The sequence below is a fragment of the Polaribacter sp. YIW18 genome, assembly GCF_057219325.1.
Genome location: NZ_JBXVVE010000004.1, coordinates 230,685 through 288,355 on the forward strand (window position 1 = coordinate 230,685; position 57,671 = coordinate 288,355).

The 57,671-nt window shown below is 30.0% G+C and carries 50 protein-coding genes (2 of these 50 cut by a window edge); 38 read left to right on the top strand and 12 right to left on the bottom strand.

Annotation, left to right across the window (positions count from 1 at the left end; all coding sequences use genetic code 11):
• From AC2D6T_RS06405 to AC2D6T_RS06425, 5 genes are all read left to right on the top strand, one after another.
• Positions 1–185, top strand: partial view of a heme NO-binding domain-containing protein gene (locus AC2D6T_RS06405; RefSeq protein ID WP_484680873.1) — the 3' portion only. 355 nt of this gene lie to the left of the window's left edge; 185 of the gene's 540 nt are visible here — the last part of the coding sequence; its start codon lies beyond the left edge, outside the window; it ends in the stop codon at positions 183–185.
• The gene (locus AC2D6T_RS06410; RefSeq protein ID WP_484680874.1) at positions 185–2,143 is read left to right on the top strand and encodes a PAS domain S-box protein; all 1,959 of its coding nucleotides are present in this window, start codon (positions 185–187) and stop codon (positions 2,141–2,143) included. Before AC2D6T_RS06405 ends, AC2D6T_RS06410 begins: the two co-directional genes overlap by 1 nt.
• 1 nt (position 2,144) lies before the next feature.
• Positions 2,145–2,462 (top strand): Hpt domain-containing protein, encoded by a 318-nt coding sequence (locus AC2D6T_RS06415; RefSeq protein WP_484680875.1) that lies wholly within the window; start codon positions 2,145–2,147, stop codon positions 2,460–2,462.
• Between the two features lie 5 nt (positions 2,463–2,467).
• A complete protein-coding gene (locus AC2D6T_RS06420; protein WP_484680876.1) occupies positions 2,468–3,181 on the top strand; it encodes a LytR/AlgR family response regulator transcription factor in 714 nt (237 codons plus the stop codon).
• A 409-nt stretch (positions 3,182–3,590) separates the two neighbouring features.
• A complete protein-coding gene (locus tag AC2D6T_RS06425; RefSeq protein WP_484680877.1) occupies positions 3,591–4,259 on the top strand; it encodes a TrmH family RNA methyltransferase in 669 nt (222 codons plus the stop codon).
• A gap of 253 nt (positions 4,260–4,512) precedes the next feature.
• On the opposite strand, the gene AC2D6T_RS06430 is transcribed toward AC2D6T_RS06425, so the two are convergent.
• The 4 genes from AC2D6T_RS06430 to porX all read right to left on the bottom strand — a co-directional run bounded on the left by AC2D6T_RS06430 (position 4,513) and on the right by porX (position 8,274).
• Entirely contained in the window at positions 4,513–4,881 is a 369-nt protein-coding gene (locus AC2D6T_RS06430; RefSeq protein WP_484680878.1) for a DUF4258 domain-containing protein, read from the bottom strand.
• A 47-nt stretch (positions 4,882–4,928) separates the two neighbouring features.
• Positions 4,929–6,125 carry an alanine dehydrogenase gene (locus AC2D6T_RS06435; protein WP_484680879.1) on the bottom strand — a complete coding sequence of 399 codons (1,197 nt, stop codon included), beginning with the start codon at positions 6,123–6,125 and terminating at the stop codon, positions 4,929–4,931.
• 7 nt (positions 6,126–6,132) lie between these two features.
• Entirely contained in the window at positions 6,133–6,540 is a 408-nt protein-coding gene (gene tsaE, locus AC2D6T_RS06440; protein WP_484680880.1) for a tRNA (adenosine(37)-N6)-threonylcarbamoyltransferase complex ATPase subunit type 1 TsaE, read from the bottom strand.
• Positions 6,541–6,729: 189 nt separating this feature from the next.
• Positions 6,730–8,274, bottom strand: a complete 1,545-nt coding sequence (gene porX / locus AC2D6T_RS06445; protein WP_484680881.1) for a T9SS response regulator signal transducer PorX — start codon at positions 8,272–8,274, stop codon at positions 6,730–6,732.
• Positions 8,275–8,508: 234 nt separating this feature from the next.
• On the opposite strand from porX, the gene AC2D6T_RS06450 reads away from it, so the two are divergent.
• The 10 genes from AC2D6T_RS06450 to AC2D6T_RS06495 all read left to right on the top strand — a co-directional run bounded on the left by AC2D6T_RS06450 (position 8,509) and on the right by AC2D6T_RS06495 (position 19,777).
• Complete coding sequence (locus AC2D6T_RS06450; RefSeq protein WP_484680882.1) at positions 8,509–9,732, top strand: HD domain-containing protein; 1,224 nt, start codon at positions 8,509–8,511, stop codon at positions 9,730–9,732.
• A gap of 45 nt (positions 9,733–9,777) precedes the next feature.
• The gene (lpxD, locus tag AC2D6T_RS06455) at positions 9,778–10,818 is read left to right on the top strand and encodes a UDP-3-O-(3-hydroxymyristoyl)glucosamine N-acyltransferase (RefSeq protein ID WP_438988349.1); all 1,041 of its coding nucleotides are present in this window, start codon (positions 9,778–9,780) and stop codon (positions 10,816–10,818) included.
• A complete protein-coding gene (locus tag AC2D6T_RS06460) occupies positions 10,811–12,202 on the top strand; it encodes a bifunctional UDP-3-O-[3-hydroxymyristoyl] N-acetylglucosamine deacetylase/3-hydroxyacyl-ACP dehydratase (protein WP_484680883.1) in 1,392 nt (463 codons plus the stop codon). The genes lpxD and AC2D6T_RS06460 overlap by 8 nt, the downstream gene beginning before the upstream one ends.
• Before the next feature lie 2 nt (positions 12,203–12,204).
• Positions 12,205–12,990: an acyl-ACP--UDP-N-acetylglucosamine O-acyltransferase gene (lpxA, locus tag AC2D6T_RS06465; protein WP_484680884.1), complete on the top strand. Its 786-nt coding sequence runs from the start codon at positions 12,205–12,207 to the stop codon at positions 12,988–12,990.
• A 27-nt stretch (positions 12,991–13,017) separates the two neighbouring features.
• Positions 13,018–13,584: an elongation factor P gene (gene efp / locus AC2D6T_RS06470; protein ID WP_438988351.1), complete on the top strand. Its 567-nt coding sequence runs from the start codon at positions 13,018–13,020 to the stop codon at positions 13,582–13,584.
• A gap of 65 nt (positions 13,585–13,649) precedes the next feature.
• On the top strand, positions 13,650–14,573 hold the full coding sequence (locus AC2D6T_RS06475; RefSeq protein ID WP_484680885.1) for a UDP-3-O-(3-hydroxymyristoyl)glucosamine N-acyltransferase: 924 nt from the start codon (positions 13,650–13,652) through the stop codon (positions 14,571–14,573).
• Between the two features lie 162 nt (positions 14,574–14,735).
• The gene (gene sucD, locus AC2D6T_RS06480; protein WP_484680886.1) at positions 14,736–15,608 is read left to right on the top strand and encodes a succinate--CoA ligase subunit alpha; all 873 of its coding nucleotides are present in this window, start codon (positions 14,736–14,738) and stop codon (positions 15,606–15,608) included.
• Between the two features lie 87 nt (positions 15,609–15,695).
• Positions 15,696–16,442: a 3-oxoacyl-[acyl-carrier-protein] reductase gene (gene fabG / locus AC2D6T_RS06485; RefSeq protein ID WP_484680887.1), complete on the top strand. Its 747-nt coding sequence runs from the start codon at positions 15,696–15,698 to the stop codon at positions 16,440–16,442.
• A 107-nt stretch (positions 16,443–16,549) separates the two neighbouring features.
• Positions 16,550–18,577: a VWA domain-containing protein gene (locus tag AC2D6T_RS06490; RefSeq protein WP_484680888.1), complete on the top strand. Its 2,028-nt coding sequence runs from the start codon at positions 16,550–16,552 to the stop codon at positions 18,575–18,577.
• Positions 18,578–18,946: 369 nt separating this feature from the next.
• Entirely contained in the window at positions 18,947–19,777 is an 831-nt protein-coding gene (locus tag AC2D6T_RS06495; protein ID WP_298946690.1) for a prohibitin family protein, read from the top strand.
• 393 nt (positions 19,778–20,170) lie between these two features.
• Here the strand turns inward: AC2D6T_RS06495 and folK are convergent, their stop codons facing one another.
• Entirely contained in the window at positions 20,171–21,295 is a 1,125-nt protein-coding gene (gene folK, locus AC2D6T_RS06500) for a 2-amino-4-hydroxy-6-hydroxymethyldihydropteridine diphosphokinase (protein ID WP_484680889.1), read from the bottom strand.
• A 223-nt stretch (positions 21,296–21,518) separates the two neighbouring features.
• Between folK and AC2D6T_RS06505 the strand changes: the two genes are divergently transcribed.
• On the top strand, positions 21,519–21,737 hold the full coding sequence (locus AC2D6T_RS06505) for an integrase core domain-containing protein (RefSeq protein ID WP_484680913.1): 219 nt from the start codon (positions 21,519–21,521) through the stop codon (positions 21,735–21,737).
• 63 nt (positions 21,738–21,800) lie between these two features.
• Here AC2D6T_RS06505 and AC2D6T_RS06510 read toward each other — a convergent pair whose 3' ends face one another.
• Positions 21,801–24,032, bottom strand: coding sequence for a TonB-dependent receptor family protein (locus AC2D6T_RS06510; RefSeq protein ID WP_484680890.1), 2,232 nt, complete (start codon positions 24,030–24,032; stop codon positions 21,801–21,803).
• 274 nt (positions 24,033–24,306) lie between these two features.
• Between AC2D6T_RS06510 and AC2D6T_RS06515 the strand changes: the two genes are divergently transcribed.
• The 7 genes from AC2D6T_RS06515 to AC2D6T_RS06545 all read left to right on the top strand — a co-directional run bounded on the left by AC2D6T_RS06515 (position 24,307) and on the right by AC2D6T_RS06545 (position 34,527).
• Positions 24,307–25,029: a hypothetical protein gene (locus tag AC2D6T_RS06515; RefSeq protein ID WP_484680891.1), complete on the top strand. Its 723-nt coding sequence runs from the start codon at positions 24,307–24,309 to the stop codon at positions 25,027–25,029.
• Positions 25,030–25,096: 67 nt separating this feature from the next.
• Positions 25,097–26,572 carry an IMP dehydrogenase gene (gene guaB, locus AC2D6T_RS06520; RefSeq protein ID WP_484680892.1) on the top strand — a complete coding sequence of 492 codons (1,476 nt, stop codon included), beginning with the start codon at positions 25,097–25,099 and terminating at the stop codon, positions 26,570–26,572.
• Between the two features lie 568 nt (positions 26,573–27,140).
• Complete coding sequence (gene leuC / locus AC2D6T_RS06525; protein ID WP_484680893.1) at positions 27,141–28,538, top strand: 3-isopropylmalate dehydratase large subunit; 1,398 nt, start codon at positions 27,141–27,143, stop codon at positions 28,536–28,538.
• 90 nt (positions 28,539–28,628) lie between these two features.
• Positions 28,629–29,228, top strand: coding sequence for a 3-isopropylmalate dehydratase small subunit (gene leuD / locus AC2D6T_RS06530; RefSeq protein WP_484680894.1), 600 nt, complete (start codon positions 28,629–28,631; stop codon positions 29,226–29,228).
• Between the two features lie 58 nt (positions 29,229–29,286).
• Complete coding sequence (locus tag AC2D6T_RS06535; protein WP_484680895.1) at positions 29,287–30,807, top strand: alpha-isopropylmalate synthase regulatory domain-containing protein; 1,521 nt, start codon at positions 29,287–29,289, stop codon at positions 30,805–30,807.
• Positions 30,808–30,880: 73 nt separating this feature from the next.
• Positions 30,881–31,936, top strand: a complete 1,056-nt coding sequence (gene leuB / locus AC2D6T_RS06540; protein ID WP_298946711.1) for a 3-isopropylmalate dehydrogenase — start codon at positions 30,881–30,883, stop codon at positions 31,934–31,936.
• Between the two features lie 77 nt (positions 31,937–32,013).
• Entirely contained in the window at positions 32,014–34,527 is a 2,514-nt protein-coding gene (locus AC2D6T_RS06545) for a TonB-dependent receptor (RefSeq protein ID WP_484680896.1), read from the top strand.
• Here the strand turns inward: AC2D6T_RS06545 and aroB are convergent, their stop codons facing one another.
• On the bottom strand, positions 34,528–35,586 hold the full coding sequence (gene aroB, locus AC2D6T_RS06550; protein WP_484680914.1) for a 3-dehydroquinate synthase: 1,059 nt from the start codon (positions 35,584–35,586) through the stop codon (positions 34,528–34,530).
• A 90-nt stretch (positions 35,587–35,676) separates the two neighbouring features.
• On the opposite strand from aroB, the gene AC2D6T_RS06555 reads away from it, so the two are divergent.
• The 12 genes from AC2D6T_RS06555 to AC2D6T_RS06610 all read left to right on the top strand — a co-directional run bounded on the left by AC2D6T_RS06555 (position 35,677) and on the right by AC2D6T_RS06610 (position 49,015).
• On the top strand, positions 35,677–36,840 hold the full coding sequence (locus AC2D6T_RS06555) for a proline dehydrogenase family protein (protein WP_484680897.1): 1,164 nt from the start codon (positions 35,677–35,679) through the stop codon (positions 36,838–36,840).
• Positions 36,840–37,136 (top strand): LETM1 domain-containing protein, encoded by a 297-nt coding sequence (locus AC2D6T_RS06560; protein ID WP_298946718.1) that lies wholly within the window; start codon positions 36,840–36,842, stop codon positions 37,134–37,136. The genes AC2D6T_RS06555 and AC2D6T_RS06560 overlap by 1 nt, the downstream gene beginning before the upstream one ends.
• A gap of 249 nt (positions 37,137–37,385) precedes the next feature.
• Complete coding sequence (typA, locus tag AC2D6T_RS06565; RefSeq protein WP_484680898.1) at positions 37,386–39,158, top strand: translational GTPase TypA; 1,773 nt, start codon at positions 37,386–37,388, stop codon at positions 39,156–39,158.
• Between the two features lie 529 nt (positions 39,159–39,687).
• Positions 39,688–40,545 carry an ATP phosphoribosyltransferase gene (hisG, locus tag AC2D6T_RS06570; RefSeq protein ID WP_484680899.1) on the top strand — a complete coding sequence of 286 codons (858 nt, stop codon included), beginning with the start codon at positions 39,688–39,690 and terminating at the stop codon, positions 40,543–40,545.
• Between the two features lie 183 nt (positions 40,546–40,728).
• A complete protein-coding gene (gene hisD, locus AC2D6T_RS06575) occupies positions 40,729–42,012 on the top strand; it encodes a histidinol dehydrogenase (RefSeq protein WP_484680915.1) in 1,284 nt (427 codons plus the stop codon).
• A gap of 74 nt (positions 42,013–42,086) precedes the next feature.
• Complete coding sequence (gene hisC / locus AC2D6T_RS06580) at positions 42,087–43,139, top strand: histidinol-phosphate transaminase (protein ID WP_484680900.1); 1,053 nt, start codon at positions 42,087–42,089, stop codon at positions 43,137–43,139.
• A 57-nt stretch (positions 43,140–43,196) separates the two neighbouring features.
• The gene (gene hisB, locus AC2D6T_RS06585) at positions 43,197–44,336 is read left to right on the top strand and encodes a bifunctional histidinol-phosphatase/imidazoleglycerol-phosphate dehydratase HisB (protein ID WP_484680901.1); all 1,140 of its coding nucleotides are present in this window, start codon (positions 43,197–43,199) and stop codon (positions 44,334–44,336) included.
• A gap of 90 nt (positions 44,337–44,426) precedes the next feature.
• The gene (gene hisH, locus AC2D6T_RS06590) at positions 44,427–45,074 is read left to right on the top strand and encodes an imidazole glycerol phosphate synthase subunit HisH (RefSeq protein WP_484680902.1); all 648 of its coding nucleotides are present in this window, start codon (positions 44,427–44,429) and stop codon (positions 45,072–45,074) included.
• A 54-nt stretch (positions 45,075–45,128) separates the two neighbouring features.
• Entirely contained in the window at positions 45,129–45,884 is a 756-nt protein-coding gene (hisA, locus tag AC2D6T_RS06595) for a 1-(5-phosphoribosyl)-5-[(5-phosphoribosylamino)methylideneamino]imidazole-4-carboxamide isomerase (RefSeq protein WP_484680903.1), read from the top strand.
• A gap of 71 nt (positions 45,885–45,955) precedes the next feature.
• On the top strand, positions 45,956–46,711 hold the full coding sequence (hisF, locus tag AC2D6T_RS06600; RefSeq protein ID WP_298946734.1) for an imidazole glycerol phosphate synthase subunit HisF: 756 nt from the start codon (positions 45,956–45,958) through the stop codon (positions 46,709–46,711).
• 38 nt (positions 46,712–46,749) lie between these two features.
• Positions 46,750–47,379 (top strand): bifunctional phosphoribosyl-AMP cyclohydrolase/phosphoribosyl-ATP diphosphatase HisIE, encoded by a 630-nt coding sequence (gene hisIE / locus AC2D6T_RS06605; protein ID WP_484680916.1) that lies wholly within the window; start codon positions 46,750–46,752, stop codon positions 47,377–47,379.
• Positions 47,380–47,686: 307 nt separating this feature from the next.
• The gene (locus tag AC2D6T_RS06610) at positions 47,687–49,015 is read left to right on the top strand and encodes a dicarboxylate/amino acid:cation symporter (RefSeq protein ID WP_484680904.1); all 1,329 of its coding nucleotides are present in this window, start codon (positions 47,687–47,689) and stop codon (positions 49,013–49,015) included.
• Positions 49,016–49,212: 197 nt separating this feature from the next.
• Here the strand turns inward: AC2D6T_RS06610 and fahA are convergent, their stop codons facing one another.
• On the bottom strand, positions 49,213–50,490 hold the full coding sequence (gene fahA, locus AC2D6T_RS06615; RefSeq protein ID WP_484680905.1) for a fumarylacetoacetase: 1,278 nt from the start codon (positions 50,488–50,490) through the stop codon (positions 49,213–49,215).
• Positions 50,491–50,687: 197 nt separating this feature from the next.
• Between fahA and glyA the strand changes: the two genes are divergently transcribed.
• Positions 50,688–51,962: a serine hydroxymethyltransferase gene (gene glyA / locus AC2D6T_RS06620; RefSeq protein WP_484680906.1), complete on the top strand. Its 1,275-nt coding sequence runs from the start codon at positions 50,688–50,690 to the stop codon at positions 51,960–51,962.
• A 65-nt stretch (positions 51,963–52,027) separates the two neighbouring features.
• Here glyA and AC2D6T_RS06625 read toward each other — a convergent pair whose 3' ends face one another.
• The gene (locus tag AC2D6T_RS06625) at positions 52,028–53,371 is read right to left on the bottom strand and encodes a DNA recombination protein RmuC (RefSeq protein WP_484680907.1); all 1,344 of its coding nucleotides are present in this window, start codon (positions 53,369–53,371) and stop codon (positions 52,028–52,030) included.
• 91 nt (positions 53,372–53,462) lie between these two features.
• Here AC2D6T_RS06625 and AC2D6T_RS06630 point away from each other — a divergent pair, with 91 nt between their 5' ends.
• Complete coding sequence (locus AC2D6T_RS06630; protein WP_438988397.1) at positions 53,463–54,002, top strand: 1-acyl-sn-glycerol-3-phosphate acyltransferase; 540 nt, start codon at positions 53,463–53,465, stop codon at positions 54,000–54,002.
• 85 nt (positions 54,003–54,087) lie between these two features.
• Here the strand turns inward: AC2D6T_RS06630 and pepT are convergent, their stop codons facing one another.
• From pepT to AC2D6T_RS06645, 3 genes are read right to left on the bottom strand one after another with little or no spacing between them, the layout of a single operon-like run.
• A complete protein-coding gene (pepT, locus tag AC2D6T_RS06635) occupies positions 54,088–55,329 on the bottom strand; it encodes a peptidase T (protein ID WP_484680908.1) in 1,242 nt (413 codons plus the stop codon).
• Complete coding sequence (locus tag AC2D6T_RS06640) at positions 55,330–55,890, bottom strand: hypothetical protein (RefSeq protein ID WP_484680909.1); 561 nt, start codon at positions 55,888–55,890, stop codon at positions 55,330–55,332.
• A complete protein-coding gene (locus AC2D6T_RS06645) occupies positions 55,890–56,933 on the bottom strand; it encodes a WD40/YVTN/BNR-like repeat-containing protein (protein ID WP_484680910.1) in 1,044 nt (347 codons plus the stop codon). The genes AC2D6T_RS06640 and AC2D6T_RS06645 overlap by 1 nt, the downstream gene beginning before the upstream one ends.
• 45 nt (positions 56,934–56,978) lie before the next feature.
• On the opposite strand from AC2D6T_RS06645, the gene AC2D6T_RS06650 reads away from it, so the two are divergent.
• Positions 56,979–57,671, top strand: partial view of a patatin-like phospholipase family protein gene (locus AC2D6T_RS06650; protein ID WP_438988401.1) — the 5' portion only. Its footprint extends 246 nt past the window's final position; 693 of the gene's 939 nt are visible here — the first part of the coding sequence; the start codon lies at positions 56,979–56,981; the stop codon falls past the right edge of the window.

The window sequence follows — 57,671 nt, forward strand, 5'->3', positions numbered from 1 at the left end:
TTCTTGTAGAAGAAAAATCTGAAATATCGTTAATTATGGTCTATAAATCTAGTAGAGCAATGCATCATTTTGGACTAGGGTTAATGAACAAAACTTTCGAACATTTTAATACCACTGCAACGATTCAGTTAGAAAAAATTAAAGAAGATGGTACAGAGGTTAGATTTACAGTTATTAAAAATTAATGGATAGTAACAAAGTAGAAATATTAGAACGTGCATTAAAACGAGAAAAAGCAGCTAGAAAAGCAGCCGAAAAAATATTAGAAGAAAAATCTAGAGATTTATACCTATTATCAGAAGAGTTAAAAACACTCTTAAATGAAAAATCTTTTTTATTAAAAGGTTTATTTGATACTATAAATGATGCCTATTTAGTTATTGACTTAAAAGGCAATATTTTAGAAATGAATAAAGTAGCTTTTAAGGTAATTAACAGCGACTTAAAAAAAGAAAAAATTAATATTAAAGACTTAGTTTACAAAGATGATATTGACTATGTAGAAGATTTTTTTAAAACCTTACACAAAGAGGGCTCTACAGATGCATACACACTAAGAATTTTAACGAAATCTAAAGAAATAATGTGGTTGCAAGTAAAAGGAACTTTGTTATTTAATAATGAAAACAAACCTATTGCAGCACAAGCTATAATTAGAGATATAACTAAAGAAAAAAAAGCATCCGATTTATTAGTTGAATCAGAAAACAGACTGTCTTCTATAATAATGAATTTAGATAAAGCAGTTTTGTTAGAAGATGAGAATCGAAAAATAGTACTAACAAATCAAAAATTTTGCGATCTTTTTAATATACCTGTTTCTCCTGATTTAATGATAGGACGAGATTGTTCTAATGCTGCAGAACAAAGTAAAGAACTCTTTAAAAAACCAGAAGATTTTGTAAACAAACTATCAGAAATTTTACAAAAAAAAGAAAAAGTTTTAGCAGACGAATTAGTGATGAAAAACGGTACAATCTTAGAAAGAGATTTTATACCTATTGTAAGTGATATCAAATATAAAGGACATCTTTGGACATATAAAGATGTTACATTAAAAAAACAATATAATAAAAGTTTAGAAACACTAAAAGAAAAGTACAGTAACATTATAGCAAACATGAACCTTGGTTTAATGGAGGTAAATAATCAAGATGAAATTTTAATGATAAATCACAGTTTTGCTAAAATGTCTGGTTACTCAGAAAAAGAGTTAATTGGTAAAAAAGGAATTGAGGTCTTTCTTGATTTTGTTGATGCTGAAACTTTACATAAAGAAAGTTTAAAAAGAATTAAAGGAAAATCTAATTCTTACGAATTAAAAGTAAAAAATAAGAAAGGAGATATTAAACATTGGTTGGTTAGTGGAGCTCCTAACTATAATTTACAAGGAGAAACTATTGGTTCTATTGGGATTCATTTAGATATTACACCACTAAAAACCTTACAATTTCAAAAAGAAAATATTTTAAAAGAATTAGAGCAAAAAAATAAAGACTTAAACGAATATGCTCATATTGTTTCTCATGATTTAAAATCACCTTTAAGAAGTATTGATGCTTTGGTTTCTTGGATTAAAATGGATAATGCAGATATGTTTGATGATGTAACCCTGCAAAACTTTAATTTAATTTCAAAAACATTAGAAACTATGGAAAAAATTATTTCTGATGTATTAGAATATTCTAGCGCTGGCGCAAATACAAGTAAACAGGAAATTGTAAATCTTAATAAAACATTAAATAATTTAAAAAAGGTACTATTTATACCAGAAAATATTTCATTAAACGTGTTAACTAAATTGCCTGTAATTGTAGGTGATGATATAAAATTTCAACAGTTATTTCAAAATCTCATAGGTAATGCAATTAAATTTTCTGATAAAGAAAAAGGGATTGTAGAAATTGACTGTGTAGAAAAATCAACATATTATCAATTTTCAATTAAAGATAACGGAATGGGTATCGAAAAAAAATATCATGATAAAATATTTAAAGCTTTTCATTCTTTAAATAAAAGTGAAGATTCCTCTGGAATTGGATTGTCAATCGTTAGAAAAATAATCGATTTATACAAAGGGAAAATCTGGTTGGAAAGTGAGCCAAATGTAGGTACTACTTTTTATTTTACTCTAAAAAAATAAGATGGAAAAACCTAATTTAATATATATAAACCAATTGGCAAGAGGAGATAACTCTATAAAAAACGAATTGATAAATATTATTAAAACAGAGTTTCCAGAAGAAAAAAAATATTATTTTGAGAGTTTACAACAAAATAATTTTAAAAAAATAGCAGAAAATGTTCATAGACTTAAACATAAAATTAGTATTTTAGGCCTTAGTAATAGTTACAAAGTAGCTAAAGAGTTTGAACATAATCTTCGCGAGCACAGTTTAGAAAGAAAACAAGATTTTGAGAAAATTTTAATAGCAATTACACATTATATAGAAACCTTATAACTTTTATGAATTGTATCATTATAGATGATGAAAAAATGGCAAGGTCTATTTTAAAAACCTTGTGTAATGAAATTAAATTACTTACTGTAATTGGAGAATATTCTAACGCAATAGAAGCGATAAAGTTTCTAAATGATAACAAGGTAGATTTAATTTTTTTAGATATTCATATGCCAGATTTTAATGGTTTTGATTTTGTAGAAACTCTTAAATATAAAACAAAAGTTGTTTTAATTACCTCTGATGACCAACTTGCTATAAAAGCTTTTAAATATTTAAATATTGTTGATTATTTATTAAAACCACTTTCTTTAGATTCTCTAGAAAAATCTATAGAAAAAATAAAAATGTTGGATGTTGATTCAAATACAGGTTCTAAAACTTTAGAAAAAAAGAAAAACCATGAATCAGATTATATTTTTGTAAATATAAATCATAGGTTAATTAGATTAACAATAAATGAAATAAATATAATTCAGTCTGATAAAAACTATATTTTAATTACAACAGATACTGAAACTCATAAAGTGAATATTTCTCTAAAAAAAATTCAACAAAGACTACCGTTAAAAAGCTTTTTTAGAGTACATAAATCATATATAGTTAATTTGAATAAAATTGTAGATATAGAGGATCGTACAATTGTTATTCAAAAAAATGTAGTACCAATTGGAAATAAATATTGGATGAATTTAAAAAATCGTCTTAACCTAATTTAATTAGGTACGATTCTTTATTTTTAATACACAATATCATATTGTAAATACCAAATTGTACTTAATCGCTACAAATAGCTATTTCATCATTTATTATGTATCGTTCATACTTTGAAGGCGTTTTTTTTAAAATGAAAAAAATATATTTGTCATGTTATTATAAACACAACAAATTAAAAGTTCTTTAATAGTATTATAATTGATTTCATTTTATTTCCCCCCGGTCATAAAGTCCCCCATTTTTTTTTAATTCAAATTATAATTTATTAATCTACTTTTAACAATAATAATTTACTATTAAGGGGTTAGTAGTATTTTTCTAAGGCAACTTATTTATAAGTTGCCTTTTTTACTTTTTTATATACATACAAACTTTTTTGTTTTTTAAAATATTTAATTTAAATTTTATTGTATGATAAATTTAAAGCTCTTAGAATTTTTTGAAAGTTTTTTAACAGAGAAAAGAAAAAACCTTTTTAAAACTGTTTTAGAAAATAGAACAAGACATTTTACAGTCGTTTTAGAAGATATTTATCAGTCACATAATGCAAGTGCTGTGGTTAGAACTTGCGATATTTTTGGTGTTCAAGACATTTACACCATAGAAAACAAATACAATAACAAAGTCTCTAGACATGTAGCTAAAGGTTCTCAAAAATGGTTAAATCATTTTAGATATAAAAGTGATGGCGATAATACCAAAGAATGTTTAAGTAATCTAAAATCAAAAGGATATCAGATCATAGCAACAACGCCCCACAACGATTCTTGCTTATTGCAAAATTTTGATGTTTCTAAAAAATCGGCATTTGTATTTGGGGTAGAAGCAGCCGGTGTTTCTGATTATGTTTTAGAAAATGCAGATGGTTTTTTAAAAATTCCTATGGTAGGTTTTACAGAAAGCTTAAATATTTCTGTCGCTGCTGCAATTATTTTACAAGACGTAACTACAAAACTTCGAAAATCTGAATTAGAATGGCAACTATCAACAGAAGAAAAAGAAATTTTGTATTTCGATTGGGTTAAAAAGTCGATTAAAAATGTAGCTAAAATAGAAGAACGTTTTTATGTAAACTTGTAATTATAAGTAAAAAAATGATATATATTATAAAAAAAATATAGATTTTACTTACTTTTTTAACTGAATTTCTTTTGGCAAAAAACTAGAAAATACAAGTTTAAAGACTTTAAAAATAACTTTCAATAAGGAGCGTTCAGTAAATGAAAACAATACGTAAATTAGATTGCAAAAGCTAAAATAGATACCAATAATTTTTATTTAAAACGTAAGTGATTTTCAACAGACAAGGTTTCAATAAAAAAAATGCAGCTTGTTAATTCACTATTATTTTTTCAATGGTAGCAATAGAATCGCAACGTTTTACTAATAAATTTATATTTTCTAACTCTTTTTTTCCTGTGATATAATAATCTGCACAAGGTTTTTGTCTTGGCTTGCTTTTTCCAAAATCAACATCGCCATTTTTTAATATGGTATTCACCTTTAAAGTATCAATATCAAAGTTTCTCATCACATTTTTTGCATTTTCTGAATAGGCTATTTTTCTGACGCGAATTGTTTTTAGTGTTCTTGCATCCATACCATAATCGAAAGTCGCATTTTTTTTCTGCCAAAAAAAATATACTCCAATAGAGCCGATAGATAAACCAATTAAATAGTAGAAAATTCTTTTTGTAAGCATTGTGATAATTTGAAAAGCAAAGATACTTTTTAAATATAAAAAGCGCCTTATAAAATTAACAAATTAATATCTCTAAAAGGTAAATCGAACCAGTCTGCTACAGTTTTGTTGGTTAAAACACCATGATAAAAATACATGCCATTTCGTAAACTTTTATCAAAACGCGCTGTGTTTTCAAAACCGCCTTCTTCTGCAATGTTAAGTAAATATGGTGTAAAAATATTACTAATAGAAACAGAGGCAGTTCTAGAATAACGTGCAGGAATATTGGGTACACAATAATGAATAACCCCGTGTTTTACAAAAGTAGGTGTTTTATGTGTTGTTATGTTAGAGGTTTCAAAACAGCCTCCTCTATCTATAGCAACATCTACTATTACTGCACCTTCTTTCATTTTTTCTATCATTTCTTCTGTAGCGCAAATAGGACTTCTATTTTTACCTCGAACGGCTCCTATAGCAACATCGCAACGCATTAAAGCTTTTAAAATAGTCTTTGGTTGTAATGTGCTAGTGTAAATTGGCGCATTTAAGCAATCTTGTAACTTTCTTAATTTGCTTATAGAATTATCAAATACTTTAACTCTTGCACCTAAACCAATGGCTGTTTTTGCAGCATATTCGCCAACCGTACCTGCACCAAAAATTACAACACTTGTTGGGGGTACACCACCAATATTACCAAAAAGTAAACCATTTCCTTTATTTAAACCGCTCATTAATTCGCCAGCAATTAAAATAGAGGCAGTACCAGCAATTTCGCTTAACGATTTTACAATCGGGTAAGAATAATGGTCGTCTTTGATGTAATCAAAAGCAATGGCAGTAATTTTTTTCTTTGATAAGCTTTCAAAATATTGTTTAGATTGTGTTTTTAATTGTAAAGAAGAAATTAAAATAGTTTTCGGATTTATATATTCGATTTCTTTTTCTGTAGGAGGTGCTACCTTTAAGACAATATTACATTTAAAGGCTTCTTCTATGTTGTAAGAAATTTTTGCACCATTATCAGAATATTCTTTATCTGTAAAACTTGCACCATCTCCTGCACCTGTTTCTATAACAACTCTATGTCCATTAGAAGTTAAAGCACCTACAGCATCTGGTGTTAAACAAACACGTTTTTCGCTTAAATAGGTTTCTTTTGGCAAGCCAATAAACAATTCTCCTTTTTGTTTTTTAATTTCTAGCATTTCTTCTTGAGGTAGCAAATCTTTTTTGCTAAATGGAGAATAAGAACTCATAGGTTGTTTATTTTAGTTGAATATTACGTTGTCCATCTTCTAAAACTGATAAATGAATTTCAACAACTTCTAAAGGTAATAAATTTTCCACATTTTCTGGCCATTCTATCAAACACCAATTATTATTGTAAAAATAATCGTCAATACCCATATCTAAAGCTTCTTCTTCCTCTTCAATTCTATAAAAATCAAAATGAAAAATGCTTTCATTATTTTTTGTTTGATATTCATTTACCAATGAAAAAGTAGGAGAGGAGATGTTATCTAAAACACCTAGCTGTTTGCAGATTTCTTTGATTAAAGTGGTTTTACCTACACCCATTTCTCCATAAAACAATAGCGTTTTATTTTTTACAGAGGTAATTACTGCAGTTGCAATTTCTGATAGGTTTTCTAATGAATAGCTTTTGTACATTTGGCAAAAATACTTAAAATCTAATTGACTTTTTAAATAGTAATAGATGTTTTGATGTTACTAAAAACTGCAAATTATTTCCCATCATACCTATAATTCTCTATAATTTTAAAATAGAACAAACAATCTTCTAAAACTTGACCAGATCTAATAATATATAATTAAATACTGTTTTGGTCTTTAGGTTTTTTATTTCGGACTATAAACAGCACAAGGAATAATTACTTCTTCTAAAGAAACACCACCATGTTGATACGTGTTTTTGTAATATTTTACAAAGTGATTAAAATTATTAGGATATGCAAAAAACAAGTCTTCTTTAGCAAAAATAAAAGGTGCATTCATAGCTATGGTTGGTAAAAAAATATCTTTTGGATTTCTAACAGCGTACACATCTTTTTCTTCGTAAGACAAACTTCTACCTGTTTTATATCGCAGGTTAGAACTAATGTTTTTATCGCCAATTACTTTTGTTGGGCTTTTACAATTAATAGTACCATGATCTGTAGTGATAATTAATTTTTGTCCTAGACTTTGTGCTTTCTGAATAATTTCAAACAAAGGCGAGTTTTTAAACCAACTTAACGTTAAACTTCTGTACGCTTTATCATCACCAGCCAATTCTTTAATCACTTCCATTTCTGTTTTTGAGTGCGATAAAATATCAACAAAGTTATACACCACAGCAGTTAAATCGTTTTGTTTGGTGCCATTATAGTTGTCTGCTAATTCTTTTCCGTTTTTAAGTGATGATATTTTATAATATTCGTGTTTAATATCTAAACCTAAACGTTTTATTTGTGCCGATAAAAACTCATTTTCATACAAGTTCATACCACCTTCATCGGTATCGTTTTTCCAATATTGTGGGTATTTTTTTTCCATCTCAGATGGCATCAATCCAGAAAAAATAGCATTTCTAGCATATTGTGTAGCTGTTGGTAAAATAGAAAAATAAGTATTTTCTACTTCTTTTTTATAATGATTGTTAATTAAAGGTTCTAAAATACGGTATTGGTCATAACGTAAATTATCTATTACAACCCATAAAACACCTTGATCTTTGCTTAATTCTGGCACTACATAATCTTTAAATAATGTGTGTGAAAATGTTGGTTTGTTATGTGCCGTTAAATAATCTTCATAATTTTTTTTCATGAATTTAAAAAACTGAGAATTGGCTTCTTGTTTTTGGCTTTCTAAAATCCCCAACATTCCTGCGTCACTAATATTTTCTAATTCCAGTTCCCAGTGAATTAGTTTTTTATACAATTCAATCCAATCTTCGTAAGAATTTACCATGGCCAAATCCATAGAAATTTTTCTAAATTCTTGTTGATAATTAGAGGTTGTTTTTTCAGAAACCAGCCTAGAATTGTCTAGATTCTTTTTTAAACTTAATAAAATCTGATTCGGGTTTACAGGTTTTATTAAATAATCTGCAATTTTAGAGCCAATTGCTTCCTCCATAATATATTCTTCTTCACTTTTGGTAATCATTACCACTGGTAAATTGGCTTGTTTTTGTTTTATTTCAGATAAAGTTTCTAAACCTGTTAAACCAGGCATGTTTTCATCTAAAAAAACAATGTCAAAATTTTCTTCTGCTACTAAATTTATGGCATCTGCACCATTTGTACAGGTAGTTACCTTGTAGTTTTTTAATTCTAAAAATAAAATATGTGGCTTTAACAACTCAATTTCATCATCTACCCATAATATCTGTATGCTCATTTGTATTTTGTATTTATTTTTTAACGTTAAAATTATAGTTTTGTTACTTTTTTAAGGTTTTTAAAATGATAAAATATTGCCAATTTTATAAATACCTAGAAATCACTTATATTTTAAATTAAATTAGCGAATGCCTATATTAAAAAATTAGAAACCATATTAATAAAATAAATAGTTGCAAATTCTTTGTTTTATATTGTATTTTGCAATAAGATTGATAAATATTTTTAAATTTTGAAGAAAAAACAAGCCAATAAACTTAAAATATTAAACGACCCCATTTACGGTTTTATTCAAATTCCGAATTCATTAATTTTTGATATTATAGAACACCCATATTTTCAACGTTTAAGGAGAATTACGCAAATGGGTTTTTCAAATTTAGTGTATCCAGGAGCAAACCATACCAGATTTCATCATGCAATTGGTTGTATGCATTTAATGCAAAAAGTAATTACCGTTTTGCGTTTTAAACAAGTAGCCATTTCTAAAGAAGAAGAAAATGCCTTGTATGTTGCTATTGTGTTGCACGATATTGGTCATGGTGCTTTTTCTCATGCCTTAGAACACAGCATTGTAAATGGTATTTCTCACGAAGAGATTTCTTTAAGATTTATGAAAGAATTAAATAAAGAATTTGGAGGGAAATTAACCTTAGCGATAGAAATTTTTGAAGGTAAAAATCCACGTAAATTTTTATGCCAATTAATTTCTAGTCAGTTAGATATAGACCGATTAGATTATTTAAAAAGAGACAGTTTTTATACAGGTGTTACAGAAGGTAATATTTCATCAGACAGATTAATAGCTATGATGAATATAAAAAACGACGAATTAGTTTTAGAGAAAAAAGGAATTTATTCTGTAGAAAAATTTTTAATTGCCAGAAGGTTAATGTATTGGCAAGTATATTTACATAAAACAGGTTTGGTAGCAGAAAATATTTTGGTAAATGTTTTAAAAAGAGCAAAAGAATTGGCAGAAAAAGGAGAGGAGTTATATGCAAGTTCTTCTTTAAAATACTTTTTACAAAACCCAATAACTGCCAATAATTTTACTGAAAAAACTTTAGAAATGTTCTCTAAATTAGACGATTTTGATGTGCTTTCGGCTATCAAAGAGTGGGTGCATCATAAAGATAAAGTACTATCTTTATTGTCAAAAATGATTGTAGATAGAAAATTATTACGTATCGAAATTCAAAAGAATAATTTCGAAGCAAGTTATATTCAAAAAAAACAAGATTATGCAGTGAAGAAACTTCAAATTTTAAAAGAAGATGCTCATTATTTTGTTTTTCATCAACAAATAAGTAATCAAGCATATAATTTAAAGAGTCCAATTTTAATTTTAAATAAAAAAGGAAAGTTAAAAGATATTGCAAAAGCATCAGATCAATTAAACATAGAGGCTTTAACAATCCCAGTAATTAAACATTTTATTTGCTATCCAAAATAGCAGGATATTAGCCAAAACCGTATTATTTTTATATTTTTGCAATTGATGAAATTTAAAGCACAACAAATAGCGGATATTTTAGAAGGTGATGTCGTTGGAAATCCTGAAGAAGAAGTATCTAAACTTTCTAAAATAGAAGAAGGAGAAAAAGGTTCGTTAACCTTTTTATCAAATCCAAAGTACAACGCATATTTGTATACAACAAATGCCTCAATTGCAATTGTAAATAAAAGTTTTGTACCAGAAAAGGAAATACAAACTACTTTAATAAAAGTAGATAATGCCTATCAATCTTTTTCTAAACTATTAGAGTTTTATAACGATGTAAAAAACAATAAAATAGGTAGAGAACAACCAAGTTTTATAGCAGATTCTGCTGTAATTGGTATTAAAGAATATATAGGTGCATTTGCTTATGTTGGTGAAAATGTTAAATTAGGAGACAATGTAAAAATATATCCTAATTCTTATATTGGAGATAATACAGTAATTGGTAATAATACTGTAATTTTTTCTGGTGTAAAAATATATTCAGAAACAGTTATTGGCGCTAATTGCAAAATACATTCAGGCGCAATTATTGGTGCAGATGGTTTTGGTTTTGCACCCGATGAAAATGGAGCATACAAAGCAATACCACAAATTGGTAATGTAATAATAGAAGATAATGTAGATATTGGCTCAGCATCTACCATAGATAGAGCAACATTAGGATCTACAATTATTAGAAAAGGGGTAAAGTTAGACAATCAAATACAGATTGCCCACAATGTAGAAGTTGGAGAAAACACTGTAATAGCCTCACAAACAGGTATTGCAGGTTCTACTAAAATAGGTAAAAACTGTATGATTGCTGGTCAAGTAGGTGTTTCAGGCCATTTAAAAATTGGCGACAATGTTAAAGTTTTAGCACAAGCTGGAATTTCTAAAAACATAAAAGACAATCAAATTGTAAATGGTACACCAGCTTTTAAAGTACAAGACTACAATAAAAGCTATGTATACTTCAAAAATTTACCAAAATTAGTTACTAAAATAAATCAACTAGAAAAAGATATTAATACTCAAAAAAACAATAATGAGTAAGAAACAAAAAACCATAAAACAACAAGTAAGTTTATCTGGTGTTGGCTTACATACAGGTAATACAGTTACAATGACATTTAAACCTGCTCCAGCAAACCACGGTTTTGCATTTAGTAGAGTAGATTTAGAAGGCATACCTACCATAGAAGCTAGAGCAGAATATGTAGTAAACACCCAAAGAGGAACTAACTTAGAAAAAAACGGTGTTCAAATACAAACTTCAGAGCACGTGTTAGCAGCAGCTGTAGGTTTAGATATAGACAATTTATTAATAGAAATAAATGCTTCTGAACCTCCAATTATGGACGGATCTTCTAAATATTTTATAGAAGCTTTAGAAAAAGCAGGTATAGAAGAGCAAGAAGTTGAAATAGAAGAATACGTAGTCAAAGAAATTATTTCTTACAAAGACGATGTTTCTGGTAGCGAAATTATCCTAATGCCATCAAACGAATATCAAGTTACAACAATGGTAGATTTTGGGACTAAAATATTAGGTACGCAAAATGCTACTTTAGAAACTATGGTAGATTTTAAAGATGAAATTGCAGATGCTAGAACTTTTAGTTTTTTACATGAAATAGAAATGCTTTTAGAAAACGATTTGATAAAAGGTGGAGATTTAAATAATGCTATAGTGTATGTAGATAAAGAATTATCAGAAAATACTATGCAAAAATTAAAGAAAGCCTTTAATAAAGATGATATAGCAGTTAAATCTAATGGTATATTAGACAATTTAACTTTACATTGGGCAAATGAAGCTGCTAGACATAAATTATTAGATGTTATTGGTGATTTAGCATTAGTGGGTACAAGAATAAGAGGTAAAGTAATTGCCAACAAACCAGGCCATTTAGTAAATACTTTATTTGCTAAAAAACTAGCAAAAATTATCAAACAAGAAAAAAGAAATAACGTACCAAAATACGATTTAGATCTTCCTCCATTATTAGACATTCACCAAATAATGGATATTCTACCTCACAGACCCCCATTTTTATTGGTAGACAGAATTATAGAACTTTCTGATAAGCATGTTGTGGGTATGAAAAATGTAACAATGAATGAGGATTTCTTTGTAGGGCATTTTCCAGGATCTCCAGTAATGCCAGGTGTGTTACAAGTAGAAGCCATGGCACAATGTGGTGGGATTTTAGTACTGAGTACAGTGCCAGATCCAGAAAATTACTTAACTTATTTTATGAAAATGGATAATGTTAAGTTCAAGCAAAAAGTGTTGCCTGGAGATACTTTAATATTTAAAGCAGAGTTAATCACACCTATAAGAAGAGGAATTTGTCACATGCAAGCTTATGCTTATGCTAATGGTAAATTAGTTGCAGAAGCAGAATTAATGGCGCAAATTGCTAAAAAGAAATAATTATGAATCAACCATTAGCATACGTTCATCCGCAAGCAAAAATTGCTAGAAATGTTGTAATAGAACCATTTACAACTATACACAATAATGTAGAAATTGGTTCTGGTACTTGGATAGGATCTAACGTAACCATTATGGAAGGTGCTAGAATTGGTGAAAATTGTAGAATTTTTCCAGGTGCTGTTATTTCTGGTATACCACAAGATTTAAAGTTTGATGACGAAGAAACAACTGTAGTTATTGGTGATAATGTTACCATTAGAGAATGTGTAACTATTAACAGAGGTACGTCAGACAGAATGAAAACAGTTATCGGAAATAATTGTTTAATCATGGCATATTGCCATATTGCACACGATTGTTACGTAGGCAATAATTGTATTTTCTCAAACAATTCAACATTAGCAGGCCATGTTACTATTGGAGATAATGTGGTTTTAGCAGGTATGGTTGCTGTACATCAATTTGCTTCTGTAGGTAAACATGCTTTTGTTACAGGAGGTTCTTTAGTTAGAAAAGATGTACCACCTTATGTAAAAGCCGCAAGAGAACCTTTATCATATGTAGGTATTAATTCTGTTGGTTTAAGAAGACGTGGTTATACCACAGATAAAATTAGAGAAATACAAAATATATATAGAATATTATTTCAAAAAAACTACAATTACTCGCAAGCAATTCAGATTATAGAAGCAGAAATGGAGGCAACTTCAGAAAGAGACGAAATTGTACAGTTTATAAAAGACTCTCATAGAGGAATAATGAAAGGATATTTTAATTCAAACTAAAATTACATTTAAAATAACAATATATAAATGGCAACAACATCAGACATTAGAAACGGATTGTGTATTAGATACAATAATGATATTTATAAAATAGTAGAATTTTTACACGTAAAACCAGGAAAAGGACCTGCTTTTGTAAGAACAAAATTAAAAAGTGTTACCAACGGTAAAGTTATAGACAATACATTTCCAGCAGGTAGAAAAATTGAAGATGTTAGAGTAGAAACACATAAATTTCAATATTTATATAATGATGGAGATACGTATCATTTTATGAATGAGCAAGATTACTCTCAAATACAATTACAAAAAAATGTTTTAGATACACCAGAGTTAATGAAAGAAGGTGAAATTGTAACTATTATTATCAATTCTGAAGATGACATGCCACTTTCTGTAGAAATGCCAGCCAGTGTTATTTTAGAAGTTACGCATACAGAGCCTGGTGTTAAAGGTAACACAGCAACCAATGCAACAAAACCTGCAACAGTAGAAACTGGTGCAACCGTAAATGTACCTTTATTTATAAATGAAGGTGATAAAATTAAGGTTGAAACCACTAAAGGTTCTTATCAAGAAAGAATTAAAGAGTAATTGTATTTGGTAGTAGCATTTATAATTCGGCTAATAACAGATAACAAACAGCTAATAGCTATTTAATGAAATTCAAAAAACCACAGACATTACAACAAATTGCAGCTTTGTTAAAAGTTGATTTTGTTGGTGATGCTAATTTTGAAATTTTAGGGATTAATGAAATTCATGTTGTAGAGAAAGGAGATATTGTTTTTGTAGATCACCCAAAATATTACGACAAAGCATTAAATTCTAATGCAACTACCATTTTAATCAATAAAACTGTAGCCTGTCCAGAAGGAAAATCATTATTAATATCTGAAGATCCTTTTAGAGATTTTAATAAAATAACCAATCATTTCAATCCATTTATTGCCTCAAAAGCAAGTATTTCAGATTCTGCAAAAATAGGAGAGAATACTATAATTCAGCCAAATGTTTTTATAGGAAATAATGTAAATATTGGTAAAAACTGTATAATACATTCTAATGTAAGTATTTATGATAATGTTGTAATAGGTAATAATGTAACCATACACGCAAATACTGTTTTGGGTGCAGATGCATTCTATTATAAAAATAGGCCAGAAGGTTTTGATAAACTATTATCTGGTGGAAGAGTGGTTTTAGAAGATCATGTAGATTTAGGAGCTTCTTGTACTATAGACAAGGGGGTAACAGGAGACACTACCATAAAAGCAGGTACAAAAATAGACAACCAAGTGCATGTTGGCCATGATACTGTAATAGGTAAAAAATGCTTAATAGCATCGCAAACAGGTATTGCAGGTTGTGTAATTATAGAAGATGAAGTAACTATTTGGGGACAAGTTGGAACCAATAGTGGCATAACTATAGGGAAGGGCGCTGTTATTTTAGGACAAACTGGTGTTACAAAATCGGTTTCAGGAAATAAAACTTATTTTGGTACGCCAATTTCTGAATCTAGAAAAAAATTAAAAGAAATGGCAGAAATTAAACGTTTCTTAAAAGATAGAAATCATTAAAATTATAATTTAACTTTTTATAAAGAATTTTACAATAAGAAAAACTATATTTTCTTTTTTAAAAACAATCAATAAGTTATTTTTGCATAGAATAAAATTAATCGAACTCCATTTATTTCTTTTTTTAGAAATTCAATATAAAATGGGCTTAAAAACAAACCAATGAGTGTTTTAGTAAATAAAAATTCAAAAATAATAGTACAAGGTTTTACAGGTAGCGAAGGTACTTTTCATGCAGGTCAAATGATAGATTATGGTACCAATGTTGTTGGTGGAGTTACTCCAGGTAAAGGAGGCCAAGAACACTTAGGGAAACCTGTTTTTAACACAGTTGTAGATGCTGTAGAAAAAGTACAAGCAGATACTTCTATTATTTTTGTACCACCTGCTTTTGCTGCAGATGCAATAATGGAGTCTGCAGATGCAGGTATTAAAGTAATTATTTGTATTACAGAAGGTATACCAACTGCAGATATGGTAAAGGTTAAAGCTTATATTGCAGATAAAGACTGTAGATTAGTTGGCCCAAATTGCCCAGGTGTAATCACACCAGATGAAGCTAAAGTTGGTATTATGCCTGGTTTTATCTTTAAAAAAGGTAAAGTAGGTATTGTGTCTAAATCTGGTACATTAACTTATGAGGCTGCAGACCAAGTTGTAAAACAAGGTTATGGTATTACTACCGCAATTGGTATTGGCGGTGATCCAATTATTGGAACTACTACAAAAGAAGCTGTAGAAATGTTAATGAATGATAACGAAACTGAAGCAATTGTAATGATTGGTGAAATTGGTGGAAACCTAGAAGCAGAAGCTGCACAATGGATAAAAGCAGACGGAAATAGAAAGCCAGTTGTTGGTTTTATTGCAGGACAAACTGCTCCAGCAGGAAGAACAATGGGACATGCTGGTGCAATAGTTGGAGGTGCAGATGATACAGCACAAGCAAAAATGAAAATTTTAGCAGCAAATGGCGTGCACGTTGTAAGTTCTCCAGCAAAAATTGGCGAAATGGTTGCAAGTGTTTTAAAATAACTAATATTAGATTATAACAAACCAAATAAATTCCCGTGAAAACGGGAATTTCTTTTTTATATTTGAAAATCAACTAAATAGTACATTATGAAATTATTAGAAAATAAATCTGCAATTGTTACAGGAGCAACTAGAGGAATTGGTAAAAGTATTGCAGTAGAATTTGCTAAACAAGGTGCAAATGTTGCATTTACATATAACGCTTCTGTAGATGCTGCAAAAGCTTTAGAAAAAGAACTTACCTCTTATGGTGTAACTGCAAAAGGATATCAATCTAATGCTGCAGATTTTAGTGCTGCACAAGAATTAGCTAAAGAAGTACAAAAACAATTTGGAAGCATAGATATTTTAGTAAATAATGCTGGTATTACAAAAGATAACTTGTTGATGCGTATTTCTGAAGAAGATTTTGATAAAGTGATAGAAGTAAACTTAAAATCTGTTTTTAACTTAACAAAAGCAGTCATAAGACCAATGATGAAACAAAGAGCAGGTTCTATTATTAATATGAGTTCTGTAGTTGGTTTAAAAGGAAATGCAGGACAAGCAAATTATGCAGCATCAAAAGCTGGTATTGTTGGTTTTTCTAAGTCTGTAGCTCTAGAACTAGGCTCTAGAAACGTAAGAAGCAACGTAATTGCACCAGGTTTTATAGAAACAGAAATGACAGCAAAATTAGATGAAGCTACTGTGCAATCTTGGAGAGATGGAATCCCTTTGAAAAGGGGAGGACAACCTATAGATATAGCAAACGCATGTGTGTTTTTAGCTTCTGATATGAGTGCTTACATTACCGGGCAAACTATATCTGTAGATGGTGGTATGTTAACGTAAAAACATATTTATAAATATAACTAAAGTTATAAACCTGCAATAAAATTAACGTTGTAGGTTTTCTTTTTTAGGATAGTTATTTATATCTTTCACACAAATAAAAAACATTGCAGTCTTTAACTTTATTGTATATCGTAATTGCTTTATTAATAAGTCTTTTTGTGGCTTATTTTCAGTATTTTTATAAAGCTAAAAATACGGCAAAAGTCACTATTTCACTTTTTTTTTTAAAAGCTTTATCACTTTTTTTATTGCTTTTACTGCTTATAAACCCAATAATAAAAACAACTACTTATCAAAATACAAAGCCTACACTTTCTGTTTTAGTAGATCATTCTAAATCTATTGAATTTTTTAACGAAGCAGTATCTGTAAAAGATATTGTAAATCAACTAAAAACAAACAATAGTTTAAACGATAAATTTGCGTTAGAAAACTTTGGTTTTGGCGATAATTTACAAGTTACAGATAGTGTTTTTTTTAATGCTAATGAAACCAATATTTATAAGGCCATAAACGGCTTAGATAATTTAAATAAAAGAAAAAATGCACCTATTATTTTAATAACAGATGGTAACCAAACCATTGGTAATGATTATGAGTTTATAAGTTCTAACAAAAAAATATATCCCATTGTTGTTGGAGATACCACTATATACAAAGACCTCAAAATAACTCAAGTAAATGTAAATAAGTATAGTTATATTAAAAATAAATTTCCTGTAGAAGTTATTTTAAATTATCAGGGCAAAGAAAGTATAACTACTAAATTTTCTATTTTTAATGGAGCTAAAATTGTTTTTACTAAGAATATTACTTTTTCTAAAGATGTAAATTCTAAAATTATAACCACAAATTTAACCTCAACTAAAGAAGGTTTAAATTATTATACTGCCTCTTTACAAAAAATAGAAAACGAAAAAAACACTCAAAATAACACCAAAAACTTTTCTGTAGAAGTTATAGACGAGCAAACAAAGGTATTAATTGTAACAGCTGTTTTACATCCAGATATTGGCGCAATAAAAAAGGCAATAGAAAGTAATAAACAACGTACAGTAGATGTTTTTTTAATTGATAAATTTAAAAAACAAATAAATGATTATCAATTAGTTGTTCTATGTGATCCAAACAATAAGTTTAATGATTTGCTGAATCAGATAAAACAAAATAATAGCAACTTTATTTTGGTTACTGGAACCAATACAGATTGGAATTTCCTAAATAAACAACAACTTGGTTTTTCAAAAAAGCACATCAATCAAACAGATAATTATGGCGCTAATTACAACAGTAGTTTTTTAACTTTTCTACAAAAGGATATTGGTTTTGATCAATTTGCTCCTTTAGAAGATAAATTTGGCGAAGTAATATTTTCGAAAGATCATCAAAATTTATTAACACAAAAAATAAATGGTATTCAAACAGAACAACCTTTGTTATCTGTTTTAGATGTAAATAATCAAAAAATTAGCGTTGTTTTTGGTGAAGGAATTTGGAAATGGAGAGCCAGTAGTTTTTTAAATACCAACTCCTTTCAAGAGTTTGACCAATTTATTGGAAATCTAGTGCAATTTACGGCATCCAATAAAAAAAGAAGTCGTTTAGAGGTAAATACAGATAATTTATATCCAGCCAACTCTAACATTAATATTTCTGCATTTTACACTGATAAAAATTATAAGTTTGATGCTAGAGCATCTATAGAAATTACTATAACAAATACCGCTACAAAAGAAGTTAAGAAGTTGCCTTTATCACTTATAAACAACTCTTATCAAGTTTCTATAGATAATTTAATTTCTGGTGATTATATTTTTAGTGTAGAGGTTTTAGGGCAAAATATTAAAAAATATGGTAAATTTAAGATATCAGATTACCAAATAGAAGAACAGTTTACGAGTGCGAACAAAAATAAATTACAAAAATTAGCCTCTAAAACAGGAGGAAAGCTGTATTATAAAAACCAAATAGAAAGCTTAATTCAACATCTAATAGAAGATAAAACCTATTTTACAACTCAAAAATCTATAGAAAAAGAACAAAATTTAATTGATTGGAAATGGATTTTATTTTTAGTGGTAGTTCTCTTTACTGCAGAGTGGTTTATCAGAAAATATTTTGGTAAAATCTAATCAACTACTTTAAAAATCCATCTTTTAAAGTGATAAAAGATAGTCTGTAAAATTATGATCATCACCATCATCATTCTGCTACTAACAATATGAGTATTTTTTTTTAAAATAATCGAATTTATTGGTGGTTTTACAGAAAAAAGTTTCGGTTATAATGTGTGATTTTATTTACCATTTAAGCGATTTTTTAAACTTTAGAATGCTAGAAAAGAATCTGAAACTATCAAAAAAGATATAAAAGTTGTTATGAATTGTATATTTATTTTAAATCATAGTACATTATAGTTTCATGATTTAGAAGATTGTGTTTATATAGATTGTGTTTCATCAAGTTAATTCGTAAATTTGATAAACTTTAAAATAAAAAAAATGTCAAGAAATCAAGCAGAACTTAATTTTCCAAAAGGTGGTGTCCTTTTTATTATAGCAGCCGTAGTTTTAATTATATTATTTTCTAGATCCACAGTAACTATTGGTCCTGGTGAAGGTGGTGTAGTTTTCGAAAGATTTGGAGATGGTATCAACATAGAAAAAACATATGGAGAAGGTTTTCAAATAGTAGCTCCTTGGAACGAAATGATTGTGCGTAAAGTGCGTCAGCAATCTATTTCAGATGAAATGAATGTTTTATCTGTAAACGGATTAGAAGTGAAGGTGAGTGGTACAGTTTGGTATGAACCAGAATTTTCTAAACTTGGACTTTTAATTAAAACAAAAGGAGAAGATTATGAGCGTGAATTATTAGATCCAGCAATTAATGCAGCTGCAAGAAGTGTTGTAGGGCGCTATACCCCAGAACAATTATATTCTAGTAAAAGAGATGTAATTGAACAAGAAATTTTAGATGAAGTAACAAAACTTTTAGCAGACCAATATTTAATTGTAAAAAGAGTTTTGGTAGAAGATGTAAAATTACCACCAACAATTAGAACCGCAATAGAAACTAAATTAAAGCAAGAACAAGAGTCTTTAGAATATGAGTTTAGATTAGCAAAAGCTAAAAAAGAAGCAGAAAGACAAAAAATTGATGCAGAAGGTAAAGCTGTGGCAAACAAAATTTTAAGTGCTTCTTTAACGGATAAAATTTTACAAGAAAAAGGCATTGAAGCTACTTTAGAGCTTTCTAAATCTCCAAATAGTAAAGTTGTTTTAATTGGTTCAGGTAAATCTGGTATGCCAATTATATTGGGTAACCAATAAAATAAAAAACATATTTTAAAAAAAAAATCTAGCTTTTGCTAGATTTTTTTTGTTTCATACTTGTTTAAATGTAATATCTAAAGTTCTGTAAAACAAAAAATATAGTGTAACTAATTTCTAGGTTCAACGTCTTATTTATGGACACTTTCCTAAAAACGGTGTAAGTTTAAAAATTCAGGGTTAAATGGACACTATCCTAAAAAGCTTCTATTGGTGTGGTTAATAAAAATGTTTCCCAATATAACAAAACTAAATTCTATTGCATTTAGTTTATTATTTGCTCTTATCTCCTTTATTGCTTTAACAATCTACCTTCTGAAGTTTTTATTTGTTTTTCTGTCATTATTTATTTCTTCATACCTTTTTTTTTAAATTAATTTTCATTTCTTAAACTTAAATACATTTAATTTTATTAACTATTTTATTGTAATCTTTTTTATTGTTTACAAAGTCTAATTCAGATACATCTACAATTAATAAATTTAAATCTTTTTGGCTGGTAATAAAGTTTTTATAACCCTCTTGTATTTTTTTAAGATAAGCAGATTCAATATTTTGCTCATAATTTCTCCCTCTTTTTTTAATATTTTCTAGTAACCTATCTGTGTTTTGATATAAGTAAACGTACAAGTCTGGTTTTGTTATTTCTTTATAAATAAGAGTAAACATTTTTCTGTATAAGAGATATTCATCTTCAGATAAAGTTACTTGTGCAAATATTAATGATTTAAATATATAATAATCTGAAACTAAAAAGTTTTTAAATAAGTCAAATTGTGCCAAATCATCGCTCAATTGTTGATATCGATCGGCTAAAAAACTCATTTCCAAAGGAAATGCATAACGTTCTTTGTCTTTGTAAAATTTAGGTAAAAAGGGATTATCTGCAAATCGTTCTAAAACTAGTTTAGAATTAAAATCTTCAGAAATCATTTTTGCTAAGCTGGTTTTTCCGGCACCAATATTACCTTCTATAGCAATATAATTGTATTTTTCTATAATAGGTAAAGGTCTTTTTAACTGTTTTTCTATAGCAGTTATTACAGAAGCATCTGTACAGTTTAAGAGACAGTTTTTTATAATTTCTTTTTGTATCGGATGTTTTATTTGACCAGCTATTTCTGCTAATGGAACAAGTACAAATTTACGTTCCAGCATTTTAGGGTGTGGTACAATTAATGATTCTGATAAAATAATTTCATCATTAAAAAGTAATATGTCTATATCTATATTTCTATTCTGGTATTCTTTTGTTTTTTTTCTTTGTCTTCCTAAGCTCTTCTCAATTTTTAGTAGTGAAGTAATTAATTTTAAAGAGTTTTGCTTTGTGGATACTTGTATGCAAATATTATAAAAATCGTTACCATTAAAACCCCAAGCCGGTGTTTTGTAGATTGATGATATTTTTTGAATATCACCAACTTCACGATCAATAGTATTGATGGCATTTTGTAGATTTTCAAGTTTGTTTCCTTGATTTGTTCCTAAAGATAAATATGTGGTGTGTTGAATTTTCATAAACAGTTTACAAAGAAAATAAAAGCATTTTATAAATCGGCTATAAAATAACAAAATCGCTAAAATTAATTAGCGATTTTGTTATTAAGAAAAATAGATTATCAACTAAGTGTAAATAAATAATACTTTTAGCCTATTAAAATTCATTTTATATGATATGTTTGCAAGTTATAGCACTTATTTATTACGTAAAATAGTTTTAGAAGCAATTTTAGTCTTGTTCATGTATCTACTCTTTTTGTCAGTAATATTTTTTAATTCTGAATACACAAACAGATATTCTTTTAAATTCTTTTTAGAAGCATATCAAATTATTAACCAGTATATTAAATCGTACAATTATAAAAGACTTCATTCTTCTTTAGGTTATAAATCATCTGTAGAAATGGAATTAATAATGAAAAATAATAAAAAAAAAAACTCAGGATTTAATCAATCCTGAGTTTTTGAAACTTACACACTTTATTAGATACTGCCTTTTCTTCTTATTTCAATTCTTTTTTAATTAAAAACTAAACTCTAATCCACCGTAAATTCCAAATGGATGACCTGGTCTTAAACCTGCAGGAACTCTAGAAGCTGCATAGGTGTTGTCTAATAAATTAATTACATTTAAGGTGGTACTTAAACGTTTTGTGATAAAATATTTACCAGATAAATCCACAATAAAATTAGCATCCACTCTTTCGTTATCAGGAATATTTCCTGTTCCTGCCAACGTTCTAAATTCTCCATTAAATCGTCCATTTATATTGATTTCAAAATCTTTATGTTCTATAGAAAAAGTGGTATTAAACTGATGTTTTGGTATGTAAGGCAATTCATCACCAGCAGTTACTGCCCCCCAAAAACTATCTGCTCCATTAAAACTATTTTTAAATTCTGTATTTGTAAATGTATATCCAAAAGAAATAGGAAAAGAGAATTTTGCATCTGAATTTGAAAAATTATAGTTCAATAATAATTCAATTCCGTTTACATTTACCTCACCAGCATTAAATTGATCTAAAGAACCTGTTCCTCCAGTTGCTGCTAAATCACTTCCTAAAAGATTTGAATAATCGTTAAAAAATCCGACAAATTCTCCTTGTAATTTTCCAAGATTAAAACGTGTTCCTAATTCGTAATTGATGCTTTCTTCTGGGGCTTGACCATCTTGATTTCCAGGAGGCGAAAATCCTTTGTGAACACCACCAAATAAAGAAAAATCGTTATTAAATTTATAATTTGCACCCATTCCTGGTATAAAAACGCCAACTGAATTTTCTCTAGTTGCTAAATTTACACCAGTTCTATTGACATCATTTTTACCAAAATCTTCTCTTTGTAAAGTGATGTTTTCATAACGCACACCAGGTGTAAACGTCCAATTATTATATTTTAATTTGTAAGTAATGTAAGATGCAAATGCGTTTGCGCTACTAATTCTATTGGCATTTGTGCCTTCAATCGCATCAGTTGTTAAAGACATAACACCTGTACTAGAAATACTATATTTATCTACCCATTGAAACCTATCTTCTTCATCATAATGATAACGCAAACCAATTTCTACATCATGAAAAGCATTTCCTTTATACCAATGGTAATCTAGTTTTGTTTGAATTCCTGTTGAGTAGTATTTTCTATTATTTGCTTTTACACCAATAGCATCAGCAGCAGAATTTACAGAACCATTTACAATGTTAAAATGATCTGCATAAGTTGATGGATCTTCTAAGATGTCTGCAATTCCTTTTTTTGTTCCATTAAAAGTAACATCATCTAGTTTATACCAGTTTCTAGCAAAATTGTTTTGATAAGCAGTGGTAGTAATTCTAACATTTTTAGAAAAATCTAAACGATGTGTAATCATATATTGAGTATGGTCTGTAACCATTCTATCTTCATTTGAAGAAGCGTATCTAGAAAAAGGGTTGGTATTAAAATCTTGTTCAGACAATCCTAAATAGGTTTCGTTTCCATCTTCATCTGAATATTGAAATTTAAACTCTAATGTCTGTTGTACACTAGCTTTTGGAAATAAATTAACACCAATTTTAGCGACAACATCGTTTTTGTTAAAACCAGTGTTTTTTCCACTTGGTAGGGTTTTAAATCCGTCTGAACCGTAATTTAAATACTCTAATACATAACCAAAATTTTTATTTCTTCCCCCAATTTTTGCATGTAATTGATTCGAATTAAAGCTACCATAACTTGCTCTAACTTTTCCACCAAATTCAGTGGGAATTTGAGCAGAAATCATATTGATAGCTCCACCAGTTGTAAAAGGGCCATATTGAACTTGACTACTTCCTTTTAAAACTTCTACAGCTTCCATTCTTGCAATTGTTGGAAAATAATAAGCAGATGACGCACTATATGGAGCAGGAGCAATCAAAACACCATCTTCCATTAAGGTTATTTTAGAACTTCTTTCTGGTGATGTTCCTCGTAAACTAATATTTGGACGTAAACCAAAACCATCTTCTTCGTAAATTGTTACTCCTGGCACACTTCTTAAAGCTCTATTTACATCTGTAAAACTAAATTTTTGTAATTCTTTTGGAGATAAATAATACGCAGCACCTGTTCTGTGTTTGGCTACATATTTATTTCCAAAAATTGTTTTTGTAGAAATAATAATTTCATCTAATTTTTGAATTGAGTCTAAGCTTGTGGTTTCTTTTTTCTTTTTTTGAGCAGATAAAACAACTGTAAATAAGATTGTTATGATTAATATACCTTTTCTCATTTTATTTAGATTAAATATAAATAGATTTTTTTAACGCGGCAAAGATACAACCCAGTTTGTGATTTACAAATTTTATTTAGAATAAATAAAAATAAATTTTAAAATATCCTGGTTATTAAAACATTACAATGATTTTTTTTTAAATTTAAAAGTTTAAACAATCATTTTTTAAAAGGTTAACAATATTATTTAAATTGATTTTAAATAAAAGTCAACTAAAAAGCTATTTTTTGATTTAGATATGATTGTTTAATTTTGTAAAAAATTTTTAATTATGTTACAAATCATTGATATTCAACAACAACTAATAAAAGAAAGGAATAAAAAACACCAATCTTTTAATGTTATACAGTGGGTACATCAAGTATTTGATGACATAGATACACAAGAAAAAAGTGTTTTAGAAAGATTGGTACAATCTCCCATAAATAAAACAACCAATACTTTTAACATTGATAGAATAGATGCTAATGCCATTTTTCACATTACTGAAATAAAAAAGATTTGTATCGACTTTAGACTTCGTTTTTTAGATACAAGATATTTTAAAGCAGATTATCCACAAGAAGTTATTGCTAAAATTAATGCTTTAGAAAAAGAGCATCACACAACTTTAGATGGTTTTAAAATAATTGCTCCTTCAAAATTATTCGAACTAAATGAAGCTGATGATCCATTACTTTTTGCACCTATGGGCAATGGTTATTATTATTTAATACATAAGTGGGGTAAAGATTTACATCCATTAAGAAAAGTAAAATATTGGGCAATTAAAAACGTAGAAAATCTTTTATGGGCAGTTTTATTTACGAGTATCTTTTGTACGTTTCTTACCAAAAATTTATTTTATGGAAACATGAATAATTTTGGGCACATTGCCATTTTATTTCTGTTTTTTGTAAAAGGAATCATTGGTATGTTCTTTTTTTATGGTGTAGCTTCTGGTAAAAATTTTAGTGCTTATTGTTGGACAAGTAAATACAATAAAATATCTTAACCCTAAATGCATATACAATTAAATAATAAGTTGTAAATTTGCATGCAATTATACCTTTAATTGCCATATGACAGCACACAACAACAAAATTTTAGGAGAAGGTTTAACGTATGATGACGTTTTATTAGTCCCTGCCTTTTCAGAAGTACTTCCAAGAGAAGTAAACATTCAAACAAAATTCACGAAAAACATCACTATAAATGTACCTATAGCTTCTGCAGCGATGGATACTGTAACAGAATCTGCTTTAGCAATTGCTATTGCAAGAGAAGGGGGGATTGGTGTTTTACATAAAAATATGACAATAGAGCAACAAGCTTTAGAAGTTAGAAAAGTAAAACGTGCAGAATCTGGTATGATTTTAGATCCAGTAACATTGCCGTTAACTGCAACTGTGTTAGATGCTAAAGCAAATATGAAAGAACACAGTATTGGTGGTATACCTATTGTTGATGAAAATGGTGCTTTAAAAGGAATTGTTACCAACAGAGATTTGCGTTTTGAGCACGACAATGCAAGACCCATTGTAGAGGTAATGACTAGTGAAAACTTAGTAACAGCCTCAGTAGGAACTTCTTTAAAAGATGCAGAAAAAATACTTCAAAATCATAAAATAGAAAAACTTTTAATTGTTGATGATCATTATACCTTAAAAGGTTTAATTACCTTTAGAGATATTACTAAGGTTACACAAAAACCAATTGCTAATAAAGATTCTTTTGGTAGATTAAGGGTTGCAGCTGCTTTGGGTGTAACTGGAGATGCTGTAGAAAGAGCAGAAGCTTTGGTAAATGCGGGGGTAGATGCTGTAATTATAGATACAGCTCATGGCCATACAAAAGGCGTGGTTACTGTTTTAAAACAAGTAAAAAGTAAATTTCCAAAACTAGATGTTGTAGTGGGTAATATAGCCACAGCAAGTGCCGCAAAATATTTAGTAGAAGCTGGTGCAGATGCAGTAAAAGTAGGTATAGGTCCAGGTTCTATTTGTACAACAAGAATTGTTGCAGGTGTTGGTTTCCCACAATTTTCTGCAGTTTTAGAGGTAGCTGCTGCTATAAAAGGTAGTGGAGTACCAGTAATTGCAGATGGAGGTATACGTTATACAGGTGATATCCCTAAAGCAATAGCAGCTGGTGCAGACTGTGTAATGTTAGGTTCTCTATTAGCGGGTACCAAAGAATCTCCAGGAGAAACAATTATCTACGAAGGAAGAAAATTTAAATCTTATAGAGGTATGGGCTCAGTAGAAGCAATGAAACAAGGTTCTAAAGATAGGTATTTTCAAGATGTAGAAGCAGATATTAAAAAATTAGTACCTGAAGGTATTGTAGGTAGAGTTCCTTACAAAGGAGATTTATTTGAAAGCATCCATCAGTTTATTGGTGGTTTAAGAGCGGGTATGGGCTATTGTGGTGCCAAAGATGTTGAAACCTTAAAAGAAACGGGTCAATTTGTTAGAATTACAGCAAGTGGAATTAACGAAAGCCATCCACATGATGTGGCAATTACAAAAGAAGCACCAAATTATAGTAGACGATAAACTACAATTTTAAAAATTTAAAAGCTCAAGAATATTTCTCTTGAGCTTTTTTTGTTAACTTTAAACCTAAATCCTTAACATTGTAAAGTCTATTTTATAAAGTAAACGAATTGTTTTTTTTTTTAAATAACCAACCTAAATAATTATAAGTTTTTAGAGTATCTTTTGTTATTATTTTTCTGTTAACACTTTGTGGATGGATAACAGATGTAAATGGTGCTTTGGTTACTTAAATTATTAGTAATAGGTCAAATATCTTTTTTAATTATGGGGTGTAAATTTTTAAAAGATAATTATAAAACTACAAAAACGTTTACAGACTTTTATGAAGATCATTTTATAAAAGAAGAAAATTATAGGTGAATTTATACAATATTGTCTTCTAAATTAAATTACTTTAAGAATTAGACATCGTATTTATTTAATGTTTAACGTATTGTTAATCAAATACATAGATACCTCACTACATGTTGGGTATAATATTGCCTATAATTAGTTATGTTAATAAATTGAGTTAAATAGCTATTTTTGGTAGTTGATTATTAATAAAAATCAAAAAAAACAAGAAATGGCAAAAACATTATTTGACAAGGTATGGGATTCTCATGTGGTACGTAGCGTAAAAGACGGGCCAGATGTGTTTTTTATTGATCGTCATTTTATACATGAAGTTACAAGTCCTGTAGCTTTTTTAGGATTAGAAAGTAGAGGAAACAGTGTGGTATATCCAGAGCGCACATTTGCAACTGCAGATCATAACACACCAACTATCAATCAGCATTTACCAGTAGCAGATGCTTTATCTGCCAATCAGTTAGACGCATTAGAAAGAAATGCGGCTAAATATGGTATTTCTCATTGGGGTTTGGGTGATAAAAATAACGGAATTGTACACGTTGTAGGTCCAGAAAACGGAATTACCCTACCTGGTGCAACGATTGTTTGTGGAGATTCACATACATCCACACATGGTGCTTTTGGTGCTATAGCTTTTGGTATTGGTACAAGTGAAGTAGAAATGGTATTATCTACACAGTGTATTATGCAACCAAAACCTAAAAAAATGCGTATTAATGTAAATGGAAAATTAGGTGCAGGTGTAACTCCAAAAGATGTGGCTTTATACATAATTTCTAAACAAACAACTTCTGGAGCTACTGGTTATTTTGTAGAGTATGCAGGAGATGTTTTTAGAGACATGTCTATGGAAGGTCGAATGACGGTTTGTAACCTTTCTATAGAAATGGGAGCAAGAGGAGGTATGATAGCTCCAGATCAAAAAACCTTTGAATATATTAAAGGACGTGCTTTAACTCCAAAAGGAGCAGATTGGGACAAAGCTATGAAATATTGGGAAACACTGCATACAGATGAAAATGCTCAGTTTGATGAAGAATTCAATTATGAAGCTTCAGATATAGAACCAATGATTACTTATGGTACCAATCCAGGAATGGGTATGGGCGTAACAAAATCGATACCAACTGCAGCAAATGTAGAAGGTGGAGCAGAAACCTATAAAAAGTCTTTAGGTTATATGTCTTTTAATGAAGGCGAAGCTATGATTGGAAAACCGATAGATTTTGTATTTTTAGGTTCTTGTACCAATGGTAGAATAGAAGATTTTAGAGCTTTTTGTTCTATTGTAGATGGAAGAAAAAAAGCAGACAATGTTACAGCTTGGTTAGTACCAGGATCTCACAAAGTTGTAGATCAAATAAAGGCAGAAGGTTTAGATAAAATTATATCAGATGCAGGTTTCGAGTTAAGAGAACCAGGTTGTTCTGCTTGTTTGGCTATGAATGATGATAAAATCCCAGCAGGAAAATTATCGGTTTCAACATCAAATAGAAATTTTGAAGGAAGACAAGGACCAGGATCTAGAACTTTATTAGCATCTCCTTTAGTAGCAGCAGCGTCTGCAGTAGAAGGTGTAGTTACAGACCCAAGAACATTATTAGTATAAAACTATAAGCTACAGGCTTAAAACCTTTAGCTCATTAAGAATCAAAAAATTGCTTAGAGCATAAAAGCTAAAAGCATAAAGCAAAACAAAATGGCATACGATAAATTTGAAGTATTAACAAGTACAGCATATCCATTACCAATAGAAAATGTAGATACAGATCAAATTATACCTGCTCGTTTCTTAAAAGCAACAGAGCGTAAAGATTTCGATATCAATTTTTTTCGTGATTGGAGATACAATGCAGACGGGACACCAAAAGCAGATTTTCCATTAAACAAAGAAATTTATGCAGGTTCTAAAATCTTAGTAGGAGGTAGAAACTTTGGTTCTGGTTCTTCTAGAGAACACGCAGCTTGGTCTGTGTACGATTTTGGTTTACGTTGCGTTATTTCATCGGCATTTGCAGATATTTTTAAAAATAACTGTTTAAATGTAGGAGTTTTACCAGTGCAAGTTTCTGCAGCATTTGCAGATAAATTGTTTGATGCAATTATGGCAGACCCCAAAACAGAAATCAAAGTAGATTTACCCAATCAAAAAGTAACTTTAGTAGCAACAGGAGAAACAGAATTTTTTGACATAAATACTTATAAGAAAGACAATATGTTAAATGGTTTTGATGATATTGACTATTTAAAAAATATGGAAGAAGAAATTACTAATTTTGCAGAAAGAAGACCTTTCTAAATGTTTTTCTCGAGAAAACGGGAAACCAAAAAAAGATTTTTTTTTCAAATTTGATAGGATGATTCAAAGAAAAATAGAAATAATGGATACGACATTGCGTGATGGAGAACAAACATCAGGTGTGTCGTTTTCAGTTTCTGAAAAATTAACCATTGCAAAACTGCTTTTAGAAGAGTTGCATGTAGATCGTATAGAAATAGCATCTGCAAGAGTTTCTAAAGGTGAACTAGAAGCTGTACAAAAAATTACTTCTTGGGCTTCAGAAAACAATCAATTAAACAAAATTGAGGTTTTAACTTTCGTTGATGGAGGAAAATCTATCAATTGGATGATAGAGGCTGGTGCAAAAGTGCAGAACTTGCTAACCAAAGGTTCTTTAAATCACTTAAAACACCAACTTAAAAAAACACCAGAACAGCACTTTACAGCAATTAAACAAACTATTGAATTAGCTGCAGAAAACAACATTAAAACCAATGTTTATTTAGAAGATTGGTCTAATGGTATGCGCAATTCTAAAGAATATGTCTTTGAGTTTTTAAATTTTTTATCAACACAAAATATAGAACGTATTTTATTGCCAGATACTTTAGGCGTTTTAACTCCCAAGGAAACATTTACTTTTATAGAAGAAGTAAAACAAAAATATCCAACAACACATTTTGATTTTCATGGTCATAATGATTATGACTTAGGTGTTGCCAATGTGATGGAAGCTGTTTATGCAGGTATTAACGGCTTACACTTAACCATAAACGGAATGGGAGAACGTGCAGGGAATGCACCTTTAGCAAGTGTTGTAGCTGTAATTAATGATTTTATGAATGGTGTTGAAATTTCTGTAGATGAAACTGCTTTAAACAAAGTTAGTAAGTTGGTAGAAACGTTTTCTGGCTTTAGAATCCCTGTAAATAAACCCGTAGTTGGTGCAAATGTTTTTACACAAACTGCTGGTATTCATGCAGATGGAGATAATAAAAACAATCTTTATTTTAATGATTTAATGCCAGAACGTTTTGGTAGAAAACGTAAATATGCATTAGGTAAAACATCAGGTAAAGCTAATATTCAAAAAAATTTACAAGATTTAGGTATCAGCTTAAATGATGATGAACTAAAGAAAGTTACCCAAAGAATTATAGAACTGGGAGATAAAAAAGAAGTGGTTTCTCAAGACGATTTACCATATATTATTTCTGATGTTTTAGATAGCGATACAATAGAAAAACGCGTAGTTGTAAAAAATTATGTATTGGGTCATGCAAAAGGTATGAAACCTTCCACTACTTTAAAATTAATAGTAGAAGGAGTAGAATACGAGGCTCATGCACAAGGTGATGGGCAATTTGATGCTTTTATGAATGCACTTAGAAAATTGTATAAAACACATAGCAAAAAAGATTTACCAGACTTGGTAGATTATGCCGTTAGAATTCCTCCAGGAAGTCATTCTGATGCTTTGTGTGAAACCATTATTACATGGAAAAAAGAAAAACAAGAATTTATAACACGGGGTTTAGACTCAGATCAAACAGTATCTGCCATTAAAGCCACAGAAAAAATGTTGAATATAATTTAAATTAGTCAATAATCTTTAAACGTTAGTCAGCGCTACATTTGACTAAAGTCTAAAGTCTACAAACAATAAAAAAATGAAATTAAATATCGCATTATTAGCAGGAGATGGAATTGGTCCAGAAGTAATAGACCAAGCAGTTAAAGTATCGGATGCTATTGCAAAAAAGTACAATCATGAAATTAATTGGAAACCAGCATTAACAGGTGCAGCTGCTATTGATGCAGTTGGAGAGCCTTATCCAGATGAAACGCACGAAATTTGTGCATCTTCCGATGCCGTTTTATTTGGCGCTATTGGGCATCCACGTTTTGATAATGATCCTTCTGCAAAAGTAAGACCAGAACAAGGTTTGTTAAAAATGCGTAAAAAATTAGGTTTGTTTGCAAATGTAAGACCTACATTTACGTTTCCATCATTATTAGATAAATCACCTTTAAAAAGAGAACGTATTGAAGGAACTGATTTGGTCTTTTTACGAGAGTTAACTGGAGGTATTTATTTTGGTGAAAAGGGTAGAAGAGAAGAAGGCGAAACCGCTTTTGATAATTGTGTTTACACAAGAGCAGAAGTACAACGTCTAGCAAAAAAAGGTTTTGAGTTGGCTATGACTCGTGGTAAAAAACTATGTTGTGTAGACAAAGCGAATGTTTTAGAAACTTCAAGATTATGGAGAGAAACTGTGCAGGCTATGGAAAAAGATTATCCAGAAGTAGAAGTTTCTTACGAATTTGTAGATGCAGTTGCCATGCGTTTGGTTCAATGGCCAAATAGTTACGATGTATTAATTACAGAAAATTTATTTGGAGATATTTTAACCGATGAAGCATCTGTAATCTCTGGTTCTATGGGCTTAATGCCAAGTGCTTCTTTAGGTGCAGAAATTGGTTTGTTTGAGCCAATTCATGGTTCTTATCCTCAGGCAACAGGTTTAAATATTGCAAATCCTATGGCTACTGTATTATCAGCAGCAATGATGTTCGAAAATTTTGGATTACAAGAAGAGGGTAAAGCAATTAGAGATGCTGTAAACAAAGCTTTAGAAAAAGGGGTTGTAACAGAAGATTTAGCTGATGGACAAAAATCTTACGGCACAAAAGAAGTAGGAGATTGGTTGGCTGAAAACATCTAGTTTTTCATAAAAAAAATAAACATTAAAGGTGCTGTTTTGTAATTTTTTCTTGTTTATTTTTGAAAAAAAATAATTACATGAAATTACAAAATGCACTTTTTTTTATTGCTTTAATTTTTAGTATTTTTTCTATAAATGCACAAATTAAAGGTAAGGTAGTAGATGCTTTAGATAATTACCCTTTAGAATATGCAAGTGTTGCTATTTATAAAGTTGCTGATAAAAAACTAGTAACAGGTGTTGTTACCAATTTAGAAGGTTTTTTTATTATTGATGCAATAAGACCTGGTAATTATTATATTGAAGTTACATTTTTAGGCTATGAAACTAAAGTAATTAAAAGTATACATCCAAAAAGTAAAGGAGCATTAATAAACCTAGATACTATTAAACTTGTTCTAGGCTCAGCAAATCAATTAAACGAAGTTGTTTTAAGAGCAGAAAAACAAATGGTTTCTCATAAAATTGATAGGCAAGTTTTTGACACCCAAAAATATCAAACTACAGTTGGTGGAAATGCCGTTGATGTAGTACGTAATTTACCATCGGTAACAATTAATGGTTTGGGTGAAATTAGTGTAAGAGGAAGTAAAGGTTTTACAGTTTTAATAAACGAAAAACCTACACAAGGTGATGCAAGTACTATTTTAGCACAATTACCAGCCAATGCTATAGAAAAAATCGAATTAATTACAGCTCCGTCAGCAAAATATGATCCAGAGGGAAAAGGAGGTATTTTAAACATTATTACAAAAAAAGGAGCTATAGATGGTACTTTTGCACAAATAAATTTACGAGGTGGATTTCCATCTATAGAAGATTACGATACGCAAGTTGCTGCAAAGCGTTTTGGTGTAGATGCCACAATTAATAAAAGGTCTGGTAAATGGAACTTGTCTTTTGGAGCAAGTTATCAAAGAAACGACAAAACAGGTAGAAGAGAAGGAGATATGTTTATCATTAATACTCCAGAGAATACAACCACTTTTTTGCCTTCTAATGGTGAGCGTAGTTTTGATGAAGTTACATACAATGGTCGTTTTAACGTCGATTTTACTCCAGATGATAAGCATAATTTTTCTGTAGGATTCTTTGCAGGAAAAAGAACTAAAGATCGTTTAGCCGATATTGTCTATAATAATTATGCAGTTTCTCCAATAAATAGTAACAATCGCTTGTATAAGCTTACCTATTTTAATCATAATTTAAGAACTAGAAAAGGAGATTTTGCATTGGGTAGTTTTGATTATATTCATAAATTTAACAATGACTCAAAATTATCAACTTCAATTTTATATGAATATACTTTTTTAGGTGGGCCAACAGAGAACGATAATTTAGGTTTTCCTAATAATGCTATTGTGTATCAAAGAGAATTTAATACTAATGATAATCCTTTGCATGGAAATCGCTTTAATTTAGATTATCAATGGAAACCATTTTCTTTTGGGATTTTAGAAACAGGATATCAATTTAGAAATTTAGAGCATACAGGTAAATTTGTATACGAAAGAGATGGGAATTTAGTGCCAGAGTTTTCTAGTGATGTAAGCTTAAAAAGAGTAATCCATTCTGGATATGCACAACTTTCTGGAGCAAAAAATAAATGGAGCTATAATGTTGGTGTACGTTTAGAGTCAATGGATAGAGAATATAAAGAAACATTGCAAAGTGATGGAATAGAAAATGTTTACAATTTAGATTTTGTAAAGTTATTTCCTTCAGCATCCTTACAATATAAAATTAATGATAAAACAAATATTAAAACTGCATATAGCAAAAGAGTAGAAAGAACTACAACTTTTAAAATGAATAGTTTTGCAGAACGTGAGCATTCAGAGGTTTTTGAACAAGGTGATAATACTTTACAACCAGAATTTATTGATTTAATTGAACTAGGTATCACTAAAAAATTAAACGGTGGAAATTCAATTTATGCAACAGGGTATTTTAGACATGTAAAGAACGTTATTAATAGAGTAAATACTTTAGCGTATCAATCTAATGGTGCTGTAATCGATAGCATTATTAATAGAGTCTATTCTAATGTTGGAAATAGTAATTCAATAGGTTTAGAAGTAGGAGCTACAATGAAAGTCTCAAAAAATTGGACAAACTTTATTGGTGTAAATGCTTATAATTATGATATTGATGGCGTTTTAAATTTTAAACATAGAGATGGTGTTGAACGTAATTATAATATTGATACCAATTCCACAATTTATTCTATCAATTTAAATACTACTTATAATTTTTGGCAAAATGCTTCTGTGCAGTTCACATTTAATTATTTGTCTGATAGGGTTACAGCTATGGGTGAAGATTCTCGATTTTATTCACCAAACCTAACGTTTCGAAAAAAGTTTATGGAAGATCGATTGACGGCTACTTTGCAGTGGCAGAATATAGATATGGGGCTATTTAAAACAAATGAACAACGCATTACCACCTCAAGTGCTAATCAGTTTTATACCACAACAAATTATGTGTATGAAGTTGATATGATTACCCTAAACTTATCTTACACGTTTAACGCTGCTAAAAATAAATCGAAGTTTATTGATAGTGAATTTGGTAAAAGAGAGTTTTAATTACAAATTGTAAAACTCCATACTCTCAATAATCAATTCTTCAGCAACTTTACAGTCTAATTTAAAATTTTCGTAATCGTTTAAAAGCACAAAATTTACTTGTCCGTTTACGTTTTTCTTATCATGCTTAAGTAGTTCTATAATAGAAACAAAATCTTCTTTTAAAAGATTTATTTTATCGTAAATAGCTAGAACTACTTCTTTTACTTCTGCAACTTTTTCTTCAGGAAAACCTAATAATTTAGAAGACATATAACTTTCGCAAACCATCCCAATTGCAATAGCTTCTCCATGTGTTAAGTTTTCTTTGTTTTCAGACTCTAAGTAAAAAGACTCTATCGCGTGTCCTAAAGTATGACCAAAATTTAAAATTTTACGTATGTTTTTTTCTTTGGGGTCTTCTAAAACAACTTCGTTTTTTATCTCAATAGATCTAAATATTAAATCTTTGATATGTAGGTCTTTATTTTGTTTTATCTCATTAAATAGTTTAATATCGTAAGTAACACCGTATTTAATAATTTCAGCCATTCCAGATTTTATTTCTCTAGGCGTAACTGTTTCTAAATAAGCAGCATCTACCAATACCATTTCTGGGTTTGCAAACAAACCAATTTGATTTTTCAACACTCCTAAATCTACACCTGTTTTTCCACCTACAGAAGCATCTACCATAGATAATAAAGTGGTTGGTACATTTACAAAATCAATTCCTCGTTTAAAACAAGAAGCCACAAAGCCACCTAAATCTGTTATAACACCACCACCTAAAGTAATTAAGAGACTTTTTCTATCACCACCTAATTCTGTAATAGCATTCCAAACACCAATACAAGTTTCTAGATTTTTATTAATTTCTCCAGACTCAATTTCTATTATTTCAATCCTGTTTTCTGCACTAAAATTTCTTATAAATTTAGGATAACAATGCTCAAAAGTATTCTCATCAACCAAAATAAAAATAGTTGAGTAGTTGTTTTTAGTTACTAAAGTAGACAATTTTTTATACGCTTTGTCTTGAAAATGAACAGGATAACTTATGGCTTTTATAGATTTCATCATAAAAATATTGAAAGTGCAAATTAACTAGAAATTATTGAATTATTTATACTCTTCAACTATCTTTGTTTTAAATTTTGATAGCTTCAAATGAATTTTTTTAATAACACACAAGTTGCTTTTGCACTAAAAACAGACTCTCAGCTAGAAAGAGCCTATTTTTTGTTTAAAATGATTCAAAACCAACCCTTAGTTAGAATTGGTAGTGCATTAACAAATTTTGCTTTAAAAGCACATTTACCTATAGAAGGTTTAATTAGAACAACGGTGTTTGATCACTTTTGTGGCGGTGTTACCGAAGAAGACTGTATGCCAATTATAGAAAACATGTACAACAATGGCAATGTACATAGTGTTTTAGATTATTCTGTAGAAGGTAAAGACAAAGAAACAAGTTTTGATGAAGCTTTAGAGAAGGTTTTAAAAATTGTAAATTTTTGCGCAGAAAAAAAATCCATTCCATTTGCGGTTTTTAAACCCACAGGTTTTGGGCGATTTGCATTGTATCAAAAAATTACTGAAAGCAACCAATTATCAACAGAAGAAAAAAAAGAATGGGCTAGAGTAGAAGCGCGTTATCACAAAGTATGTAAAGTAGCATTAGAGAAAGATGTACCCTTATTAATTGATGCAGAAGAAAGTTGGATGCAAGATGCAGCAGATCAATTAATAGAGCAATTAATGGAAACTTACAACAAAGAAAAAGCCATAGTTTTTAATACTTTACAAATGTATAGGCATGATAGACTTGCCTATTTAAAAAAACTGCACAAAAAAGCTCTCCAAAAAGGGTTTCATATCGGTATAAAAGTGGTAAGAGGTGCTTATATGGAAAAAGAAAGAGAAAGAGCCGAAGAAAAAGGGTACCCATCACCAATTTGCGAACACAAACAAGCCACAGACATTAATTTCGATGAAGCTGTAAAATACATGATGGAACACAAAAATATGGCTATTTTTATAGGAACACATAATGAAAAAAGCTCTTATTTAGGTATGGAATTAGCAGACAAATACAAAATTAGTAAAAACGATGTAAGACTTTGGTTTGGGCAACTATTTGGCATGAGCGATCATATAAGTTACAACCTTGCAAACCAGCAATACAATGTTGCAAAATACTTACCTTTTGGGCCAGTAAGAGATGTTATGCCTTATCTAATTAGACGTGCAGAAGAAAACACTTCAGTTGCAGGGCAAACAAGTAGAGAGTTAAACCTGTTAAAAGCAGAAAGAAAACGTAGAAAATTATAATGCAAACTGTAGAAGAAATAAAACAGTTACTTCATAGAAATAAACTGAGGTTACATCAAGAGTTGTTACAAAGCAAAGAAGCTTACCATTTAATTAAAAAATCTACACACTCGCATTTAACAGAAGAAGAAAAGCAAAAAATTAAAATTCAACTGTTAGATATTTGCAAAGCCATACCCGCTTTTACGGTTTTTATGCTTCCAGGAGGCGCATTATTACTACCCTTATTAATCAAATTAATACCAGATATTTTACCATCTGCCTTTCAAGAAGATCCAGAAACAGATAACAAATAAAATAATTTGGGCGTTCCCTTTCAGGTCGCGCTTTCCATTACAAGTCCTCGTTCGTAAACTCACTGTGGGCTTTCCATTGCAATCGCTAACGCACTTATCTAGAAGATTTTTGCTAACATCAAAGTAAAAGAAACTCTATAAAAACCTGTTTTTAAGGCATTAAAAAAGTACAACGTAAAAATAATTAGCTATTTTTCGTATAATTCGTGTCTAAACAACTACTTTTGCACGAAATTTAAGAAAGCACAAATGCAATCAATAAGAAACATCGCAATTATTGCCCACGTAGACCATGGTAAAACTACTTTGGTAGACAAAATTATAGATCAAGCAAAAATTTTAGACGATCGTAAAGAGCGTACAGATTTATTGTTAGATAATAACGATTTAGAAAGAGAAAGAGGAATTACCATTCTTTCTAAAAACGTATCTGTAAATTACAAAGATGTAAAAATTAATGTAATAGACACACCAGGTCACGCCGATTTTGGAGGAGAAGTAGAACGTGTATTAAAAATGGCAGATGGTGTTTTGTTATTGGTAGATGCTTTTGAAGGCCCAATGCCACAAACTCGTTTTGTATTAGGTAAAGCGATAGAATTAGGTTTAACACCAATTGTGGTTGTAAATAAAGTAGACAAAGAAAACTGTACTCCAGATTTAGTACACGAAAAAGTGTTCGACTTAATGTTTGCTTTAGAAGCCTCAGAAGAACAACTAGATTTTACAACCATTTACGGTTCAGCAAAAAATGGTTGGATGTCTACAGATTGGCAAGAACCAACAGACAATATTATTCCTTTATTAGATGCTGTTTTAGAAGCTATTCCAGAAGCACCTTATAGAGAAGGTTCTCCACAAATGCAAATTACCTCTTTAGACTTTTCTGCTTTTACAGGTAGAATTGCAATTGGACGTGTATTTAGAGGAGATTTAGAAATAGCAAAAGACTATATGCTTATGAAAGCAGATGGTTCTACCAAAAAAGTAAGAATTAAAGAATTGCACGTTTTTGAAGGAATGGGTAAAGCTTCTGTAGAAAAAGTAAGAAGTGGAGACATTTGTGCAATAACAGGTATAGAAGGTTTTGAAATTGGTGATACCATTGCAGATTTAGAAAACCCAGAAGCCTTACCAAGAATAGAGGTAGACCAACCCACAATGAGTATGTTGTTTACCATTAACAACTCGCCATTTTTTGGTAAAGAAGGTAAGTTTGTAACATCTCGTCATTTACGTGACAGATTGTTTAAAGAAATGGAAAAAAACTTAGCTTTAAGAGTAGATACTACAGATTCTGAAGATAAATTTAATGTTTTCGGACGTGGAGTTTTACACTTATCCGTTTTAATAGAAACCATGCGTAGAGAAGGTTACGAGTTACAAGTAGGAAGACCACAAGTAATTATTAAAGAAATAGATGGTGTAAAATCAGAACCTTACGAAACACTTTCTATAGACGTGCCAGAAGATGTAGCCTCTAAAGCAATTAACTTAGTTTCTTTACGAAAAGGAGACTTGTTAATTATGGAGCCAAAAGGAGATTTACAACATTTAGAATTTACAATTCCTTCTAGAGGATTAATTGGTTTACGTAATAAAATCTTAACAGCAACAGCTGGTCAAGCAATTATAAACCACCGATTTTCAGAGTACGGGCCTTATAAAGGCGATTTCTCCGAAGAAATAAAAGGAGCTATTGTATCATCTGCAGCAGGTAAAGCAACAGCTTATGCAATTGATAGATTACAAGACAGAGGTCGTTTCTTTATAGATCCTAATCAAGATATTTACATTGGTCAGGTTGTGGGAGAAAACGCAAAGTCTGATGATATGGGTGTAAACCTTATCAAAGGTAAAAAATTAACCAACGTTCGTTCTTCAGGTACAGATGATAGTGTAAAAATTGCACCAAAAATCGATTTCTCTTTAGAAGAATGTATGGAGTATATTAAAGCAGACGAGTATTTAGAAGTAACTCCAGAAAGCTTACGTATGCGTAAAATTAATTACAGACCATAATTTTAGTTAAATTATAAAAACAAAAAAGCTCAAGAATTTATTTTCTTGAGCTTTTTTTTGTTCCATTAACATATTTCTAAAATAGTCAAATTTTAATTTGTTAAATATAAATTAAAGAATTTATATTTTTTTTAAGAAGGTAAAGGATAATATCTTGAATATTTCAAATCAAAAATTAACAAAAACGACAATTTTGATAAATATTGAACCCGATTCAAAAATTTTACAAAAATCATTTTGATTTAAAGAAATAAAATTAAGATATTTGCACAAACAAAAAAAAATGAACTTTACTCAAAACCATCATCATTTATATAATTGCTCTCAAGCGATGTAGAAATGTATTGAATAAAGTCTAATATATTATACAAACCCGTTTGAGAAAATCAAACGGGTTTTTTATTTTAAAATCATAAAATGATTTTAAAATAACCCTGAAGAAAGTCAGGATCAATAAAACAATAAATTTGTCATTCTTGCGAAGGCAGGGATCTAAACCAAATTTGCTCAGGCAACATAAAAAACAAAAATGAACAACTTAAGAATTGCAGTACAAAAATCAGGAAGGTTAAATGAAGATTCTATGAGAATCTTAAAAGACATTGGTATTTCTATAGACAATGGTAAAGACCAATTAAAAGCAGCAGCTAGAGATTTTCCTGTAGAAGTATTTTATTTAAGAAATGGAGATATTCCTCAATATTTACAAGATGGAGTGGTAGATGCAGCCATTATTGGCGAAAACGTTTTAATTGAAAAAGGAAACAATATTGAATTTGTAGAACGCTTAGATTTTTCTAAATGCAAGGTTTCTATTGCTGTTCCTAAAGAATCTAAAGCCAGTTCTTTAAAAGATTTAGCAGGCAAACGCATTGCAACTTCGTATCCAGAAACTGTTAAAAAGTTTTTAACAGCACAAAATATAGAAGCAAATTTGCACATTATTAATGGTTCTGTAGAAATTGCCCCAAATATTGGGTTGGCAGATGGTATTTGCGATATCGTTTCAAGTGGTTCAACGCTATTTAAAAACGGTTTAAAAGAAATTGAAGTATTATTAAAATCAGAAGCTGTTTTGGCAGTTTCTCCAGAAATTTCTGCAGAAAGAAAAGCCATTTTAGAGAAAATCCAATTTAGAATTCAATCGGTATTAAAAGGAAGGCAATCTAAGTACATTTTGTTAAACGCACCCAACGAAAAATTAGATGAAATTTTGGCCTTATTACCAGGTATGAGAAGTCCTACAGTTTTGCCATTGGCAGAAAATGGGTGGAGTTCTGTACACACCGTAATTTCTAAAAATCAGTTTTGGGAAATTATAGACGAATTAAAAGCCAATGGTGCAGAAGGTATTTTAGTTTGTCCAATCGAAAAAATGGTACTTTAAATTTAGTTTATAAATTTAAAGTATGCTGAACTTGTTTCAGCATCTAATATTATAAACAAGATGATATTTTTTTGGGCGTTTTAACGGGCTTTTCGCACTCGCTTTTTTTCTGAAAAAGAAAAAAGAGCTCAAACAGTTGCTACAATCCCTAACGCTCACGCATGTTAATAAGAGAATAGAATGATGAAAGTAATTAGTAATCCATCAAAAAAAGACTGGAAACAAATTCTAGAAAGACCTACAAAAACTGTTGATGATATAGAAGGTATCGTACATGAGGTTTTTGCTGAAATTCAAAAGAATGGAGATACAGCAATTAACAAATACACACAAAAGTTTGATGGTGTTTCCTTAGAAAATAATATTGTTTCTAATGCAGAAATAGAAGAAGCCATCAATTTGGTTTCTCAAGATTTAAAACAGGCTATTACCCTAGCAAAAACAAATATTACTAATTTTCATACAGCACAAAAAACAGTAAAAGTAGCTGTAGAAACTGCAACTGGTGTTTCTTGTTGGCAAGAAAAAAGACCTATTACAAAAGTTGGCTTGTACATTCCTGGTGGAACAGCCCCATTATTCTCAACAGTTTTAATGTTAGCAATTCCAGCACAAATTGCAGGGTGTAAAGAAATTGTGTTGTGTTCTCCACCTAATAAACAAGGTAAAATTCACCCAGCAATTTTATATACAGCCAATTTATGTGGTGTAACTAAAATTGTAAAAGTGGGTGGTATCCAAGCCATTGCTGGTTTAACTTTTGGTACTAAAAATATACCGCAAGTCTATAAAATTTTTGGTCCAGGTAACCAGTTTGTAACAGTGGCAAAACAATTGGCAACCAAATTTGGTGTAGCTATAGATATGCCTGCAGGTCCAAGCGAATTATTAGTAGTTGCAGATGATTCTGCAAAGGCAAGTTTTGTAGCATCAGATTTATTAAGTCAAGCAGAACATGGTGTAGATTCTCAAGTTATTTTGGTATCTACTTCTAAAAAATTAATATCAGAAGTAGAAAAAGAAATCAACACACAAATTTTAGAGCTACCAAGAAAAGAAATAGCGCAAAAAGCTATTGAAAACTCAAAGTCAATTTTTTTAGAAACAAATGAAACTGCATTAGAATTAATTAACGAATATGGCCCAGAACACTTTATTGTTTGTACCAATGATAACAATTTTTATATACAAAATATAGAAAATGCAGGATCTGTTTTTATTGGAAATTATACTCCAGAAAGTGCAGGAGATTATGCTTCTGGAACCAACCATACATTACCAACAAACGGATTTACAAAAGCATATTCTGGTGTAAATTTAGACAGTTTTACAAAAAGTATTACGTTTCAAGAAATTAGTAAAACAGGAATTCAGAACATAGGAAATGCTATAGAACTAATGGCAGAAACAGAAGGCTTACAGGCGCATAAAAATGCAGTAACTTTACGTTTAAATGATTTAAAATAGAATGTCATTCCCATGAAAATGGGAATCCACAGTAAAATAGATTCCTGCTTTCTCAGGAATGACAAGAAAAAGTAATGAAGACAAATTTCAACATAAAAAATCTCATCAGAGAAAACATCAAAAGCATTACACCCTATTCCTCTGCAAGAGACGAATATAAAGATGCTTCATCAGATAAAATGGTGTTTTTAGATGCCAATGAAAATCCATTTGAAAATGGAGTAAATAGGTATCCAGATCCGCAGCAAAATTCAGTAAAAGACTTATTGTCTGCTATTAACAATGTTTCAAAAAAGCATATTTTATTAGGTAATGGTAGTGATGAAGTGTTGGATTTAATCTTCCGAGCATTTTGTGAGCCAAAAGAAGATAACATCATTACTTTACCACCAACTTACGGAATGTATTCAGTGCTAGCGAATATCAACAATATAGAAAACAGAAAAGTTTTATTAACGCAAGATTTTCAACCAAAAGTTGATGAAATTTTAGCAAAAGTAGATGCAAAAAGTAAAATTTTGTTTTTATGTTCACCCAACAATCCTTCAGGAAATAGTTTTACATCTAAAAAAATAGAAGAATTATTACAGAAATTTAATGGTTTAGTAGTAATTGATGAAGCTTATATCGATTTTTCTGAAGAAAAAAGTTGGTTAGAAAAATTAACAGCATTTCCAAACTTAATCATCACACAAACACTTTCTAAAGCTTATGGTTTGGCAGGAATAAGATTAGGAGTATGTTATGCTTCTGCACAAATAATTGCTGTTTTAAACAATATAAAACCACCGTATAATGTAAACGAATTAACACAACAAAAGGCTATTGAACGTTTGCAAAAGGTAGAAGAAGTACAAGAAGAAATTGGTAAGATTAAAGCAGAAAGAAATCAATTAATTGTGTGTTTAAAAGAAATCGATTTTATCAAAGAAATTTACCCAACAGATTGTAATTTTGTTTTGGTAAAAGTAGACGATGCCACAAAACGTTACAATCAATTGGTTGCAAAAGGTATTGTAGTTAGAAACAGAACTACCCAACCTTTATGTGAAAACACATTGCGTTTTACAATTGGAACGAATTTGGAGAATGAGAAATTGATTCGTGTTTTAAAAACAACCGAATAATGTAAATAAAGACCTCACAGGTTTTTAAAACCTGTGAGGTCTATAAAATAATAGATAATGAGTAAGAAAGTATTATTCATAGATAGAGATGGAACTTTAGTGCTAGAACCACCTGTAGATTATCAGTTAGATAGTTTAGAAAAGTTAGAATATTATCCAAAAGTTTTTCAATACATGGCTAAAATAGCCTCAGAATTGGACTACGAATTGGTAATGGTTACCAATCAAGATGGTTTAGGAACCGATTCTTTTCCAGAAGACACCTTTTGGCCAGCTCAAAATAAAATTATTACTGCTTTTGAAAAAGAAGGTGTTGTTTTTTCGGCAGTTTATATAGATAAAACTTTTCCACATGAAAATGCTGAAACCAGAAAACCAAGAACAGGTTTGTTAACCAACTATTTTTCTGAGGAATATGATTTAGAAAATTCTTTTGTTCTGGGTGATAGAATCACGGACATGGAATTGGCTAAAAATTTAGGTGCCAAAGGAATTTATTTGTCTGAAAACCCAGAGTTAGGTGCAAACGAAATTGAAACTTCAAAACAAGAAATTTTAGATTGTATTGCCTTAAAAAGTACAGATTGGGCAAACATTTATCAGTTTTTAAAATTAGAAGACAGAGTTGCAGAAATCACCAGAAACACTAATGAAACTAAGATTTACATCAAACTAAACTTAGACGGTTCTGGTAAAAATAATATCAATACAGGATTATCTTTTTTCGACCACATGTTAGACCAAATAGGGCGTCATGGAAATATGGATTTGACCATAAAAGTAGATGGAGATTTAGAGGTTGATGAGCATCACACTATAGAAGACACCATGATTGCTTTTGGAGAACTGTTCAACAAAGCCTTAGGTAATAAATTAGGTATAGAAAGGTATGGCTTTTGCTTGCCTATGGACGATTGTTTAGCACAAGTTGCTGTAGATTTTGGAGGTAGAAACTGGCTAGAATGGGATGCAGAATTTAAGAGAGAAAAAATTGGAGATATGCCAACAGAAATGTTTTTTCATTTGTTTAAATCGTTTACAGATGGTGCAAAATGTAATTTGAATATAAAAGCAGAAGGCGTAAACGAACATCACAAAATAGAAGGCATTTTTAAAGCTTTTGCAAAAGCAATGAAAATGGCAGTAAAAAGAGATGCGAATAAGATGTTTTTACCTTCTACAAAAGGACTTCTTTAGCCCATCCTAACCTTCCCAAAGGGAAGGAATGAATTATGGAATCGTTGCGAGTATAAACAATATTGAATAACTGAAAGTTATTTTAAACAAATGAATAAAGAAATAAAAAATATAAATTACAAGAGTGAGAGTTCTTCCCCTTTGGGGAAGTCAGATGGGGCTTTGGTAATTATAGATTACGGTGCAGGAAACATTAAAAGTATTCAATTTGCTTTTAAACGTTTAGGTATTAATGCTGTTTTAACAAATACTATTGATGAAATTAAAGCTGCTGATAAAGTAATATTTCCAGGAGTTGGAGAAGCAAGCTCCGCCATGAAAATGTTACAAGAAAGTGGCTTAGATAAACTGATACCGACTTTAAAACAACCCGTTTTAGGCATTTGTTTAGGAATGCAGTTAATGTGCAATCATTCAGAAGAAGGTAACACCCAAGGTTTAGGTATATTTGATGTTGCTGTAAAGCGCTTTTCTAATGATGTAAAAGTGCCGCAAATGGGTTGGAATGTAATTAATGATTTAAAATCTGATTTATTTAAAGGCGTTAAAGAAAGAGAGTTTATGTATTTAGTGCACAGTTTTTATGCAGAAAAATGCGATGAAATGATTGCCAAAACAGATTACGAAATTGAGTATGCATCTGCATTACAAAACGATAACTTTTATGGAGTGCAGTTTCATCCAGAAAAATCTTCTCTTGCAGGAGAGCAGATACTAAAGAATTTTCTAAAATTATAAAATTAAGACCTTTCAGGTTTTTAAAACCTGAAAGGTCTGTTAAATTGATAAAAAGTGCGTATAATTCCAGCAATAGACATCATAGAAGGTAAATGTGTTCGTTTAACCAAAGGAGATTACAATACCAAGAAAATATATAACGAAAATCCGTTAGAAGTTGCCAAAGAATTTGAAGCAGCAGGTATTCAATATTTGCATGTTGTAGATTTAGATGGTGCCAAAGCAAGTCAAATAATTAATTATAAAGTATTAGAACAAATTGCAACGAAAACCAATTTAAAAATTGATTTTGGTGGCGGTTTAAAGGCTGATAAAGATTTAGAAATTGCTTTTAATTCTGGTGCCAATCAAATTACTGGAGGTAGTATTGCTGTAAAAAATGCAGCGGTTTTTAAAAGTTGGATTACCAAATTTGGAGCAGAAAAAATTATTTTGGGTGCCGATTTTTATCCCGATAATTCAGGAGGAAAGATCGCTACCAATGGCTGGCAAGAAGAAAGTAGTTTAGAATTGATTCCGTTTATTACTGATTATCAACAAAAAGGAATTCAATATGTAATTTGTACAGACATTTCTAAAGACGGAATGTTACAAGGTCCTAGTTTTGAAACGTACTCAAAAATACTTAACGAATGTGAAGTTGAGCCTGCCAAAACGTCTTTAAAACTTATCGCTTCAGGAGGAATATCTACTTTTAATGAATTGCCAAAATTAGCAGCATTAGGTTGTGAAGGAGTAATTATTGGAAAAGCAATTTATGAGAATAAAATCAGTTTAAAACAATTAGAAAATTTTATATTAAATAAATAATCTAGATTCCTGCCTACGCAGGAATGACAGTAACAAAAATCACTTCCCTTTGGGAAGGTTAGGATGGGCTTATGTTAACAAAGAGAATAGTACCTTGTTTAGATATTAAAAACGGAAGAACTGTAAAAGGTGTCAATTTTGTAAATTTAATTGATGCAGGAGATCCAGTGGTTTTGGCAAAACAATATGCAGATTTAGGAGCAGATGAGCTTGTTTTTTTAGACATAGCAGCTACTTTAGAAAATAGAGGAACCACTTTAGATATGGTATTAAAAGTGGCGGAACAAGTAAACATTCCGTTTACAGTTGGTGGTGGAATTTCTTCAGTAGAACACGTTGATGCATTGTTAAAATGTGGTGCTGATAAAGTATCTATAAATTCATCTGCCGTAAAAAGACCTGAATTGGTAAGTGAATTGGCAGACAAATTTGGAAGTCAGTGTGTAGTAGTTGCCATTGATGCAAAACAAATTGATGGAGAATGGTTTGTGCATTTAGCAGGAGGAACAATTCCTACAGAAATAAAGCTTTTTGATTGGGCAAAAGAAGTAGAACAACGTGGAGCAGGAGAAATATTGTTTACCTCTATGAATCATGATGGAACCAAAGCAGGTTTTGCAAATGAAGCTTTAGCCTACTTATCAGAATTGGTAAATATTCCCATTATTGCTTCTGGTGGTGCAGGTACTGTACAACATTTTGCAGATACATTTATAAAAGGAAAATCAGACGCAGCATTAGCTGCAAGTGTTTTTCACTTTGGTGAAATTCCTATTTTAGAGTTAAAACAAGAATTACAAAAACAGGGAGTACCTGTAAGAATATAATAATAGTTTATAGTTATGGTTGAAGGTTTGTGTAAAAACTGAAAACCAACAACCAAAAACCAAATAAAATGAACATCAATTTTAATAAAAATAACGATGGTTTAGTGCCAGCAATCATTCAAGATGCAACAACAAAAAACGTGTTAATGTTAGGATATATGAATGAAGATGCTTTTAACAAAACCAAAGAAACAAATTTGTTAACTTTTTTTAGTAGAACTAAAAACAGGTTATGGACAAAAGGTGAAGAAAGTGGAAATGTATTGAATTTAGTAGATATGAAACTAGATTGTGATAATGATACTTTGTTAATTCAGGTAAATCCAAAAGGACCAACTTGCCATAAAGGATCAGATACTTGTTGGAACGAAGAAAATAATTCGAATTTTGGTTTCTTTTCAACCTTAGAAAATGTGATTTCCAAAAGAGTAGCAAACAAAGACACGAAAAAATCTTACGTAGCCAGTTTATTCGATAAAGGAATTAATAAAGTAGCACAAAAAGTAGGAGAGGAAGCCGTAGAAACCGTTATTGAAGCTATGGATAATAATGATGAATTGTTTTTATATGAATCTGCAGATTTACTCTTTCATTATTTAATGTTATTACAAGCTAAAGGTTTCACTTTAAAAGATATTGAAGCTGAATTGAAGAAAAGACAGAAATAAATTTTTAAAGTAACCCCAATATGAAAACTGTTTTTTAGGGGTAAAACTTATTTATTATTTTATTAAAAGTTGTTCTAAATTTTCTGTCTTGTTCAAAATCTGCACTATACAACTAGTTTTCCTCGTCTTTAAATGGTTTTTTTAATCATTGGGCGATTTTTTTTAAATACATCTAATTTTTTAGTAGTGTAGACAACTTTTTTTTAACAAATGTTTTTCTGAAAATATTTCACAATTTCAGAATAAAGTGACACCCTTTTTTGAGATTTTTTTTATCTTTCAACTTCTTAATAAATTTTAACACTTCATGAAAAAACTAGCACTACATTGGAAAATTTTAATAGGAATGGTATTAGGTATCATTTTTGGTTTTATAATGAACACAATAGAAGGAGGTAAAGACTTTGTAACAGACTGGATTAGTCCATTTGGAACCATATTTATCAACTTATTAAAATTGATAGCTGTACCGTTAATTTTGGCATCGTTAATTAAAGGAATATCAGATTTAAAAGATATTTCTAAAATTAAAAAAATGGGGTTAAGAACAATTTCTATCTATATAGGTACAACTTTGGTGGCTATAATTATAGGTTTAGGTATTGTAAATTTGGTAAAACCAGGCACAGGAATGTCTGCAGATACCATAGAAAAAATTAAAGCGAAGTACGAAAACTCTACTGATGTAACCGACAAACTAACCAAAGCAACGGCACAAAATGACGCAGGTCCATTACAGGCATTGGTAGATATTTTTCCAAGTAATATTTTTCAATCTTTTGTAGATGCTAGCATGTTACAGGTTATCTTTTTTGCCATGTTTGTAGGTATTTCTTTACTGTTAATATCAGAAAAAAAAGCAAAACCTTTAATGGATTTTTTTGATTCTTTAAATGAAATGGTGATGAAAATGGTAGATCTAATCATGCTTTTTGCGCCTTACGCTGTATTTGCATTATTAGCAAATGTTATTATTGCTTTTGATGATACTGAAATTTTATTAAAACTACTAGTTTATGCTTTGTGTGTTGTTGGTGGTTTGGTATTAATGATTGTTTTTTACCTATTTTTAGTTGCTGTGTACACAAAAAAATCACCAATGTGGTTTTTAAAACAAATTAGTCCAGCACAATTATTAGCATTTTCTACAAGTTCTAGTGCTGCTACTTTACCAGTTACTATGGAAAGGGTTGAAGAACATTTAGGCGTAGATAAAGAAGTTTCTGGTTTTGTTTTACCAGTTGGTGCAACAATTAATATGGATGGCACTAGCTTGTACCAAGGTATTGCAGCTGTATTTATTATGCAAGTAGTATGGCCAGAAGGAGCTACATTTTCCAATCAATTAGTAATTATTTTTACTGCCTTATTAGCTTCTATTGGTTCTGCAGCTGTACCAAGTGCAGGTATGGTAATGTTGGTTATTGTTTTAGAATCTATCAATTTTCCAGCAGAATTATTACCTATAGGTTTGGCTTTAATTTTTGCTGTAGATAGACCTTTAGATATGTGTAGAACTACAGTAAATGTTACCGGAGATGCAACAGTATCTATGATTATTGCAAAATCTTTAGACAAATTACACGAACATCCAATTGAGAAAAATTGGGATGATAATTATGATAAAGTGAAGTAAATAAATTAAAAGTTGGGTTTTAGAAGTTAGAAAATTTCCAACAAAAAAAATAAAATAAACAAACAAATGGATTATTTGGTTTAAGAAAATAGGAATATTTAAATCCCTCAAATATTCAATCATCATTAAGATTTTTATGAATATAATTCATAAAAAAAACTCACAAAGTGAGTTTTTTTTATGTAGAAAATAACTATTTATTTTGCAGGTAAAATTTTACCAACACATTCACCAAAACCAATACGTACTTTATCATTTTTACAATGTGCCCGCATAATTACGGTATCGTTATCGTTAATAAATTTACGGGTTGTACCATCTTTTAGTTTGATAGGGTTTTTACCACGCCAAGTCAACTCTAACATAGAACCAAAACTATCTTTTGTAGGTCCAGAAATGGTACCAGACCCCATCATATCACCAGCTTCAACAGGGCATCCATTTACGGTATGATGTGCTAGTTGTTGCGCCATAGTCCAATACATATATTTAAAATTAGAGTTGGCAACTATAGTTTCATCTCCATTTTCTGGCTGAATTCCCACTTGTAAGTGAATATCATAACTTCCTTTTCCTTGTTGTTTTAAATAAGACAAAGGTTCGTGTACTTGTTTAGGATTATCGGTTCTAAATGGTTCTAAAGCATCTAAAGTTACAATCCAAGGTGATATTGTAGAGGCAAAACTTTTACCTAAAAAAGGTCCTAAAGGAACATATTCCCAAGCTTGTATATCTCTTGCAGACCAATCATTAAACTGTACCAATCCAAAAATATACTCTTCAGCTTCTTCAATAGGTATTCTTTCGCCTAAGACATTGGCATCTGTTGTTATAAAAGCCATTTCTAGCTCAAAATCTAATAATTTTGTAGGTCCAAAACCAGGTGTATTACTTCCTTCAGCAGGTTTTGTTTGTCCATAAGGTCTTCTAATAGGCGTACCAGAAGGTATTATAGAAGAACTTCTACCATGATAACCAATGGGGATATGCAACCAATTAGGTAACAAAGCATTTTCTGGATCTCTAAACAAAGACCCCACATTTGTTGCATGTTCTTTACTGGCATAAAAATCTGTATAATCTCCCACAGCAACAGGTAAAAGCATTTCTACTTCATCCATTCTAAAGATAATTTTATCTTTATGTGCTGCATTATCTCTAAGAGAACCATTGGTTACATCAAAAACTTCTGCAATTCTGTTTCTTACCAAACGCCACGTTTTCCTACCATCTGCAATAAAATCATTTAAATTGTCTTGCAAAAACATATCGTCTGTTAAAGGGATTCCTTCAAAATAACCTAATTGATGAAAAGCACCTAAATCTATAGCAAAATCGCCAATTCTACTTCCAATGGTAATAATATCATCTCTGGTAATAAAAACTCCAAAAGGAATATTCTGAATTGGGAAATCAGAATCTTTATCTACTTTTAACCAAGATTTTCTATTAGGGTTATTTGCTGTTATTATCATTTGTGTATTTTTATTTTATTCTCAAATTTATGTAATTTTTTATCATTTATTAAAGAAAAATAATCAATAACATATTTTTAACATCCTTTTTTTAAGTTAATAACAAATCTTAATAAGTTCTACAAATTACTCATAAATTCTTATTTATTTAAATTCTGTTTTTCACTATTTTTGTTGTGTTAATAAAATCTAAAACAATGCAATTAGACAATCAAATTTTTGATCTTATACAAGAAGAAAAAGAAAGACAGTTAAATGGTTTGGAATTAATAGCTTCTGAAAATTTTGTAAGCGACCAAGTAATGCAGGCCCAAGGTTCTATTTTAACCAATAAATATGCAGAAGGCTACCCAGGTAAAAGATATTATGGTGGTTGTGAAATTGTAGATATTATTGAGCAAATTGCTATAGATAGAGCTAAAGAATTGTTTGGAGCTGCTTATGTAAATGTACAGCCACACTCTGGTTCTCAAGCAAATACAGCTGTTTTTGCAACCTGTATAAAACCAGGAGACACTATTTTAGGTTTTGATTTATCTCATGGTGGGCATTTAACACACGGTTCTCCAGTAAATTTTTCTGGTAAATTATACAACCCTGTTTTTTACGGAGTAGAAGAGGAAACAGGTGTTTTAAATTATGATAAAATTCAAGAAATTGCAACTAAAGAAAAACCAAAATTAATTATTGCAGGTGCATCTGCATATTCTAGAGATATTGATTTTGAGCGTTTTAGAAAAATTGCAGATAGTGTAAATGCTATTTTAATGGCAGATATTTCTCATCCTGCAGGTTTAATTGCAAAAGGTATTTTAAATGATCCTTTACCACATTGCCATATTGTAACTTCTACTACACACAAAACTTTACGTGGTCCAAGAGGTGGTATTATAATGATGGGACAAGATTTTGAAAATCCGTTTGGAGAAACTTTAAAAAGCGGTAAACCAAAAATGATGTCAATGTTATTAAACTCTGCTGTTTTTCCAGGTAATCAAGGTGGGCCTTTAGAGCATGTTATTGGTGCTAAAGCAATTGCTTTTGGAGAGGCATTAACAGATGAGTTTTTAGAATATCAAATACAAGTAAAAGAAAACGCAGCAGCAATGGCCAAAGAATTTGTTGCTAAAGGATATAAAATTATTTCTGGGGGTACAGACAATCACTGTATGTTAATAGATCTTCGTAACAAAGGTATTTCTGGTAAAGATGCAGAAATTGCCTTAGGAAAGGCAGACATTACTGTAAATAAAAATATGGTGCCTTTTGATGATAAATCTCCTTTTGTTACTTCTGGTATACGTGTTGGAACCCCTGCAATTACAACTAGAGGTTTAAAAGTTGAAGACATGAAACAAGTAGTAAACTTTATTGATGAAGCAATTCAAAATGCAGATAATGAAGAAGCTTTACATGAAATTGGAGAAAGAGTTTCTGAAATGATGAGCTCTAGAAGACTGTTTGTTATGTAAACAACCATAAATATAATTTAAAAAACACCAAGATATAAGTCTTGGTGTTTTTTTTTGAAAGAAAATTAATCGTTGTTTTTAGCTCTTTCTATAATTTTTTCAGGAAGTGCTTTTTTAGCTTTAGCGCCCATTTTTTTCAGCTTTTCGATACTTGTAATAATATTTCCTCTACCATCTACTAACTTATTCATAGCACTAGAATACTCTTTTTTACTATCATCTATACGTTTTCCTATTGTAATTAAATCGGTTAATAAACCTTGAAATTTATCGTACAAAGCACCAGCTTGTCTTGCAATTTCTAACGCGTTTCTTTGTTGTTTTTCGTTATTCCACATAGTATCTATAGTACGTAATGTAGCTAATAGAGTAGAAGGTGTAACAATTACAATATTTTTTTCGAAAGCTTTATTATATAGATTCGTATCTGCATTCAATGCCACAGCAAAAGCAGGTTCTATTGGGATAAATAACAATACAAAATCTGGCGATTCTATTTTATATAAGTCTTCATATTTTTTGTCGCTCAATTGTTCTACATGTCTTTTTAAAGAATTGATGTGTTCCTTTAAAAAACGCTCTTTTAAATCATCATCTTCTGCATTTATATATTGTTCATAGGCAACTAAAGCAACTTTAGAATCTACAATCATTTTTTTGTTATCTGGTAAATGAATCACCACATCTGGTAACACCCTTTTTCCATCATCATTGGTAAAGCTTTGTTGTACAAAATACTCTCTATTTTTCTCTAAACCAGATTTTTCTAATACGCGTTCTAAAACCAATTCGCCCCAATTACCTTGCATTTTATTATCACCTTTTAAAGCTTTAGTTAGGTTTAAGGTTTCTTTACTCATTTGTTGATTCAGTTCTTTTAAACCCAATATTTGTTGACGTAAAGCAGCATGATAATCGATACTTTCTTTGTGCGTTTTTTCTACTTTATCTTCAAAACCTTTAATTTTTTCTTGCAAAGGGTTTAAGATATTTTTAATATTTTCTTTGTTTTGTTCTGTAAATTTTGATGATTTTTCGTCTAAAATTTTATTGGCTAAATTTTCAAATTCTTTGGTAAATTTTTCATTTAATTTTTCTAATTCGCCTTTGTTGTCATGTAATTTTTCTGAGGTATTTTTAAACTCTGTTTCCAAACGAGTTTTATCAGAAATTAAACTTTCTTTTTCTTTTTGAATAAATTTTAGTTCACTTTGGAGTTCTTCTAACTTGGTTTCTAAATTTTTTACGCTTTGATTTAGTGTATTGTTTTGGATTTCTAGCGTATTTTTTTCTTTTTCGGAACTACTTTTTTCTTTTTCTATTTCTAATTTAGAAATTAACTTACCTATAAATAAGCCAATTACAGTAAATATTAGAGCTATTAAAAGGTTAATAATTATTTGTGTCATCATGTGAATTTAAGTCCTTAAATTTATCACTTTAAAAGATAACAAAAAACTCTATAACTGAGATTTTGTAAACAAATATGTAAATTGATAAATGAAGAGACTTGCGAAATTTATACTACACACTCTTTTAGGTTGGAAAGTTGCAGGAAGTTTTCCTGAAAAACCTAAAAAATATGTTGTTATTGCTGCGCCACATACAAGTTGGGTAGATTTTCCTATTGCTATTTTAACACGTATAAGTTTAGGAACTATGATTCACTTTATTGGTAAAGATTCACTATTTAAATGGCCTTTTGGATATTTTTTTAGAGCTTTGGGAGGCACTCCTGTAGATAGAAGTAGAAGCAATAATTTGGTAGATGCGGTTATTCAAATTTTTAATAAAAAAGAAAGTTTTAAGCTGGGTTTGTCTCCAGAAGGTACTAGAAAAAAAGTAGAAAAATGGAAAACAGGTTTCTATTTTATTGCAAAAGGGGCAAATGTACCTATTGTTATGGCTACTTTAGATTTTGAAAAAAAACAGGTTAAAATATCAGTACCTTATTATATAACAAACAATTTAGAAGAAGATTTTAAATATTTTAAAAAATTTTATAAAAATATAAAGGGGAAAAATCCTGAATTATCATAATTTTAAATATTCTACAAATAGATAAATTTAAATAATTAATAGCATACGCTATGGCATTAATTATCTAGCTTATTTGAGCCATTTTTTATTGGTATTGTTCTGCAATTTTTGAAGCAATACCCACAATAACTTCTGTTGCTTTTATCATAGATTCTACAGGAATATACTCGTAACGTCCATGAAAATTATGCCCGCCAGCAAAAATATTTGGACACGGTAAACCTTTGTAAGAAAGCTGTGAACCATCTGTACCACCTCGTATGGGTTTTATTATTGGTGTAATGCCAATGTCTTTCATTACTTCTTCTACAATATCTACAATATGTATTACTGGTATAATTTTTTCTTTCATATTAAAGTATTGATCTTTTAGATCTACTTGTATTAATTCTTGCCCAATTTTTTCATTTATATCTTTAGCTATTCTTTGAAACATTTTTTTTCTTTGGGTAAATAATTCAAAGTCATGATCTCTAACAATATATTCTAAAACCGTTTTTTCTACGCTACCAATCACATCATGTAAATGAAAAAAGCCCTCATATCCTGTTGTTTTTTCAGGAACCTCTTCTGTTGGTAAAGCTGCTATAAAATCATTGGCAATGTTAATAGAATTGATCATTTTACCCTTTGCATATCCTGGATGTACAATTTTACCAGTTACAGTAATTTTAGCACTTGCAGCATTAAAATTTTCATACTCTAATTCTCCTATTTGACTACCATCCATTGTGTATGCCCAAGCTGCATCAAATTTATTTACATCAAATTTATGAGCGCCTTTGCCAACTTCTTCATCTGGTGTAAAACAAATTCGAATTTTACCATGTTTAATTTCGGGATGTTGCATTAAGTATTCCATAGCAGTTACAATTTCTGTAACACCTGCTTTGTCATCAGCTCCTAAAAGTGTAGTACCATCTGTGGTGATAAGAGTTTGCCCTTTATATTGTAATAAATCTTCAAAATAATCTGGAGATAAGACAATGTTTTTTTCTTCATTTAGTAGGATATCATTAGCATTATAATCTTCTACAATTTGTGGTTTTACATTTTTACCTGTAAAATCTGGACTTGTATCCATATGTGCTATAAAACCAATAGTAGGTACTTTATAATCGATATTACTAGGCAATGTGGCCATGATATAACAATTTTCATCTAAAGTAACCTCTTGCAAACCAATAGATTTCAAATCTTCTACTAAAATTTTAGCTAAATCCCATTGATTTTCTGAACTAGGAAAATTTGGGTTGTTTGGATTCGATTCTGTATCTATAGTTACGTATTTTATAAATCTATTTGTGATGTGTTTTTTAGCAATCATTTATTGTAATTTTATTTTTTCTAACAAACTTATAGCTTTGCAAATTCTTTTATCTACTAAAGAATCTCCATAAATTAACGCTTTTGCTAATAAAGAGTTTTTGTCATCTATTTTGCAAAAAACCTGTAATTGTAGGTATTTAAATTTTTCTTTTTTTCCATAAGCGATTGTAAAATAGCTTGGTTTGTTTAAAAAAGTAATTTCTTGTCCTTTCACTTGTACTAATTTATTGGCTAAATTGTCTTGTTCTATTTTCAATTTAAAAATATCATTAATATTGATATTATTTTTTATATAATTGATATCCAGCAATATAGAAGATGTTAATTTTTGAATAGTGTCTGCAGCATAAATAGAAGATTGATAGTTGTCTGTATATAAATTAACATTCCAAGTTTTTGGGAGTTTTACAGAAAAATAGCCATTTGTACTTATTGTTTCTTCTAAATTTTTGAAAAATACCTCTTTACAATTGCATATTTTTTGTAAATCGGTTTTTTGTTGACAAGAATACAATAGAAGAGAAGCTATTATTGTATATGTTATTGATTTTATGCGCATTAGTCTAGTTTTAATTTTCCTGTTTTTTGATGACCACTTAACCAAGCTGTATTTTTATCTACAAATTGTATGGCATAATAGCTATCTTTAGAAACATCTTTCCAGGTTTTGCCACCATTATTAGAAAAAGAAACTCCGGTTTTACCCACTGCAAAAACTTCTTTACCATCTGTATTTGGTACATATTGCACGCAACTTTTATAGTTAGGCTGTTGTTTATCTGCCACCAGTTGCCACGTTTTGCCACCATCTGAAGTAATTGCTTTATTAGCTGAGTTTTCTAAAGGTTTTGCATAATTACCACCTATAATAATACCTTTATTTTCATTAGCAAAATCTATGGAATATATTCCTTGAGGTCCATTGCCTTGTATAATTGGTGTTTGAGTAATTGTCCAGTTTTGTCCAAAATCTGTAGACTTTAATATTCTAGCTTTGCTGCCTCCAGAAGCTACCCAAACTGTGCTGCCAATTGTTTTAATATTGGTATTACTAGCGGCAAAAAAAGCTTCGCCTTTTGCTATTTCTGGTAAGTTTTTACAAGGCAATTTTTGCCATGTTTTACCACCATTACTGGTTAAAAGGATAGACGCACAATTTTCTGTGGGATCTCCAACTGCGATTCCATGCAAATGATCATCAAAAAACGTAAGCGCATCATAAAATACTTTTGGGTGTTCTTCTTTGTATTGTAAGGTGACTTTTCCATCAGAAATTTTATATAATAAACCAGGATTTTCAATAGAGAACGCAAAATAATCTTTCCCATTAAAGGCTAAACTTCTAAAATGTGGCACAATAGAATCTTGGTAACGTATGTGTAAAGCATTCCAAATAGTGCCATTATCCGTAGTAAAACCAACATCGCCATTAGAGCCTGCATAAAATACACTTTTATGATCTACCACTTGAATTGCACGAATACTGGTACGATCCATTTTAAACTCTTTAATACTCACTCTTTCTATATTTCTTGGAATATATTCTTCTTTACAAGCGATAAAAAAAAGGAATGCAAAAATAAATGTGGCTATTCTTCTCATTTTTGATATTTTTATAGGACTAAAGTACACAAATCAAAATAGATAATGAAAAAAGCATTGGTGATTTCTGGAGGTGGAAGCAAAGGAGCTTTTGCAGGTGGTGTTGCACAATATTTAATGAAAAAAGAAAAGAAAGAGTACGATTTGTTTTTAGGAACCTCTACTGGTAGTTTAATGGTTTCTCATTTGGCAATGGGGATGTTAGATGAATTAAAAGAACTTTACACGAATGTAAATCAAGAATCTATTTTTAGTAATAATCCTTTTAAAATTAAAAAAGTTGCTGGCGAAAAGGTTGTTAGTATCAATCACTTAAATACTTTTTGGAATTTTTTAAATGGAAGAAAAACCTTTGGAGAAAGTAAAAACTTACGTTCTTTAATTAAAAGAAACGTTACAAAAGACATGTATAACAGTATAAAAGAAGCCAATAAAGAAGTTGTGGTAACTGTGTCTAATTTAACAGCAAATCAAATAGAATATAAATCTATAAATGATTGTAGTTATGAAGATTTTTGCGATTGGATTTGGGGTTCTTGTAACTATGTGCCTTTTATGAGTTTGTTAGAAAAAAATTATTGTCAGTATGCAGATGGTGGTTTTGGCTCGTTAATACCTATTAGAGAAGCTATTTTAAGAGGTGCAACAGAAATTGATGCTATTATTTTAGAAACCGAGGTTACTCAGCTAAATAAGTTGCCAGCAAAAAACCCTTTTTCTTTACTCTTTGATGTGTTT

Bases quoted from the DNA above. Each gene is read 5' to 3' on its own strand.
- AC2D6T_RS06410 (WP_484680874.1), top strand. From the start codon at position 185: ATGGATAGTAACAAAGTAGAAATATTAGAACGTGCATTAAAACGAGAA.
- AC2D6T_RS06415 (WP_484680875.1), top strand. From the start codon at position 2,145: ATGGAAAAACCTAATTTAATATATATAAACCAATTGGCAAGAGGAGAT.
- AC2D6T_RS06420 (WP_484680876.1), top strand. From the start codon at position 2,468: ATGAATTGTATCATTATAGATGATGAAAAAATGGCAAGGTCTATTTTA.
- AC2D6T_RS06425 (WP_484680877.1), top strand. From the start codon at position 3,591: ATGATAAATTTAAAGCTCTTAGAATTTTTTGAAAGTTTTTTAACAGAG.
- AC2D6T_RS06430 (WP_484680878.1), bottom strand. From the start codon at position 4,881: ATGCTTACAAAAAGAATTTTCTACTATTTAATTGGTTTATCTATCGGC.
- AC2D6T_RS06435 (WP_484680879.1), bottom strand. From the start codon at position 6,125: ATGAGTTCTTATTCTCCATTTAGCAAAAAAGATTTGCTACCTCAAGAA.
- tsaE (WP_484680880.1), bottom strand. From the start codon at position 6,540: ATGTACAAAAGCTATTCATTAGAAAACCTATCAGAAATTGCAACTGCA.
- porX (WP_484680881.1), bottom strand. From the start codon at position 8,274: ATGAGCATACAGATATTATGGGTAGATGATGAAATTGAGTTGTTAAAG.
- lpxD (WP_438988349.1), top strand. From the start codon at position 9,778: ATGAAATTTAAAGCACAACAAATAGCGGATATTTTAGAAGGTGATGTC.
- AC2D6T_RS06460 (WP_484680883.1), top strand. From the start codon at position 10,811: ATGAGTAAGAAACAAAAAACCATAAAACAACAAGTAAGTTTATCTGGT.
- lpxA (WP_484680884.1), top strand. From the start codon at position 12,205: ATGAATCAACCATTAGCATACGTTCATCCGCAAGCAAAAATTGCTAGA.
- efp (WP_438988351.1), top strand. From the start codon at position 13,018: ATGGCAACAACATCAGACATTAGAAACGGATTGTGTATTAGATACAAT.
- AC2D6T_RS06475 (WP_484680885.1), top strand. From the start codon at position 13,650: ATGAAATTCAAAAAACCACAGACATTACAACAAATTGCAGCTTTGTTA.
- sucD (WP_484680886.1), top strand. From the start codon at position 14,736: ATGAGTGTTTTAGTAAATAAAAATTCAAAAATAATAGTACAAGGTTTT.
- fabG (WP_484680887.1), top strand. From the start codon at position 15,696: ATGAAATTATTAGAAAATAAATCTGCAATTGTTACAGGAGCAACTAGA.
- AC2D6T_RS06495 (WP_298946690.1), top strand. From the start codon at position 18,947: ATGTCAAGAAATCAAGCAGAACTTAATTTTCCAAAAGGTGGTGTCCTT.
- folK (WP_484680889.1), bottom strand. From the start codon at position 21,295: ATGAAAATTCAACACACCACATATTTATCTTTAGGAACAAATCAAGGA.
- AC2D6T_RS06505 (WP_484680913.1), top strand. From the start codon at position 21,519: ATGTATCTACTCTTTTTGTCAGTAATATTTTTTAATTCTGAATACACA.
- AC2D6T_RS06510 (WP_484680890.1), bottom strand. From the start codon at position 24,032: ATGAGAAAAGGTATATTAATCATAACAATCTTATTTACAGTTGTTTTA.
- AC2D6T_RS06515 (WP_484680891.1), top strand. From the start codon at position 24,307: ATGTTACAAATCATTGATATTCAACAACAACTAATAAAAGAAAGGAAT.
- guaB (WP_484680892.1), top strand. From the start codon at position 25,097: ATGACAGCACACAACAACAAAATTTTAGGAGAAGGTTTAACGTATGAT.
- leuC (WP_484680893.1), top strand. From the start codon at position 27,141: ATGGCAAAAACATTATTTGACAAGGTATGGGATTCTCATGTGGTACGT.
- leuD (WP_484680894.1), top strand. From the start codon at position 28,629: ATGGCATACGATAAATTTGAAGTATTAACAAGTACAGCATATCCATTA.
- AC2D6T_RS06535 (WP_484680895.1), top strand. From the start codon at position 29,287: ATGATTCAAAGAAAAATAGAAATAATGGATACGACATTGCGTGATGGA.
- leuB (WP_298946711.1), top strand. From the start codon at position 30,881: ATGAAATTAAATATCGCATTATTAGCAGGAGATGGAATTGGTCCAGAA.
- AC2D6T_RS06545 (WP_484680896.1), top strand. From the start codon at position 32,014: ATGAAATTACAAAATGCACTTTTTTTTATTGCTTTAATTTTTAGTATT.
- aroB (WP_484680914.1), bottom strand. From the start codon at position 35,586: ATGAAATCTATAAAAGCCATAAGTTATCCTGTTCATTTTCAAGACAAA.
- AC2D6T_RS06555 (WP_484680897.1), top strand. From the start codon at position 35,677: ATGAATTTTTTTAATAACACACAAGTTGCTTTTGCACTAAAAACAGAC.
- AC2D6T_RS06560 (WP_298946718.1), top strand. From the start codon at position 36,840: ATGCAAACTGTAGAAGAAATAAAACAGTTACTTCATAGAAATAAACTG.
- typA (WP_484680898.1), top strand. From the start codon at position 37,386: ATGCAATCAATAAGAAACATCGCAATTATTGCCCACGTAGACCATGGT.
- hisG (WP_484680899.1), top strand. From the start codon at position 39,688: ATGAACAACTTAAGAATTGCAGTACAAAAATCAGGAAGGTTAAATGAA.
- hisD (WP_484680915.1), top strand. From the start codon at position 40,729: ATGAAAGTAATTAGTAATCCATCAAAAAAAGACTGGAAACAAATTCTA.
- hisC (WP_484680900.1), top strand. From the start codon at position 42,087: ATGAAGACAAATTTCAACATAAAAAATCTCATCAGAGAAAACATCAAA.
- hisB (WP_484680901.1), top strand. From the start codon at position 43,197: ATGAGTAAGAAAGTATTATTCATAGATAGAGATGGAACTTTAGTGCTA.
- hisH (WP_484680902.1), top strand. From the start codon at position 44,427: ATGAATAAAGAAATAAAAAATATAAATTACAAGAGTGAGAGTTCTTCC.
- hisF (WP_298946734.1), top strand. From the start codon at position 45,956: ATGTTAACAAAGAGAATAGTACCTTGTTTAGATATTAAAAACGGAAGA.
- AC2D6T_RS06610 (WP_484680904.1), top strand. From the start codon at position 47,687: ATGAAAAAACTAGCACTACATTGGAAAATTTTAATAGGAATGGTATTA.
- fahA (WP_484680905.1), bottom strand. From the start codon at position 50,490: ATGATAATAACAGCAAATAACCCTAATAGAAAATCTTGGTTAAAAGTA.
- glyA (WP_484680906.1), top strand. From the start codon at position 50,688: ATGCAATTAGACAATCAAATTTTTGATCTTATACAAGAAGAAAAAGAA.
- AC2D6T_RS06625 (WP_484680907.1), bottom strand. From the start codon at position 53,371: ATGACACAAATAATTATTAACCTTTTAATAGCTCTAATATTTACTGTA.
- AC2D6T_RS06630 (WP_438988397.1), top strand. From the start codon at position 53,463: ATGAAGAGACTTGCGAAATTTATACTACACACTCTTTTAGGTTGGAAA.
- pepT (WP_484680908.1), bottom strand. From the start codon at position 55,329: ATGATTGCTAAAAAACACATCACAAATAGATTTATAAAATACGTAACT.
- AC2D6T_RS06640 (WP_484680909.1), bottom strand. From the start codon at position 55,890: ATGCGCATAAAATCAATAACATATACAATAATAGCTTCTCTTCTATTG.
- AC2D6T_RS06645 (WP_484680910.1), bottom strand. From the start codon at position 56,933: ATGAGAAGAATAGCCACATTTATTTTTGCATTCCTTTTTTTTATCGCT.